General features: G+C 68.4%; 50 protein-coding genes and 11 pseudogenes. 19 read left to right on the forward strand and 42 right to left on the reverse strand.

Annotation, left to right across the window (positions count from 1 at the left end; all coding sequences use genetic code 11):
• Positions 1-283: 283 nt before the first annotated feature.
• From ACZ68L_RS40230 to ACZ68L_RS40260, 7 genes are all read right to left on the reverse strand, one after another.
• Positions 284-565, reverse strand: coding sequence for a hypothetical protein (locus ACZ68L_RS40230; RefSeq protein WP_469588053.1), 282 nt, complete (start codon positions 563-565; stop codon positions 284-286).
• 789 nt (positions 566-1,354) lie between these two features.
• Positions 1,355-1,981: a hypothetical protein gene (locus ACZ68L_RS40235; RefSeq protein ID WP_469588056.1), complete on the reverse strand. Its 627-nt coding sequence runs from the start codon at positions 1,979-1,981 to the stop codon at positions 1,355-1,357.
• Positions 1,982-2,214: 233 nt separating this feature from the next.
• Positions 2,215-2,601 (reverse strand): DUF6415 family natural product biosynthesis protein, encoded by a 387-nt coding sequence (locus tag ACZ68L_RS40240; protein ID WP_469588061.1) that lies wholly within the window; start codon positions 2,599-2,601, stop codon positions 2,215-2,217.
• Entirely contained in the window at positions 2,598-2,786 is a 189-nt protein-coding gene (locus ACZ68L_RS40245) for a hypothetical protein (protein ID WP_469588065.1), read from the reverse strand. The genes ACZ68L_RS40240 and ACZ68L_RS40245 overlap by 4 nt, the downstream gene beginning before the upstream one ends.
• Positions 2,787-2,881: 95 nt before the next feature.
• Positions 2,882-3,733, reverse strand: a complete 852-nt coding sequence (locus tag ACZ68L_RS40250) for a helix-turn-helix domain-containing protein (RefSeq protein WP_469588068.1) — start codon at positions 3,731-3,733, stop codon at positions 2,882-2,884.
• Positions 3,734-3,761: 28 nt separating this feature from the next.
• Positions 3,762-4,211, reverse strand: a complete 450-nt coding sequence (locus ACZ68L_RS40255) for a DUF6879 family protein (RefSeq protein ID WP_469588073.1) — start codon at positions 4,209-4,211, stop codon at positions 3,762-3,764.
• A 34-nt stretch (positions 4,212-4,245) separates the two neighbouring features.
• Positions 4,246-4,410, reverse strand: a complete 165-nt coding sequence (locus tag ACZ68L_RS40260; RefSeq protein ID WP_469588075.1) for a hypothetical protein — start codon at positions 4,408-4,410, stop codon at positions 4,246-4,248.
• 329 nt (positions 4,411-4,739) lie between these two features.
• On the opposite strand from ACZ68L_RS40260, the gene ACZ68L_RS40265 reads away from it, so the two are divergent.
• Positions 4,740-4,979 carry a hypothetical protein gene (locus tag ACZ68L_RS40265; protein WP_469588078.1) on the forward strand — a complete coding sequence of 80 codons (240 nt, stop codon included), beginning with the start codon at positions 4,740-4,742 and terminating at the stop codon, positions 4,977-4,979.
• A gap of 161 nt (positions 4,980-5,140) precedes the next feature.
• On the opposite strand, the gene ACZ68L_RS40270 is transcribed toward ACZ68L_RS40265, so the two are convergent.
• A complete protein-coding gene (locus ACZ68L_RS40270; protein WP_469588177.1) occupies positions 5,141-5,578 on the reverse strand; it encodes a winged helix-turn-helix transcriptional regulator in 438 nt (145 codons plus the stop codon).
• Positions 5,579-5,718: 140 nt separating this feature from the next.
• On the opposite strand from ACZ68L_RS40270, the gene ACZ68L_RS40275 reads away from it, so the two are divergent.
• Positions 5,719-6,591: an aldo/keto reductase family oxidoreductase gene (locus tag ACZ68L_RS40275; RefSeq protein ID WP_469588081.1), complete on the forward strand. Its 873-nt coding sequence runs from the start codon at positions 5,719-5,721 to the stop codon at positions 6,589-6,591.
• Positions 6,592-6,739: 148 nt separating this feature from the next.
• On the opposite strand, the gene ACZ68L_RS40280 is transcribed toward ACZ68L_RS40275, so the two are convergent.
• The 3 genes from ACZ68L_RS40280 to ACZ68L_RS40290 form a co-directional block, all read right to left on the reverse strand.
• A complete protein-coding gene (locus ACZ68L_RS40280; protein WP_469588084.1) occupies positions 6,740-7,126 on the reverse strand; it encodes a hypothetical protein in 387 nt (128 codons plus the stop codon).
• A gap of 175 nt (positions 7,127-7,301) precedes the next feature.
• Entirely contained in the window at positions 7,302-8,192 is an 891-nt protein-coding gene (locus tag ACZ68L_RS40285) for a class I SAM-dependent methyltransferase (RefSeq protein ID WP_469588086.1), read from the reverse strand.
• A 130-nt stretch (positions 8,193-8,322) separates the two neighbouring features.
• Positions 8,323-8,937, reverse strand: coding sequence for a helix-turn-helix domain-containing protein (locus tag ACZ68L_RS40290; RefSeq protein ID WP_469588088.1), 615 nt, complete (start codon positions 8,935-8,937; stop codon positions 8,323-8,325).
• Positions 8,938-9,029: 92 nt separating this feature from the next.
• Between ACZ68L_RS40290 and ACZ68L_RS40295 the strand changes: the two genes are divergently transcribed.
• From ACZ68L_RS40295 to trxA, 3 genes and pseudogenes are all read left to right on the forward strand, one after another.
• On the forward strand, positions 9,030-10,034 hold the full coding sequence (locus ACZ68L_RS40295; protein WP_469588093.1) for an NAD(P)/FAD-dependent oxidoreductase: 1,005 nt from the start codon (positions 9,030-9,032) through the stop codon (positions 10,032-10,034).
• Positions 10,035-10,170: 136 nt separating this feature from the next.
• On the forward strand, positions 10,171-11,781 hold the full coding sequence (locus ACZ68L_RS40300) for an MFS transporter (protein ID WP_469588097.1): 1,611 nt from the start codon (positions 10,171-10,173) through the stop codon (positions 11,779-11,781).
• A 147-nt stretch (positions 11,782-11,928) separates the two neighbouring features.
• A pseudogene (gene trxA / locus ACZ68L_RS40305) lies at positions 11,929-12,225 on the forward strand (thioredoxin); the annotation flags it as partial.
• On the opposite strand, the pseudogene ACZ68L_RS40310 reads toward trxA, so the two are convergent.
• Positions 12,226-12,402: pseudogene (locus ACZ68L_RS40310) on the reverse strand (helix-turn-helix domain-containing protein); the annotation flags it as partial.
• Between the two features lie 104 nt (positions 12,403-12,506).
• Positions 12,507-12,905 carry a VOC family protein gene (locus tag ACZ68L_RS40315; protein WP_469588100.1) on the reverse strand — a complete coding sequence of 133 codons (399 nt, stop codon included), beginning with the start codon at positions 12,903-12,905 and terminating at the stop codon, positions 12,507-12,509.
• Between the two features lie 93 nt (positions 12,906-12,998).
• Here ACZ68L_RS40315 and ACZ68L_RS40320 point away from each other — a divergent pair.
• Positions 12,999-13,487: pseudogene (locus ACZ68L_RS40320) on the forward strand (helix-turn-helix transcriptional regulator); the annotation flags it as partial.
• Between the two features lie 281 nt (positions 13,488-13,768).
• Here the strand turns inward: ACZ68L_RS40320 and ACZ68L_RS40325 are convergent.
• Positions 13,769-15,844 (reverse strand): hypothetical protein, encoded by a 2,076-nt coding sequence (locus ACZ68L_RS40325; RefSeq protein WP_469588103.1) that lies wholly within the window; start codon positions 15,842-15,844, stop codon positions 13,769-13,771.
• A gap of 37 nt (positions 15,845-15,881) precedes the next feature.
• On the reverse strand, positions 15,882-17,300 hold the full coding sequence (locus ACZ68L_RS40330) for a hypothetical protein (protein ID WP_469588104.1): 1,419 nt from the start codon (positions 17,298-17,300) through the stop codon (positions 15,882-15,884).
• A 121-nt stretch (positions 17,301-17,421) separates the two neighbouring features.
• Between ACZ68L_RS40330 and ACZ68L_RS40335 the strand changes: the two genes are divergently transcribed.
• Positions 17,422-18,273, forward strand: coding sequence for an IS5 family transposase (locus tag ACZ68L_RS40335; RefSeq protein WP_469588106.1), 852 nt, complete (start codon positions 17,422-17,424; stop codon positions 18,271-18,273).
• On the opposite strand, the gene ACZ68L_RS40340 is transcribed toward ACZ68L_RS40335, so the two are convergent.
• Both ACZ68L_RS40340 and ACZ68L_RS40345 read right to left on the reverse strand, forming a co-directional pair.
• Positions 18,266-18,850, reverse strand: coding sequence for a hypothetical protein (locus tag ACZ68L_RS40340; RefSeq protein WP_469588110.1), 585 nt, complete (start codon positions 18,848-18,850; stop codon positions 18,266-18,268). The genes ACZ68L_RS40335 and ACZ68L_RS40340 overlap by 8 nt on opposite strands.
• Positions 18,851-18,983: 133 nt before the next feature.
• A complete protein-coding gene (locus ACZ68L_RS40345) occupies positions 18,984-19,511 on the reverse strand; it encodes a hypothetical protein (RefSeq protein ID WP_469588113.1) in 528 nt (175 codons plus the stop codon).
• Positions 19,512-19,746: 235 nt separating this feature from the next.
• On the opposite strand from ACZ68L_RS40345, the gene ACZ68L_RS40350 reads away from it, so the two are divergent.
• Entirely contained in the window at positions 19,747-21,951 is a 2,205-nt protein-coding gene (locus tag ACZ68L_RS40350; protein WP_469588116.1) for a helicase associated domain-containing protein, read from the forward strand.
• Between the two features lie 177 nt (positions 21,952-22,128).
• Here ACZ68L_RS40350 and ACZ68L_RS40355 read toward each other — a convergent pair whose 3' ends face one another.
• A complete protein-coding gene (locus ACZ68L_RS40355) occupies positions 22,129-22,674 on the reverse strand; it encodes an RICIN domain-containing protein (protein WP_469588117.1) in 546 nt (181 codons plus the stop codon).
• A gap of 481 nt (positions 22,675-23,155) precedes the next feature.
• On the opposite strand from ACZ68L_RS40355, the gene ACZ68L_RS40360 reads away from it, so the two are divergent.
• Positions 23,156-23,740 carry a CDP-alcohol phosphatidyltransferase family protein gene (locus ACZ68L_RS40360; protein WP_469588179.1) on the forward strand — a complete coding sequence of 195 codons (585 nt, stop codon included), beginning with the start codon at positions 23,156-23,158 and terminating at the stop codon, positions 23,738-23,740.
• A 116-nt stretch (positions 23,741-23,856) separates the two neighbouring features.
• Here ACZ68L_RS40360 and ACZ68L_RS40365 read toward each other — a convergent pair whose 3' ends face one another.
• Entirely contained in the window at positions 23,857-24,195 is a 339-nt protein-coding gene (locus ACZ68L_RS40365; RefSeq protein WP_469588182.1) for a hypothetical protein, read from the reverse strand.
• Positions 24,196-24,268: 73 nt separating this feature from the next.
• Between ACZ68L_RS40365 and ACZ68L_RS40370 the strand changes: the two genes are divergently transcribed.
• Entirely contained in the window at positions 24,269-24,709 is a 441-nt protein-coding gene (locus tag ACZ68L_RS40370) for a hypothetical protein (RefSeq protein WP_469588185.1), read from the forward strand.
• Between the two features lie 237 nt (positions 24,710-24,946).
• Here ACZ68L_RS40370 and ACZ68L_RS40375 read toward each other — a convergent pair.
• Together ACZ68L_RS40375 and ACZ68L_RS40380 are read right to left on the reverse strand one after the other, a co-directional pair.
• A pseudogene (locus ACZ68L_RS40375) lies at positions 24,947-25,183 on the reverse strand (modular polyketide synthase); the annotation flags it as partial.
• A gap of 564 nt (positions 25,184-25,747) precedes the next feature.
• Positions 25,748-26,011: pseudogene (locus ACZ68L_RS40380) on the reverse strand (helix-turn-helix transcriptional regulator); the annotation flags it as partial.
• Between the two features lie 190 nt (positions 26,012-26,201).
• Between ACZ68L_RS40380 and ACZ68L_RS40385 the strand changes: the two are divergent.
• Positions 26,202-26,486: a helicase associated domain-containing protein gene (locus ACZ68L_RS40385; protein ID WP_469588119.1), complete on the forward strand. Its 285-nt coding sequence runs from the start codon at positions 26,202-26,204 to the stop codon at positions 26,484-26,486.
• Between the two features lie 173 nt (positions 26,487-26,659).
• Here the strand turns inward: ACZ68L_RS40385 and ACZ68L_RS40390 are convergent, their stop codons facing one another.
• A complete protein-coding gene (locus ACZ68L_RS40390; protein ID WP_469588122.1) occupies positions 26,660-27,016 on the reverse strand; it encodes a hypothetical protein in 357 nt (118 codons plus the stop codon).
• Positions 26,991-27,329 (reverse strand): hypothetical protein, encoded by a 339-nt coding sequence (locus tag ACZ68L_RS40395; RefSeq protein ID WP_469588125.1) that lies wholly within the window; start codon positions 27,327-27,329, stop codon positions 26,991-26,993. Before ACZ68L_RS40395 ends, ACZ68L_RS40390 begins: the two co-directional genes overlap by 26 nt.
• Positions 27,330-27,601: 272 nt before the next feature.
• Here ACZ68L_RS40395 and ACZ68L_RS40400 point away from each other — a divergent pair.
• Positions 27,602-27,880 (forward strand): annotated as a pseudogene (locus tag ACZ68L_RS40400) (helicase associated domain-containing protein); the annotation flags it as partial.
• A 1,027-nt stretch (positions 27,881-28,907) separates the two neighbouring features.
• A complete protein-coding gene (locus tag ACZ68L_RS40405) occupies positions 28,908-29,228 on the forward strand; it encodes a hypothetical protein (RefSeq protein WP_469588126.1) in 321 nt (106 codons plus the stop codon).
• A 638-nt stretch (positions 29,229-29,866) separates the two neighbouring features.
• Here ACZ68L_RS40405 and ACZ68L_RS40410 read toward each other — a convergent pair.
• Entirely contained in the window at positions 29,867-30,175 is a 309-nt protein-coding gene (locus ACZ68L_RS40410; protein ID WP_344515386.1) for a hypothetical protein, read from the reverse strand.
• Positions 30,176-30,323: 148 nt separating this feature from the next.
• Between ACZ68L_RS40410 and ACZ68L_RS40415 the strand changes: the two are divergent.
• Positions 30,324-31,016, forward strand: a pseudogene (locus tag ACZ68L_RS40415) (sugar-binding protein); the annotation flags it as partial.
• Here the strand turns inward: ACZ68L_RS40415 and ACZ68L_RS40420 are convergent.
• From ACZ68L_RS40420 to ACZ68L_RS40460, 9 genes are all read right to left on the reverse strand, one after another.
• Entirely contained in the window at positions 30,962-31,405 is a 444-nt protein-coding gene (locus ACZ68L_RS40420; protein ID WP_469588131.1) for a hypothetical protein, read from the reverse strand. The pseudogene ACZ68L_RS40415 and the gene ACZ68L_RS40420 sit on opposite strands and share 55 nt — an antisense overlap.
• 127 nt (positions 31,406-31,532) lie before the next feature.
• The gene (locus ACZ68L_RS40425; RefSeq protein ID WP_469588134.1) at positions 31,533-32,498 is read right to left on the reverse strand and encodes a hypothetical protein; all 966 of its coding nucleotides are present in this window, start codon (positions 32,496-32,498) and stop codon (positions 31,533-31,535) included.
• Between the two features lie 415 nt (positions 32,499-32,913).
• Entirely contained in the window at positions 32,914-33,183 is a 270-nt protein-coding gene (locus ACZ68L_RS40430; RefSeq protein ID WP_469588136.1) for a hypothetical protein, read from the reverse strand.
• 375 nt (positions 33,184-33,558) lie between these two features.
• Complete coding sequence (locus ACZ68L_RS40435; RefSeq protein WP_469588139.1) at positions 33,559-33,984, reverse strand: Dabb family protein; 426 nt, start codon at positions 33,982-33,984, stop codon at positions 33,559-33,561.
• A complete protein-coding gene (locus ACZ68L_RS40440; protein ID WP_469588142.1) occupies positions 33,981-34,628 on the reverse strand; it encodes a TetR/AcrR family transcriptional regulator in 648 nt (215 codons plus the stop codon). The genes ACZ68L_RS40435 and ACZ68L_RS40440 overlap by 4 nt, the downstream gene beginning before the upstream one ends.
• Positions 34,629-34,908: 280 nt before the next feature.
• Positions 34,909-35,235, reverse strand: coding sequence for a hypothetical protein (locus tag ACZ68L_RS40445; protein WP_469588144.1), 327 nt, complete (start codon positions 35,233-35,235; stop codon positions 34,909-34,911).
• On the reverse strand, positions 35,229-35,387 hold the full coding sequence (locus tag ACZ68L_RS40450) for a hypothetical protein (protein WP_469588145.1): 159 nt from the start codon (positions 35,385-35,387) through the stop codon (positions 35,229-35,231). Before ACZ68L_RS40450 ends, ACZ68L_RS40445 begins: the two co-directional genes overlap by 7 nt.
• 161 nt (positions 35,388-35,548) lie before the next feature.
• Entirely contained in the window at positions 35,549-35,881 is a 333-nt protein-coding gene (locus ACZ68L_RS40455; RefSeq protein WP_469588148.1) for a hypothetical protein, read from the reverse strand.
• Between the two features lie 620 nt (positions 35,882-36,501).
• Complete coding sequence (locus ACZ68L_RS40460; RefSeq protein WP_469588150.1) at positions 36,502-37,731, reverse strand: hypothetical protein; 1,230 nt, start codon at positions 37,729-37,731, stop codon at positions 36,502-36,504.
• A 742-nt stretch (positions 37,732-38,473) separates the two neighbouring features.
• Between ACZ68L_RS40460 and ACZ68L_RS40465 the strand changes: the two genes are divergently transcribed.
• Positions 38,474-39,163 (forward strand): alpha/beta fold hydrolase, encoded by a 690-nt coding sequence (locus ACZ68L_RS40465; RefSeq protein ID WP_469588153.1) that lies wholly within the window; start codon positions 38,474-38,476, stop codon positions 39,161-39,163.
• A gap of 105 nt (positions 39,164-39,268) precedes the next feature.
• Entirely contained in the window at positions 39,269-40,213 is a 945-nt protein-coding gene (locus ACZ68L_RS40470; protein WP_469588156.1) for an RNA polymerase sigma factor, read from the forward strand.
• A gap of 46 nt (positions 40,214-40,259) precedes the next feature.
• Here the strand turns inward: ACZ68L_RS40470 and ACZ68L_RS40475 are convergent.
• Positions 40,260-40,379: pseudogene (locus tag ACZ68L_RS40475) on the reverse strand (HD domain-containing protein); the annotation flags it as partial.
• Between the two features lie 6 nt (positions 40,380-40,385).
• Here ACZ68L_RS40475 and ACZ68L_RS40480 point away from each other — a divergent pair.
• Positions 40,386-40,853 (forward strand): ATP dependent DNA ligase, encoded by a 468-nt coding sequence (locus tag ACZ68L_RS40480; RefSeq protein ID WP_469588188.1) that lies wholly within the window; start codon positions 40,386-40,388, stop codon positions 40,851-40,853.
• 118 nt (positions 40,854-40,971) lie between these two features.
• Here ACZ68L_RS40480 and ACZ68L_RS40485 read toward each other — a convergent pair whose 3' ends face one another.
• From ACZ68L_RS40485 to ACZ68L_RS40495, 3 genes and pseudogenes are all read right to left on the reverse strand, one after another.
• A complete protein-coding gene (locus ACZ68L_RS40485; RefSeq protein WP_469588159.1) occupies positions 40,972-42,270 on the reverse strand; it encodes an amidohydrolase family protein in 1,299 nt (432 codons plus the stop codon).
• Between the two features lie 256 nt (positions 42,271-42,526).
• Positions 42,527-42,760: pseudogene (locus tag ACZ68L_RS40490) on the reverse strand (amino acid transporter); the annotation flags it as partial.
• 118 nt (positions 42,761-42,878) lie between these two features.
• Complete coding sequence (locus tag ACZ68L_RS40495) at positions 42,879-44,117, reverse strand: trans-sulfuration enzyme family protein (RefSeq protein ID WP_469588162.1); 1,239 nt, start codon at positions 44,115-44,117, stop codon at positions 42,879-42,881.
• A 101-nt stretch (positions 44,118-44,218) separates the two neighbouring features.
• Between ACZ68L_RS40495 and ACZ68L_RS40500 the strand changes: the two genes are divergently transcribed.
• Positions 44,219-44,662 (forward strand): Lrp/AsnC family transcriptional regulator, encoded by a 444-nt coding sequence (locus ACZ68L_RS40500; protein ID WP_469588166.1) that lies wholly within the window; start codon positions 44,219-44,221, stop codon positions 44,660-44,662.
• Between the two features lie 11 nt (positions 44,663-44,673).
• Here the strand turns inward: ACZ68L_RS40500 and ACZ68L_RS40505 are convergent, their stop codons facing one another.
• The 4 genes and pseudogenes from ACZ68L_RS40505 to ACZ68L_RS40520 all read right to left on the reverse strand — a co-directional run bounded on the left by ACZ68L_RS40505 (position 44,674) and on the right by ACZ68L_RS40520 (position 47,225).
• Complete coding sequence (locus ACZ68L_RS40505) at positions 44,674-44,862, reverse strand: hypothetical protein (protein WP_469588190.1); 189 nt, start codon at positions 44,860-44,862, stop codon at positions 44,674-44,676.
• 2 nt (positions 44,863-44,864) lie between these two features.
• Positions 44,865-45,215, reverse strand: a pseudogene (locus tag ACZ68L_RS40510) (PhzF family phenazine biosynthesis protein); the annotation flags it as partial.
• Between the two features lie 49 nt (positions 45,216-45,264).
• Positions 45,265-45,516 (reverse strand): annotated as a pseudogene (locus tag ACZ68L_RS40515) (PhzF family phenazine biosynthesis protein); the annotation flags it as partial.
• Between the two features lie 89 nt (positions 45,517-45,605).
• Positions 45,606-47,225, reverse strand: a complete 1,620-nt coding sequence (locus tag ACZ68L_RS40520) for an amidohydrolase (protein ID WP_469588169.1) — start codon at positions 47,223-47,225, stop codon at positions 45,606-45,608.
• A 136-nt stretch (positions 47,226-47,361) separates the two neighbouring features.
• On the opposite strand from ACZ68L_RS40520, the gene ACZ68L_RS40525 reads away from it, so the two are divergent.
• Positions 47,362-48,036, forward strand: a complete 675-nt coding sequence (locus ACZ68L_RS40525) for an Lrp/AsnC family transcriptional regulator (RefSeq protein ID WP_469588172.1) — start codon at positions 47,362-47,364, stop codon at positions 48,034-48,036.
• Between the two features lie 556 nt (positions 48,037-48,592).
• Here the strand turns inward: ACZ68L_RS40525 and ACZ68L_RS40530 are convergent.
• Positions 48,593-49,249, reverse strand: a complete 657-nt coding sequence (locus ACZ68L_RS40530; protein ID WP_469588175.1) for a PDZ domain-containing protein — start codon at positions 49,247-49,249, stop codon at positions 48,593-48,595.
• Between the last annotated feature and the right edge of the window lie 507 nt (positions 49,250-49,756).

Here is a 49,756-nt window from a genome sequence, read left to right on the forward strand (position 1 = left end):
GGGAGCGGAACTCGTCAACGACCTCTTCGGTCAACGAGGGACGCTGAGCAATCAGCATGGGGTGGCGCCTCCAGATTTCGGCGCCCGCTATTTGACGCCGTAGACACCACACGGTATCGGCAATACGACCTCACAAGAGGCCGCACCGCCCGACGCCGCCAGGTGCCAGCTCAGCCGCCTCGGCCATGCTTGGGCGCTGCTGCCGGCCCTTGCCCGCCTGCAACGCGCCGACGACGCTGACCAAGCTCTGCGCACGGCACTGGCGGAACTGGAAGCCGACCCGTCAGGCACCGCGCCGGGCAGGTTCGGGTTCGACGAACCTGAGCTGAACCTCCACCAGGCCGAAGCCGACCTCGCTCTTGGGCGCCATCAACACGCCCGCGCCCGCGCCGAAGCATCCGCTGCGGCCTGTCCGGATGGTACGGGCGGCTGGACGGCCGCCACCCTCGTACTCGCCCAGGCCGAAGCAACCGACTGCCCGCAAGACGCCGCCCAACGTGCCCTGCACGTCCTGGACCACGTCCCCGCCGCCCGGCTCCGCTCCACCGCCCGCACCCGTCTCCATGACCTCACCAGAGCGCTCCCCACCGACCACGCAGCCGACCTGTCCGAACAGCTCCGCGCCCTGCCCTCAGCCATCGACCACCACGGACACGGACTCTGCTGATCCCCCGGGCTCGATCACCCCATCACCTCCACAGCCGCCCCTCAGCGTCTAAACGCAATCGGCTGCGTCGGCCTGGTAGGTGCGTGAGTTCTCCTCGCGACGTCTATCGCGTCCGTGGGTTAGCATCCCGGCGCTGCTTCCGCGCATCGCGCATGCTCTGTCGCTGAGCAGGCTGGACGTAGATCTCCAACGAACGCCACTGACCACCGCGCGACGAAGACCCCAGCGATCACCACGCTGGGGTGTTCGTCATCCAGGATTATCCCTTAGCGTTACCGACCGTTCGATCCTCGACAATCCCGCTGTGGTCCAGTGACAGGGCTAGAGATCCCGCACCTTCTGTTGCGGCGGCGGCCGTGACGTGTCCGGCCCGTCTGAGCGTGACCGGCCACGCGAGGCTACGGAGCGGCGGGGAGGGCTTCTGTGAGGCGGTCCAGCCGCGTGTAGAGGGCCCGCTCGAGTCGGGCGCGGTTCTGGACGCAGCGCAACCGGGCGGCGGAGGCGCGACAGGTGAGACAGGCTTGCCCTCGCGCATCCACCGGTCCCCGTCCCAGTAGATGACCGCAGACATGCTGCTACTTGCGTCTCCCATGGTGACGGAACGCCAACCGCGTGGGAATCGGGCCGTGCGGTCGGGGTGGGGCGCGGCGCTTGATTGCCGTTACGGTGAGGGCAATCTGCAATGCCTCAGGCGTCTGGGTTGGTCCCCGATGCAGCCGCCTTGATTCGTGTGACCTGGAGCTTGGACAGTTCCTCCAGCTCGGTGCTGCCTGCCAGATCGGTGCCTTTTACCCTGACGACGACGCCACCGACCCGCATGATCATCTGGGAGGTGCGGATCTGCGCGAAGGCTTCGCTCTCTTCGGCTCCCGCATCGATGGTCAGCGGTTTTACTTTTACGGTGGTGCCGCGTTCTTCGATGACCATGCCCTTCATGGTCGCCCGCGCGTTGTCTGCTGTGTCGAAGGAGTAGAGGACGAACTCCACCGAGGGCTCCTTATCCGACGATGAGTCCTCGGCACTGCGCCGGAACCTGGCCCCGCCCCCGACCGCTAACCCGACACAGTTCGTCTCGGTTTCGCGCTGGCAGATCTGGAGGGCTTTGTCGTCCTGGAGCGTCTTGGACTGGCTGTACTTCCAACCGGTGGGCAGGCTTGCCTTGCTGGGCATCGCCATCAGCATCTGGTCGGACGTGGTCAGTATGGGCGGCGTATCACCGCCGCTGTCAGTGCAAGCAGTGGCCCCCGCCAGCAGCACCCCTGCTATCGCAGTCATTCGTGTCCGCTTGAGCAACTTCAACTCCGTTTCGGGCAAGACCATTCGATGGTGCACACACCATCTCATCCGGTTCAGGCACGCCACGCCCTGAGCCGACAAGATCTACTGGGGTTCCTTGGCCACAGCCATCTCGACAACGCACACGTCCGGCGCGACGGTCGCGGTGTAAGGGAGTTCGACTGGGCCGCCTGGCAACGACGGCGCCCGCCCTGGGGGCTGTGCGCTGGATGGGCGCTGTGGTCGTCCGGCGAATGAGACTGCGACCGGGGCTACGTGACGGCGGGGAGGGCTTCTGTGAGGCGGTCCAGTCGCGTGTAGAGGGCCCGTACGAGGCGGGCGCGGTTCTGGGCGCAGCGGGCCGTTCCCTCCAGCGGGACGGACAGGCGGCCGTCGGCTTCGCGGAGGACGACTTCGGCGAGGGCGCCGCGGCCGTCGCTCTTGGGCAGGGCGGCGGCATGGCGTCGGACGTCGGCGGCCACGGCGCGGGCGTGCCCGGTGAGTTGGAGGGCGATCTGCTCGTAGTCGCGGGGTTCGAGGTCCGGGTCCTTCCACGCGAGGACAGCGGTCACGAGTGCTTCGTGGGGTGCGCGGTCCAGTGGCAGTTCGGCCTCGATGAGCCCGTGGGGGTCGTAGAGGCCGACGTGGGTGTTCCTCATCGGGTGCCCGCCGCGTCGTCGTCCTGGCCGTGGTCGCCGGGGTGGGCGTCCGGGGCCTGGACGGCGAGGAAGCGGGCGTAGCCGCGGTCGGCGCGTTCCAGCAGCGTCGGGGAAGGCCGGCCGAAGTCGGGCGGCTGAAGGTCGCAGCCTTCCGGCTGGGGGTCGGCGGGTGTGGGTGCGCTCATGGGGCACCGCCTCCGTTGCTGGGGTGTCGGTGTCATTCGACGCTACGGAGAAAGCGGATTGGTCCTCAACGAGATTGCGGAGAATTGCGGGAGATTCACTCCAGGGCGTCGATCGCGGCCTTGATGAGGGCGCGGGCGGCGTCGCCGTACACGGCCATCTCCGCGAGGCCGGCGAATGCCTTCGCGTAGTCGGCGACTTCGCGCGGCTGCGTCACCTTGATCTCCGCCGTCAGTGTCTCCACCACGGCCGTGGTGTCGTCGTGGACGTAGAACGCCTCCAGCGGCCACACGGTGCGCTGTGCGGTGAACGGGATGATGCCCAGCGAGACGGAGGCGAGCGGCATCACCGCCAGGAGGTGGCGCAGCTGCCCGCGCATCGCCTCGGGGTCGGCGGTGCGGTAGCGCAGGACGGACTCCTCGAGGAGGACGACGTAGAGGTGGCCGCCCTCGTAGAGGAACCGGGAGCGGGCGATGCGGGCGGCGACGGCTTCGGCAACGTCGTCGGGGGTGCCCTGGAAGCGGGTGATCTGCTCCATGAGGGCGGTCGCGAACGCCGGCGTCTGGAGAAGGCCGGGGGGCAAGTTGGAGACGTAGACCCGGCAGTGGCGGGTCTGCTCGTGCAGGGTGTTCCAATCTTGTTGGACCTTGCGCATGCCGTTGCGGTGCAGGCGGCGCCACTCCAGGTACATCGAGTCGACCGCGCGGGCGGTGGCGATGAGGTCGTCGGCCTGGTCGTCGGCACCGCACGCCGAACACCAGGTCCGGATGTCCGCATCCGAGGGCAGGACCGCGCCCTTCTGGATGCGAGTGGTCTTCGCGGGATGCCAGCCGCACCGGGCGGAGAGCTCCTTCCCGATGAGGCCGGCGTCCTTGCGCAGGTGCTGCAACCGCACGGCCAGCGCCTCACGGGCGGCCTGTGCGCTGGACGATGGGGAGGCGGTCGTCATGAGGTGGCGGCCCTTGGGTGTGCGTCGGTCAGATGCGGTAGTCGGCGTGCTCAGTGGCCAGGTCCCACACCGAGCGGAACGCCTCCACGCACAGCTTGATGGCCTGCGGGTCCTCGGTGTGGTCGGGCTCCAGGGCCTCGCCGTCACCGGAGAAGACGTTGAACCGCACGACCTGGTCGTCGATGAGCCAGAAGTCGTTGCCCGGCAGTGCAAGCGTGGAGGCGCGGCGGCGGGAAAGCCAGCGGACGTCCTCACCGGCGCGCAGGTTGGCGTCGGTGATGGCGTGCTCGAAACGGATGTACTCGGTGACGGGCTCGGACACGACCCGGGCCCGCAGGACCTTCACCCCGCGGGCGACGGTCCGCTCCACCAGCGGCAGCCACCCGCTCCAGTACTCCGAGTCGTCCGCGGGCACGCTCCCGTCCCGCAGGAAGGTGTCGTAGACCTCCCGCTCATCACAGCCCAGGACGGCGAACAACTCCGCCTCACCGCAACAGGAATCCGCTACAACCTCAAACCCAACCGGTAGAAGGCACGCTGCCCGCCTCCGAAAGCCAGCGCTGCCAGCACATCGCCCGCACGCTCATGACCAGCAGCAACGCACCACACGTCATACCGACCGGCAACCAACTGACCCGCATCATCACCAAAAACGTCAGCACCAGATCAGCATCCATGACAGCAGTCGAACCACCCACGACAACCCACTGAACAGCAGAAACCCGCTACCGATCGCACCGACATCACAACGCCGAACCACCACCGACAAAAACCCGCACATCATCAGACCGTCGACAAGCTCGCCGCGCTGGCCGGCCTCGGGCTGGAGTGGGCGGCAGCGGAAGGAGCGGCGTGATGACCGCACCCGAGGAAGAGCGGCGCGTGCAGGAAGCCGTACGGCGGCACGCCCGCACCAGCGCCTTCGCGGAGGCGGAGAAGGTCATCTCGGCGCTGCTGCCCGACCCTGGGGTGCAGGAGGGCAAGGGCACAGGTCGAGGCGGCGGAGATGCAGCTCGGCATGGAGCTGCGGCCCCAACTGCAGCCGTTCCAGGACCACTACGACCAGGCTGTGCGCGACGGTGACGCGGCCCAGCTCGCCGGGATCTGTCCGGGCAAGCACGGCCGCTGGGGACGGATCTGCGTCCTGGCCGACGGCCACGAGACCTTGATGGAGCAACCCCACTGGGGCCGCAACAGCGAGGGACGGCCGATCGCGTGGGTGAGCAGCGCACCCGACGACTGGTGAGCGGCGGTGTGGACCCCGGGACGCGTTGGGCGGCCCGGGGTCCTTCGCTGTCCGGGGCCAGCGGCATCGCGCCCCAGGCCCTACACGCACCTGAGTGGCTCTTCGCAGTTGAGGGTGTAGCGCCGAGAACATAGAGCTGTTGGACGGTTGGATGTGAGTTGTCAGGAGGTGCGAGCGTCGTAGTTCTTGCGGTATGCGAGGACCTCGGCCATGTGTGTCTGCGCCCAGTTTCTGAGCCCGCGCGTCATGTGATGGAGCGAGAGGCCGAGGTCGGTCAGCTCGTAGGAGACGGTGACAGGGACGGTTGGCGTCACGGTACGGGTGAGAAGACCATCGTGCTCCAGCGACCGCAGCGTCTGGGTCAGCATCTTCTGGCTGACCCCGGCCAGAAGACGAGAGATTTCGGAGTAACGCATCGCCTTCGGAGCGCCTGCGTGTGCTGCACCGGGCTGGCCAGGGCTGTTGTCGCCGCCCAGCGCACACAGGATCAGAACGACCCACTTGTCCGAGATTCGGTCGAGCAGCTGCCGGCTGGGGCACCCTGCCAGGAACGCGTTGTACTCCACCTTGGCCTGGGCCCTCTTCTGGGCCGCCTTCATCGTCGTCACTGATCGCACCTCTCACCGATGGGTGGGTTACGCACTCCAAAGTGCCTACTTCCCGATAGGAAGTTTCTCTCCAAGAGTGATGCAGGGAGGCAGCAGGCGCCACCCCCAAGTGCACGACGAAAGGCAACAAGATGAGCACACCCTCCCTCACTCTTCCCGGCGGCACCTGGACTCTCGGTGACCTGACCGTCACCCGGTTCGGCTACGGCGCCATGCAACTGGCCGGCCCGTGGGTCATGGGGCCGCCCGCCGATCGCGAGGGTGCCCTGGCCGTTCTGCGTGAAGCGGTCGACCTCGGTATCACCCACATCGACACCAGCGACGCCTACGGGCCGCGCGTCACCAACGAGTTGATCCGCGAGGCACTGCACCCCTATCCCGAGTCGCTGCACATCGTGACCAAGGTGGGCGCGACCCGCGACGAACAGGGTGGCTGGCCCACGGCCCGGCGACCCGAAGATCTGCGCCGCCAGGTCCACGACAACCTCACGTCCCTCCGGCTCGACGTACTCGACCTGGTCAACCTCCGACTCGGCAACGCCGAAGGTCCCCAGCCCGGCTCGCTCGCCGAGGCGTTCGAGACGCTCGTGGAACTCCAGCAGCAGGGCCTGATCCGCCGCCTCGGGGTCAGCAACGCCACCGAGGAGCAGGTCACCGAGGCACAGAGCATCGCGCCGATCGTGTGCGTGCAGAACATGTACAACCTGGCCCACCGCCACGACGACAAGCTCATCGACCGGCTCGCCACCGACGGCGTCGCGTACGTGCCCTTCTTCCCCCTCGGGGGCTTTACCCCTCTTCAGTCCTCGGCGCTCTCGGCGGTCGCCGCTCGATTGAAGGCGACACAGATGTCCGTCGCACTGGCCTGGCTGCTGCAGCGATCACCGAACATCCTGCTCATCCCCGGCACGTCATCGACAGCGCACCTTCGCGAAAACATCGCTGGCGCGGGACTCTCCCTCTCCCATGAGGACTTGACCGAGCTGGACGACATCGGCCGCTGAACGGCCCACAAGCCACGGCCGAAGCCACCGTTCAAGTTTCGGCCCCGGTCACCTTCGCGCGACCGGGACCGAAGCAGGACGATTCGCCCTCACCTGGTCGACTTCAGATCATCAACCGTCAGGAACTTGCGTCCACCGGCGGTGCCAGCTAACCCCGCGTCGGTGGCCGGGTAGGCGTCGAGGTCTCCCGAGGAAGGGGGTTCCTACACCAAGCCCATCCGGAAGACCCGTCCTTGCCGCTGGCGAAGCCGACCCGGTTGCCGGGGAATTCCAGGGAGCTGCCGGAGGGGACGGGGCTCGTTCCGTCGACCGGGTGGCCGGCTACCAGGACGCCGTCGGCGGCTGTGGCCGTGACGGTCAGCTCGCCTGCTGGGGTGGTGCGCCATGCGCCGGGGATGCCAGGGAGTGTGTGCGGGCCCGGGGTGGTGATCTTGGCGTTGGCGCAGACCTTGCCCTTGCCGTTCGCTCCGGCGATCTCTTCCCACCGGCCCTGGCGCCAGGCTTCGTAGTCGGCGGGGATGTGCGGTGCAGTCATGAGGGTGCTCCCTTTCCTGTCCGTCGCGCGGTAGGGGGCGCGGCGGTGGTGCTGCGCGGGCATGGTTGCTCAGCCCAACGAAGCGCACGGCGGTGCGCAGGCGGTGGTTGCGTAGGAGGCAAGCAATTGGGTGCTGGGGCTGCCTGGCAGGCAACCCGGGGGCGGGCGCCGGGTGTCAGGCGCGGCGGGCGGCCCAGACGGTGCGCTCGGTGCGTACGGCGAGATCGTCGCGGTGCAGGATGCTGGTCGGGATGTCGGGGTCGAGGAGTTCGTCGAGCGCGGCGAGGTCTGCGGGGCTCAGTGCGGGGGCGGCGGCGCCGCGGATGCGCTGCAGGCTGCCGTAGGCGTAGCGGCCGATGATGTCGCTGCGCCCGCCGTCGATGTGGACGCTGATGGTGCGCTCGTCCTCGACGGTGAATCCGGCGGCGGTGAGCATCGGGCCCCAGTCGGCGCCGCGGTGCGGGACGTGCTCGGCGTGGAAGGTCTCGGTCGCGGCATGGGCGCGCTCTTCGAGGCCGGGCCGGTTCTCGGGAGCGTCGGCGGGCAGGAAGCGGGGGAAGCCCGCAAGCTCGACGACCGCGAACAGCCCGCCGGGGGCGAGCAGGTCGTGGACGCTCGCAAGGGCGCGCTCAGGGTTGGCCATGTGGTGCATCGAGGCCGAGGCCCACACCAGGTCCGGTGTGCCGAGGTCGGGCCAGCGGTCGGTGTCGAGGTCGGCCTGCACGGTTCGTACGCGCCCCTCGACGCCGCGGGCGCATGCCTTCTCTCGCAGGAGCTGGAGGTGTCCGGCGGAGGTGTCGACGGCGGTGACGTGGGCATCGGGGAAGCGGTCGAGGAGGGCGAAGGTGCCCGCTCCGGTGCCGCAGCCCAGGTCCACGATCTGGCCCGGCTCGCTCTTCAGCGGCAGCCAGGCGGCGATGGACGCTATGTGTTCGAACAGCACTTCGGCATCCAGGTCGAGGATCTCCGCCTGGCCGGCGTCACCGTGCTCCTGGTGGCTGCCTTGCCCGTGGTGCGGGCGGGCGCCTTGGCCGTGGTGGGGGGTGTGCGGGTGCGCTTGGGTCATGGCATCACCGTAAGCCCGTCATGCGTAGATCGCACGACTGCTTGCGTAATGCGCAAGAAGGTGGCGTGGTGTGCTGCCCGGTACGCAAGATCGCCCACGGTGCCGGGGCCTGCGGCGCGGCCGTGGACCGCTATTCGCAGGGGCCCTGGGTGCCTGAGCAGTCGGCTTCGGTGCCGTCGGCGCCGGCGTCCTTCTGATGGCCGCGGCGGGCGTCGCGGTCGAAGATGCCCATGATCTCGCACGGCCCTCCCTCGGCGCCGATGGCGTGCGGCATCATGGTGGGGAACTCGGCGGCCTGGTTGGTCTCGATGCGAAAGCGCCGGTGGCCGAGCATCAGGATGGCGGTGCCGGACAGGACGACGAGCCATTCGCGGCCGGGGTGTGCGCGCATGCGGGCGGGATTGTCGGGCGGCGGTTCGGTCATCCGCTGACGCATCACGCTCATGCCGGGGTCGCCCTTTATGGGCCAGCGCATCAGGCCATGGGTGCCGTCGATCATCGGGCTGATGACGACGTCGTCGGCGGCGTTCTCCACGAGCTGGTCCAGCGTGGTGTCCAGGGCGCGGGCGAGGGTGACCAGCTGGTCCAGGGCGAGACGCCGCTGGCCGTTCTCGATCCGGCTCAGTGAGGACTGGCTGAGGTTAGCGCGAGTGGCCAGTTCTTCCAGTGACCAGCCCTGCGCGACGCGCAGAGCGCGGATCCGTTTGCGTACGAGGCTGTCCAGCTGCCCATCTTCTTGCGTCATAGGCAACATGATATGCCCTTGCTGCAATGTGGGCTTAACGTCGCTTACAGATGGTCCGGCACGGGGGGCCACGTACGACGAAAGGGCGCGACATGTCTGCGCAGACTTCCCGCTACAAGAGTGACGCACTGCCCACGCCGACGGTGGATGTGGTGGTGATCGGCGGCAGCGCCGCGGGCCTGAACGGCGCGCTGATGCTGGCCCGCTCGCGCCGCTCGGTCGTCGTGATCGACAGCGGCAGCCCGCGCAACGCCCCCGCCGCGGCCATGCACGGCTTCATTGTTCTCGACGGCACCCCGCCGCCCGAGATCCTCGAGCGGGGACGCCAGCAGGTCCGCCAGTACGGCGGCCGGATCGTCTTCGGCGAGGTCGCCACGGCTCAGCCCGCCGCCCCCGCAGCCGACGGCGACCTGCGCTTCACCATCACCCTGGCCGACGGCCGGAGCGTGACGGCGCGCCGGGTGCTGGTGGCTACCGGGCTGCGCGACGTGCTGCCCGAGGTGCCCGGCCTGGCCGAGCACTGGGGCCACAGCGTGGTGCACTGCCCCTACTGCCACGGCTGGGAGGTCCGCGACGAGCCGATCGGCATCCTCGCCACAGGGCCCGCCTCCCTCCACCACGCCTGGCTGTTCCGCCAGCTGACGGACGACCTCATCTACTTCACCCGCGGCACCGAGCTCGATGCGGACACCCGCGCCCGGTTCGCCGCCCGCAACATCCGCATCATCGAGACCGACGTCAAGGAAGTCGTCGACGAAGACGGCGCCCTGGCAGGCGTCCGCCTGGCCGACGGCAGCTTCGTGGAGCGGCGGATTTTGGCGGTGGCCACACAGATGCAGGCCCGCACCGAGGGCTTGGAGGGCCTGAAGCTGCCGATGGAGGACCTGCCCGACCGCATGGGCCGCCGCTTCGCCTCCGCCATGGCCGGCACCACCGAGATCCCGGGCGTGTGGGTGGCCGGCAACGCCACCGACCTCACCGCTCAGGTCGGCGCCTCCGCCGCGGCCGGCGCCCTGGCCGGCTCCCACATCAACGCCCTGCTGGCCACCGCGGACACCGACGCCGCGCTCGCCGCCGCCCAGCACGCCACCGGCTGACACACCAGCCCCGCCGTTCAAGCACCGCGCGGACCACCCTCCAGTTGTCCGCGCAGTGAGCAAGTCCTCATCTCACCACCGTGGCGACCGGCCCTGTCCCGGCGCTGATCCTGCATGCCCTTTTCGGAAGGAAATCATGAGTACCAACCAGCCTCCCCAGGCGGCGGCCGCGCCGGTCAGCGGCGGGGGTACGCCGGATGCGCGTCAGCTGCGCGCGATCCTGATCACCGTCTCGATCGCGCTGATGGCCGTCATCGCCTCGGTGTCCGGGCTGAACGTCGCCCAGACCCACATGGCGGTCGAGTGGGGCGCCTCGCAGACCACCGTTTTGTGGATCATCAACATCTACACGCTCGCCCTGGCCGCCCTGCTGCTGCCGCTCGGTGCGCTCGGGGACCGCCTGGGCCGCAAGCCCATGCTGATCACCGGGCTGATCATCTTCGGTGCCGCCAGTGTCGTCGCGGGCGTGGCCCCGTCGGCCGCGGTGATGATCGGCGCCCGCGTGGCCGCCGGCATCAGCGCCGCGATGATCATGCCGATCACGCTGGCCGTCATCACCTCCACGTTCCCCGAGGAAGAGCGGGGCAAGGCGATCGGCGTCTGGACCGGTGTCGCCGGAGGCGGCGGCATCCTGGGCATGTTCCTGTCCGCCCTGCTGGTCGACGTCGCCGACTGGCGCTGGCTGTTCGTGCTGCCCGTGGTCCTGGTCGTTGTCGCCCTGGCGATGACGCTGAAGTCGGTGCCCAACTCCCGCGATCGCTCCACCCACTCCTTCGACACCATCGGCGCGCTGGTCTCCACCATCGCCGTGATCGGTCTCATCTTCGTTCTCCAAGAGGGCCCCGAGCGCGGCTGGAGCGACCCCGTCACCCTGATCAGCCTGGCCGTCGGTGTCATCGCCGCCGTCGCCTTCGTGGCCTGGGAGCTGCGCCGCCGCGACGCCTCGCTGCTGGACGTACGCCTCTTCCGTGAGCGCGGTCTGGCCAGCGGCTCGATCACGCTGCTGGTCGTCTTCGGCGTCCAGGCCGGTATCGCTGTCGTGCTCTTCCCGTTCTTCCAGGCCGTGCTGGGCTGGTCCGGGCTGCTGTCCACGGTGGCGATGATGCCAATGGCCGTCATGATGATGATGACCTCCGGCCTGGCACCCAAGATGGCCGCCAAGATCGGCGCCCGCCCCACCATGACCGTGGGCGTCGCCCTGGCCACCCTCGGCCTGGCCCTGATGGCCCTGTTCGTGTCCGTCGACGGCGGCTACCTGTCGATCCTGGCCGGCATGCTCGCCATGGGTATCGGCATGGGTCTGTCGATGACGCCCTCCACCGAGGCCATCACCAGCTCCCTGCCCCGCGCCAAGCAGGGCGTTGCCTCCGCCCTCAACGACGTCACCCGCGAGTTCGGCACCGCCCTGGGTGTCGCGATGCTCGGCGCGCTGCTGGCCAATGGTTACCGCAGCGCCATCAACGACAAGCTCGACAACATCCCCACCGGGGCTGCGGGCACCGCCCGCGAAGGCATCGCCAACGCCATCGAGGTCGCGCCCAAGACCGGCAGCCACGCCCAGGACCTGATCCACGCCGCACAGCAGTCCTTCGTCGAAGGCTGGCAGCAGGCCATGTGGATCGGCACCGCCGTGATGGGTGTCCTGCTGGTCTACGTCACCCTGCGCGGCCCGAAGAGCACCACCCCCGTCGAAGCCGACGACAAAGCCCCGGAGGCCGGGGCGGCGGAGAGCGTCGCCGCCCGCTGACCTCACAGGAACTCCGTGCGGACGGAGCACGACGCCGCCCGCACGGCAGACGGCCATCGGGCACACCGCGACATCGCAGTGTGCCCGACGGCCGCACAACGCCTTGAGCACAACCCGATACCCCGATCACATGCAGGAGTAGCCCTTATGAGCACCATCGAGCTGACCGCGGACAACTTCAACGAGGTCATCACCGGAAGCGACTTTGTGATCATCGATTTCTGGGCCGAATGGTGCGGCCCGTGCCGCAAGTTCGGGCCCGTCTTCGAGCGGGTCTCGGACAAGCACGAGGGCGTCATATTCGCCAAGGTCGACACTGAGGCTCAGCGAGAACTGGCGCAGGCATTCGAGATCACGTCGATCCCCACGCTCATGATCGTGCGCGAGCAGGTCGCCATCTTCCGTCAGGCCGGCGCCCTGCCGGAGGCTGGACTCGACGACCTTGGGGCTGGCGATGGGCCGGGAGGAACGATCCATCAGGCTGTCCTCGCCGTGGGCGAGCCAGCGGGCGTACCACTTGGCCAGGCAGCGGCGGGAGATTCCTGCTTCCGCAGCGACGTGTGCGATCGGACGTCCGGCATCGCCCCGCAGGCACAAGCGCAGACGTCCTTCGGGGGTCAGCGGTGCGTTCCGATGTCCCGCTGGTGGCGCTCCTGGACTCGGCGGCCGCGTTCACCGGGAGCCCTGGGATCTCGGGGCTCCCGCGTGAGCGGCTGTGCGTGGCGTCAGCGTGCGAACTTTTCGATGGCCTCCGGGGTGACGGGGGTGAAGAAGTTGACGAGGTTGCCGTCGGGGTCGCGGAACAACAGCGACCGGTTGCCCCAGGGCATTGTGGTGGGCTCGTTGACGAAGTCGGTGACGAAGCCGGTCAGGTTCTGGTGAACGCGGTCCACGTCGTCGACGAGGAACTCGGTGATCACGCTGTGGTTGTCCGCCGGGCGGGCGGAGCCCGGGGCGAACAGCGGGACGGTGCGGGTGCTGGCGATCGCGAGGGTTGCGCCCGGGGTCTTGAGTTCGGCGAAGTCTTCGGTGGCCCGTATCGCCTGCATCCCTGTAGCTCGCTCGTAGAACTCGACGAGGCGTGCGACGTCGCTGGTGATGATGCGGATCGAGACGAAGTCCATGGGGATCTCCTTGGCTGTGCTGGAGGGGTGCACGTCGCAGGCTAGGAGAAATAGTGGACAGAATCGGTCCTGTATTCGCGTTAGGGTGCGAACATGCCTCGACCGACCGGCCGCGTGCTGACCCTCCTGGAGCTGCTGCAGTCGGGCGGCACCCGGACTGTGGCCGAGCTCGCCGCCCGTCTCGGCGTCGAAGGGCGCACCGTGCGGCGGTATGTGGACCAGCTGATCGACCTGGACGTGCCCGTGGAGTCGGTGCGCGGCCGCTACGGCGGGTACCGGCTGGCTCCCGGGTACCACTTGCCTCCGCTCATGCTCAGCGACGACGAGGCGCTGGCCGTGCTGCTCGGCCTGGTCGCCGGCCGCCGGGCAGGGCTGACGACGACGGAGCGCACGGCAAACGAGACAGCGTCAGCGAAGATCCGGCGGGTGCTGCCCAAGCACATCGCCCGCCGGCTCGACACACTCCTGGAAGCTCTCGCCTTCACGGAGCAGCCCGCCGAGTTGGACCACCCGGACGCCGGGCTCCTGCTCACCATCGCCGATGCGGTGCGCCACCGCCGACCGGTCTCGATCCGCTTAACCTCCGGCCGGTCTCCCCCACCCGCCAGATGCTCGAACCGGCTCCCGGTGAACGCCGTCGCGCCGGGCGGCAAACCGATTCCGAAGTAACGCCGCAGATCCACGACAGCCTGAGGATCAGCGACGAAGAAGCCCAACCGTTCCGCGAACGGCAACGGGAGATCACCCGAGGACATCAGCGGCAACGTACTGGATGAGACTGCCTACGGATGCGGAACGGCTCGGCGGCTGTGGCCTTCGGGGAAGGCCGTCCGCACGCTGACACCCAGCTTCCTCGGACGTACTCATTTGCGGGAGTAGGCAGAGGGCGTAGTTCGGTTGCCGGCAACGATGCCGGCGACGACAGCACGGTCCGTTGTAGCTCCGACGGGTCGATGGACTGTTGTCCACACGACCTCATCGACGCGCAGGTTGCCCCCTGCTTTGTCCTTCGGCGTGAGATCCAGGATGAGAAGTTGGCTGAAGGGTGCGTTGGTGTTGCTGTACTCGGCAGCCTGGGTGAGGTAGCGGCGTTCGAGGTACTCACGATCGTTGTCGGTGGCGTCCTGCTTGATCTCGGTGAGGTAGCGCAAAGCACCAAAGTGCGCCATGACATCTGCACGACCCATGCCCATATCAACAGGTTCGACAAGGACGACGTTGTGCAGGGGCCCGCCCTGGAGCCACTGGTAGAAGTCACGTTGCAGGTCAGCCTCGACAGGCTTGCGCTTCCCCTCGGGTTTGCGTCGGTAGTCGAAGGGAGGTGGGTCGCCTTTCTTGGTCGAGCCAAAGAGATTGGTTCGGGTGATGTCGGAACGGCTCTTGAGGAAGAGGAGACTTTGTTCCACCAGTGCGGAAAAGGTCCTGCGGACTTCACCGGTAAACGAGGGGTGCGCTGAGAGCTCGGTCATGAGCTGGTCGAGTTTGGGCACGATGAGCGGGTCGGTGGCTTTGAGCCGGGCTATATCACCGTCGTAGGCAAGACCTTCGACTGCCAGAAGCTGCTGGTTGTCCAGTGCTCCGGCGATGCTCAGCGCTTGCTGTTCACCGAGCAGGAGCAGCAAGGTCGGTGCCAGACGCTGCAAACGGGCAGCCGGCGCCCCTCCGGGGTCGTCGTCACCGGTGTCGTCGTCAGAGGCTGAAAGTCCTGAAGAGGCCTCGCGCTGGGATGCGGTGTCGATGGCATTGAGCAGGGCTCTGGCCGTTTCGGCGTCGAAGCCCCGGGCAGTGTGCTGGTCTGTGTCTTGGGCAGCGCGGCGCAGTTGTGTCAGGAAGGCCTGCTGGCGCAAGAAGCCGTCTTCGATCGCGGGCTCGACCAAGAGAGCCAGGCCCTGGCCGGTGCTGCCCGCCAGAGGGCAGACGGTGCGGGCGGCGCTGTAGGCGCTGAGGACTGTGTCGAGGGCCTGCCAGGCGTCCATCCACGCGTCGTCTTGTAGAGCGGCGGCTGCGGCGCGTAGTTGGAGGATGAGGCGGTGCCAGGCGATTTCTGCCGAACGACGCGGTTGGAGCCAGGCGGACTGGTGGGCCCGGTGGAGCCAGGCGCCGTGCTGGTCCAGGGCGCTAGCGATCTGGTCAGCGGCTCTGGTGATTGTTACTGCGTCGGCCCGACCAAAGGCGAGGATGGCGTCGCAGACGGCTGCGTAGGTGCGGGCGTCGTGGCGGGCTTCCTCGGCTTGGGCAGCGGTCTCGAACTGCTTGCGTGCCTGAGCGAGGTGTGTAGTGACGGCGCCTATGTCAGTCGAGGACAGTGCGCGGCGCAGCAGGTCGCAGCCGAGTTCGAACATGGCGTCCACGTCGGTGGCTTCGTCGTGGGTGAGTTGTTGCAGCAGGGCTCGCACGGTTTCAGCGACGGGGCCCTCATCAGCCCAGCGGTCGAGGGTGAGACCGAGAAGCCGTGGCAGTCGCTCAAGGAAGTCTTCGGGGCCGTCAACCGGTACGTCTTCAAGGAACTGCCACACCTTGAAGGGGGTGACTGCTTCGGCGACTGCCAGGCGTACAGCGCCTTCGAGGCTGGCGGCAGCCAGGAGTGGTGCGGCCTGGATGCGATCCGTCAGTCCATCCAGCAGAGCTGTTGTCAGCAGCTTGCCCAGTGCCTTTGCAGCTGTGGGGCTGTGAAGCAGGGCGTCCATGGATGCGGTGAGGTGGAGGACGCTGCGCTGTGCGGCAAGTCCTTTAGGGAACGTGACGGCTGCGAGCTGCCATTGCGCGTCGCTGCGGTTGTACGCGTCGGCAACGGCTTCGGCAAGGTAGGGGGCAAAGGGGCCGGCGGCCACGTCGCTGGCCTCGTTGGCCACGGTTTCGGGGGTCAGGCCGATGGCGGGGAAGGTAATGGGCCGGCCGTCGGCGGCCAGCTCGGTCAGCCGGTCGACGAGTTGCGGCACGGCAGCCTTCCTTTCCATCTGATACTCGAGGGCGGCCTCACCACAGGGATGCACCGGGCTCGGCCTGTCGGATGCTGTCAGCGGGCAGCGCTGCACGGGCCAGGTCGAAGTCCGCAGTGGTGAGCACTACCTGCAGCTCGCTCTCGGCTGCGACGGTGGCCAGCTCCTTGAAAAGCTTATGCGCGTCTGCGGACTGCATCTCCTCAGACTTCGGACTGTCGATGAGCAGCAGGCCGGGGTGCGTGGATACGCCTTTTGCCCTACCGACCCTGAGCAGGGCGATGGCAACGGCGATGCGCAGCCGCAGGCGTGCGCCGGCGGTCTGGTCCTTGAACCACTCCTGCTTGCTGCCGAGGGGGAAGATCTTCAAGCGAGCGCCGCGGTCGATCGACACCGACTCGAGGGAGGGGACCCCGAACAAGGTCGCCAGCTCGACGGTCTCCTCGTTGACCTCTTTGAACAGCGCCTCGGCGGCCGTCTTGCTGTCCTTTTCCAGCAGGTCGGCGGCAGCCGCCAGGACCTTAATGGCCTTGGCTTCGTTTTCGTCCAGGGGCGGTTCCTCGGGCTCGCGGAACACGCTGAGTGCGCCTTCCAGCCTCAGCACGTTCTCCTGTGCGGCCAGGCGAGCGGGCAGATCGGCGGCGGACTGGGCACGTCGCAGCTGCTCCTGCGCGCCTTCCAGCCGGTGTGTCAGGCCGTCGACGGTGGTCTCAGCCTGTTCCAGAGCTTGCTTGGCTGACTCTTCGACGGCAGTACTCGTCTCCAGCCGCTGCTGTGCCTCCGCGGCAATTTCCTGCGGATCTTCGTCGTCTCCGGTCACCTCGCGTGCGCATACCGCGCAGGTGTGGGCGTGCCGCTCCTGCTGGCGACGCGTGTCGTCGATCTGCTGGTCGCAGCGGGGGCAGCTAGTGGGGTTCAGGCCGTGGAAGAGCAGGCGAGCAGTGGCGCTTTCGGTGACATCGTTGAGGAGCTTGGCAGCCTGCTGGCGTTCGGTGCGAGCCCGGCGAAAGACACGCACGGCTTCGTCCCACGCGTCCTGTGCGTCGGCCAGAGCTCTGGCGAGCTGGACCGCGTCGTGGGCCATGTCGGTCAGGGAAGCGTCCTCGCCGTCCCTGGGCAACAGGCGTGCCAGTGCCTCACGGGCCTGGGTGAGATCGGTTTCCAGGCGTTCTCTCTCGGATGCACGTTCCGCTGCTTCGGCGACCGCCACTGCGCGGCGCGCCTTGTCCTCGGCAAGGCGCACATCGTGCACGGTCTTAACACGGGTGAGAGCTGCGGCTGCAGGCAGATCCAGGAAGACCTGCAGCAGACGGCCTGGCAGTCCGTTGGAGGCGACCTCACCCAGCAGGGCCTTGTCGCCGCCAGCCGGCAGGTAGACCGCGCCAAAGTAGGCGGGCCACCCGTGGGTCTGGGTACTGGTCTCCTTGAAGCTGTTGACCAGTGGCTGCAAATCCATCCGCCTTAGACCGACCGGCAAATGGTTGGGTCGCTTGTCGGCTGACGGTCCCGGAAACGAGACAGGCACGGGCCTGCGTGATCATGGAGGTCTCTACGCTCAGTGATCACACGGAGGACCCGTGCCTGCGGTGCCATTTTGCCTGCTCGACCCCCTGTGGGACCAGTTCGCCGTTCTCCTGCCCGTACGGGAGGGGTACTCAACGAGCCATCCGCTCGGGTGTCACCGCCGTCGGGTGTCGGACCGTGTCGTGTTCGAGCACGTCGTGCTGGCACTGGTCCACGGCTCGGGGTACGAGCGGATTGCGAGTCCTGGGTGCTCTGACCGAACAATCCGACGCCGCGTCAAACAGTGGGCTGAGCTGGGGATAGCCCAACGACTACATGCCTTGGCGCTGGAAGCGTACGACAGCATGATCGGTCTTGGGCTGACCGAGATCTCGGTCGACGGCTGTATCACCAAGGCACCGTCGGGCGGCGAGAAGGCGGGGCGCTCACCGGTGGACCGGGGCAAGCAGGGGCTGAAGCGCTCGGTCGCCTCCGATGCCTGCGGCGTTCCGCTCGGCATCGTCTGCGAGGGCGCCAACCGGCACGACTCGCCCCTGCTCGGCCCCACCTTGAAGGCGGCCCGAACCCAAGTCGGCGCAATGCCCGAAGACGTCAACGTCAACCTCGATCGCGGCTACGACAGCGTCACGTCCCGTGCGCTGATTGCCGAGTTGGGGTTCACGTCCGAGATCGCCTGCAAGGGCATTCCGGCCCCGATTCAGGCTGGCAAGCGCTGGGTGATCGAGCGCACACACTCCTGGATGAACGGCTACGGCAAGCTGCGGCGCTGCACCGAGAAGGACGGCAAGGTGGTGGACTTCTACCTCCACCTCGCCGCCGCACTCGTCACGCTCCGCATGCTCATCCGCCGCGCGACCAAGCGCTACCGCTGGGACGGCCGCCCCACCACCCGACGCCTCAAGTGATCCATTTGCCGGTCGATCTTAGCATCAAGCTGGCGATCTGCTCCGCATAGCTGTCAGTGCTGGAGGCTCGCAACAGGGCAGTGATGCCCTGGTCCGGGGCGGGGCCGCGTACGTCGGCCAATACGGACGGTTCGCTGCCGGTCAGGACGGTGGCCGCGGTGATCTCTCCGTCGGTGAGGTCCAAGCGGAACGCCATGGGCTCTCCTGCGACGGTCGCGTCCAGGTCAATGTGGTGCAGCCAGCTGCGGACACGGCTTTGCATCTCACTGCGCGGTGTGCCGCGCAGGCACCACGTCAGTAGTTCCAGCACCGATGTCTTGCCCCTAAAATTCGAGGCAACCAGCGCTGTCAGACCCTCGGAGAAAGACAGGGTGGTGTCGAAGGGGCCCGGTTCGACGTCGCCGGTACGTTCGCCAGCCACTCGCAGCCGGTGCACCCGCAGTGACCGCGGACGTGCTGGGGAAATGACCAACGGCAGCCCGTATGCGGCGAACACGTCGCGGACGTCGTCGACCTTCACACCTGCCTTGTCCGCAATGCGCGTCTCCAGCAGCGCCTCTTCCTGCACCGTGCTCATGCTCCCCCCACTCCCTGTACCTGTAGCTGCTGCCGGAAGTCCGCCAGCCGACGGCGTGCCTGCTCAGTGATCGACCCGATCCGGCTCCCCCGCGGCGTGTCGGCGTACTCGCGCGTCAAGTACTGCTGCTTCTTCAGCGCGCTGCCGCTCTTCTCCCCCGCGAGCCGCAGGACGTCCTCGACGCGCTGCACGTAGTAGCCGAAATCCGGCTCCTGGCGGTGATCTCCCGGGCGACGTGGCGGCCATGCTCCAGCAGGAAGTAATCGTGCTGGCGCACCCGATCGACCGTTCCCCGCCGCTTGCGGACCAGCAGCCCGGCGCTGCGCAGCACCGCCAGAGCGTCGTCCAGCCACTCGTAGGCGCCGAAGTGGTGGCGCAGCATCGGATAGCGCCGCACCTCCGGCTCCTCGGAGTCCAGAATCCGGCCGGCGAGGTCCAACAGCGCTTCCTCGGGCTCGGTCTCGTAGGCTGTCAGCAGCTCGTTGGCCAGGTAGTCCGGATTGCGCAGCCAGAAGTCCAGCTTCTGCAGCTTGACCTGCGTCCGCATCACTCCCACCGCCCGCTCCAGTCCGGGCAGTGCCGTCTCCGCCTCGGTCACCGGCTCGCAAGCCCCGTCGATAAGCAACAAAAGACGTACTGCGTCCTGCTCTCGGCTGGTCACCGGCTCTCCCGGTCCCCGCCCCGCCCCCTCGTGATCCATCGCGACAGCGTAACTACCCGCACACGAAACTGACCATGGTGTGACAGGGGCGAATGTACGTACATGCCCATTCTGCAGAGCACCCCGACCCGGTGATCGACTCCGGCCAGCAGGGTGGTCCGTGGGGAAGACACGATGTCTGGCAAGGCGGTCGGCGCGCATCCTGGTACTCCGCCGTCGCGAGCATGTACGGCACGTGAAATGCCAGCCCATCAACACTTCACACACATTCCCGGTCGGTAAAACGGACGAGGCCCACGGAACCGCCGGTGATCTTGGTCGGCCGTGGGCCGCGATCCACGACAACCAGCGGATCCCCGCCGACTTCCGGCTCTACCTGACCGCGACCCCGCGCATCCTGGCAGCGGCCCGGCCACAGAAGGGCGCGGACGGCCAGGAGGCAGAGATCGCGACCATGGCCGACGACCCGGACGGCACGTACGGTGCGTGGCTCGCAGAACTCGGACTGAGCGAGGCGATCGAGCGCGAAATCCTCGCCGGATTCGAGATCGACGTCCTGGAGATCCGCGACCCCTCCCCCGTCCTCGGGGAGTCCGAAGAAGCCCGGCGCGGCCGGCGCCTGGCCCTCCTGCAGACCGCGCTCCTGGAGCACGCCGCCGCATACAACCTGCGCACCGTCATGACGTTCCACCAGAAGGTGGAAGAGGCCGCCGCGTTCGCGGAGAAACTGCCCGAGACCGCTGCCGCGCTGTACGTCAACGACGCCTCCGACGACGACCTGGCCGCCGCCGACAAGCTGCCGAAGTCCTCCATCGACGCGGAGTTCTACGAGCTGGAGGCCGGCCGCCACGTCCCGCCGGACCGCGTGTGGTCGGCATGGCTGTGCGGCGACCACCTCGTGTCAGAGCGCCGCGAGGTGCTGCGCCAGTTCGCCAACGGGATCGACGCGGCCGGGCGCCGGGTGCACCGGGCGTTCCTCGCGTCCGTTCGCGTGCTCGGGGAGGGCGTGGACATCACCGGCGAGCGGGGCGTGGAAGCCGTCTGCTTCACCGACACCCGCGGCTCGCAGGTGGAGATCGTGCAGAACATCGGCCGGGCGCTCCGCCTCAACAAGGACGGCTCCACCAAGGTCGCGCGGATCATCGTGCCGGTGTTCCTGGAGCCGAACGAGGACCCGACCGACATGGTCGCCTCCGCCTCGTTCCGCCCCCTTGTAGCGGTCCTCCAGGGCCTCCGCAGCCACGACGAACGACTCGTTGAGCAGCTCGCCTCCCGGGCGCTCACCAGCGGGAAGCGCAAGGTCCACGTCCGGCGCGACGAAGACGGCCAGATCGTCGGGGCCGGCGGCGAGGGCGACGGCGAGGACCAGGAGCAGGACGACACGCAGGCCGCCGCCGAAGCGGCGCTGCTCCACTTCTCATCTCCGAGGGACGCGGCGACCATCGCGGCGTTCCTGCGCACCCGGGTCTACCGGCCGGAGTCCCTGGTGTGGCTGGAGGGCTACCAGGCCCTGCTGCGGTGGCGGGCGGAGAACGAGATCACCGGTCTCTACGCCGTGCCCTATGACGTGGAGACCGAGGTCGGCGTCACCAAGGACTTCCCTCTCGGGCGGTGGGTGCACCAGCAGCGGAAGGCGCTGCGGGCCGGGGAGCTGGAGGAGCGGCGCAAGACCCTGCTGGACGCGCCGGAGGCCGGGATGGTGTGGGAGCCGGGCGAGGAAGCGTGGGAGAACAAGCTCGCCGCGCTCCGGTCGTACCGGCGGGCTACCGGGCATCTCGCGCCGCGTCAGGACGCGGTGTGGGGCGAGGGCGAGGCGATGGTGCCGGTCGGCCAGCACATGGCCAGCCTCCGCCGGAAGGGCCAGAAGAACGGCCTGGGCAAAGACCCGGAACGGGCCGCCGTACGCGCGGCACAGCTCACAGCGATCGACCCGGACTGGAACTGCCCATGGCCACTCGACTGGCAACGCCACCACCGCGTCCTCGCCGACCTCGCCGACACCGAAGCCGGTGGCGTCCTGCCCGACATCGCCCCCGGCGTGCTGATGGACGGCGACGACATCGGCAAGTGGCTTCAGCAGCAGAAGCACGCGGGCACCTGGGCGCAGCTCTCCCCCGAGCAGACGGAGCGACTGACCGCTCTGGGTGTGGAGCCCGCTGCAGCGGCGCCTGCCGCCCCGGCGATACCGCGTGCGGCGAAGGGCCCGAGCAAGGCCCAGCAGGCCTTCCAACGCGGCCTGACAGCCCTCACGCAGTGGGTGGAACGGGAAGGCGACCGGCCGGTGCCGCGCAGCCACGCCGAGACGATCACGGTCGACGGCGAACCGGAGCCGGTGACCGTGAAACTAGGCGTATGGATCTCCAACACCAAGACCCGCCGCGACAAACTCACCCCCGAACAACGCGACGCCCTCGCCGCGCTGAGCGTCGACTGGGCCTGAGTTGGAGCCGCGAGGTTGACCATCACCGGGTGAGAACACCGCAGGCCCGCGCCGGATGATCGGTGCAGGCCTGCGGCGGTGACGTCGGAGTTACTCAGCGGCGCCCTGCTCTATCCGCTTGCTGGCCTGGTCGAAGAACCGGTTCGGCAACGGGATGTCGTTGGCGGTGATCCTGATTCAGAGCCACCGCTGGTAGGTGTTGCCCTGGTCGCTGTTGGTGTAGACGGAACCGCTGGAGTTGCTGTCCAGGACCCGGCCGGTGGCCTTGTTCTTCAGACGCCAGCCCTTGGAGTCCTTGGTCTCGTACCACCGCTGGTTGTTGTTACCGCTGCACTTGATCCCGTACACGTTGCCGTCCTTGTCACTGTCCAGGCAGTGGCTTCCCGTGCTGTACCCGGTCCACTCGAGAGTGAAGGTGCCGTCAGAGTTCTTGGTCTCTTCCCAGCCACCGACGTTCCGTGAACTGGTTTCCACCTTGGTGCCTGTTCCGGTGATGCCTGTGTCCATAGCGAGCCAGCGGCCCGTTGCCGCGTTCTTCCACGTCACCTTGCTCTGCGCGCCAAGTACACCGTTAGCAGCCGGGGTGGTCTTCCCCTGTGCGGCCGGTGCGGTGCTTGCAGTCGGAACGGTCTCTTCCTGCGCGGCCGAGGCGTTGCCTGTCATCGCAAGCAGGGCCACCGAGGCCATAGCCGTGGCCGAAAGAGCCATTGATATTCGCTTCATCTTCATGAAGTCCCCCCTATGAGATCCGATTGAAATAGGACACGACTCAACCGGCTCAAAAATTGAGCCGCGAGTCGCACCGGACGGATCGATTTGAAGCATTGCTGGTCGGGCAATGTGCCGAAACGTTAACAAGGAGTGATCGGCCCTTGCAAGGGGTTAGTTTTATGGGCCATTTGGTAGTTGATGCACGAAATGTCTTCGTGTGCGCCATTCCTGACCACCGCGTGTCCCTCTCTGTCAAAGTAGAGCGAGTCCTCAGCTGGTCCGAGTGGAGAAGGCGTCATCAAGCCCGATCACGCACCAGTCACTACCGGCGACAAACCGCAACTCAGACATGAAGATCACGATCTACAGCTGGAGTAGGGGGATCCTGGTAAGATCAGCAATCTAATTTCTGGCAGGCCGAAGATCTGGGCCGGTTGCATGGCCACTGGAGGTAGGGGTAGTGGAACGCGACGGCTACGACAGAATTCTGACGATGCCTAACGCACTGAGCGCCCTGCGCGTGGCCGGGGTGCCCGTATTTCTCTGGCTCGTGCTTCAGCCGTATTTCGGCAATCCAAGTCTTGACGGTTGGGCTATTGCTCTTCTCGTAGTAAGTGGCGCAACTGACTATCTTGACGGCAAGCTGGCCCGCAGGTGGAATCAGGTGACACGCCTGGGTCAGATCCTGGATCCGGCCGCAGACCGGCTTTATACCGTCTCCACGCTGCTGGCTCTGCTCCTGCGGGATATCATCCCCTGGTGGTTCCTGCTGCTCCTGGTCGCGCGGGACATATTCATGGCGTTCAATATCACCTCCCTACGAAGGTTCGGATACGGCCCGCTCCGGGTGAACTTCATCGGGAAGGCAGCTACGTTCAATCTCATGTATGCCTTCCCATTGCTCCTGCTGGCAGATGGAGGCAATACCATTTCCGACTACGCGAAGATATTCGGATGGGCGCTAGCCATCTGGGGGGCAGCGCTGTACTGGTGGTCCGCTGCTCTCTATACGACCCAGGTGCGCCAACTGCGGAAGAAGTCTCTCCACGATCACGGCAGTGAGACTCTCCCGGCCTGACGGTCCAAGGACATGGGAGCGCGAGCAGACGGCGCAGGCCGCAGTGGCGCACGGCCTGGTCGAAGCCGACCGAGCCCACCCCGGAACCGCTGAACACCTCACAGCGATGCCCGGCATCACTGTGCGAAGCGGACCCCCTGGACGCAACAGGACCGCAAACATCCAAGTGGCCAGCCGGGCCATACTGGGGGCATGGCACCGGCATCGACTCCCGCTTCTGCCCCTTCGAGGTTGGCGCAGGCCTGATCGAGCCCAACGCGGAGGCGGTCGCGCATCTCCTGGTCGTGCGCCTGCTCGTCGAGCCGTACGGTGACCTCGTCGTCCAGCAGGCTGCGCAGCTCACCAATCGTGGGCTCCCGCGCCGCCGTCTCGGTGAGCGTCTCCTCGCTCAGCGGTTCCTCTCCTGCGGCCAGGCGCTGCCACACGGTGAGGGCAACGGGCCACCGCGACGGCATGGCGACGTTGCATAACCGACGCCGACTGCGAGGCTGAACGCGTCCGACCCGCAGGGTGATTGGAAGCTCCACCGTGTCCGTCGCGTTCCGCATCAGGTGCTGCCTGTGCGCCAAGAACATCCCGCTCGCCGGGGACGTCATCGCCCTCGATGGCGAGTGGCAGCGCCGCTACCCGGACATGCACGGCACCCTCGCCTGCGAGCGGTGCGCCATCAACTGCGGCTGGAACTGCTGCACCACCTCCGAGGGCGGCTTCGTCGACGGACACGTCGCTGCGCCCGAGGACCAGGTCGACGTCGACTCCTGGAGCCATCACCTCGAGCGCGGCACCCACCGCGCCCTGGTGAACCTCTACCCCCGCTCCGGGCTGCTCCAGGGAGCGGAGCCGTACCTGCGCTGGCTCGCCGGGGACAGGTACACCCGGCCCGAGGTCACCGCCCGCCTGGGCGCGGCCCTGAGCGAGTTCGACGCCCAGCACGGCGACGTCCGGGCCCCGCAGCCGGCCACCGCCTGAATCCGGCTCCTCCCCCGCCGCACGGTGGCTGATCATCCCGCTGACACGGCCTCGAACCCCGTGGCAGGGTGCGGTGATCGGATCACCGGACGGCAGGGGGCTCCCCCCGTGGAAGCACGGATGTGGAACGGCTTGGTCGGCGTCGCGAAGGAGACGTACACCGCCTCGCTGGGCGAGGGCGTCGTGCCGCGCCCGCTCATGATGCCGCTGGTGCGCGCCGAGCTGGTCGGGCTGATCTGGGTCCGCCCGCTCAAGGTCGGCCAGGACGCGCTCGCCGGGATCGCCGAACTCGCGAACATCGCCGCGGCGGCCGGCGCGGAGCAGGCGCACCGCGCCCGAGGACCAGTCCACCTTCGAGGTCGGCTCGTCCACGTGCAGCGTCCGAGGCAACACGCCCTTGCGCAGCGCCAGCACCATCTTGATCACACCGGCCACACCCGCAGCCGCCTGCGTATGCCCGATGTTCGACTTCACCGGCAGCCCGGCGCTTCTCCGCCGACACCCTCCCCATGGACCGAAGTGTCAGTGGTGGCAGAACCGCTGCGCCCGAACATGCGCCCGCATCCACACGTCCGGGTGGACTGTGCCCGAACCGGTGGCGCGCGAACGCCGGACACGATCCGGATACGGCCGGAAAAGCCCAGATTCCCTCATCAAAGGGCGTCCTGGCGTTTCTGACGGATGGAGGGCAATCGGTGCGTGGCTGGTGCGGGTGTACCACTCGAGGGGTTGCCGCAGGTGTGGCAGCGGGCTGCCTGGGCGGTGCGCAGCAGGCGGCTGGAGGTGTGGGCGGTGACGCCGCAGGGGCCGGGTGGTGTGGGGGCGGTGGGGGGTGCCGTCCCAGCAGTGGGCGGGTGATCGGGTGGAACGCATGGGCGTGAAGGTGGCAGGCGGCACACCCATTGCAGTGCTGCCGGGCGGTCAATGTCCCTCACCTGGCATAATACGCGGGAAGGCGTGTGCGATCGTTCGAGCCTTTGCGGTCTCGTGACTGGATCGGGTGATCCCGGCAGCAAGATGCGCGGGGTCAGTCGGTGGGCTCGACGGGGGCTCGTGTTCCTCGCAGAGAGCGCCGAGGAGTTGGTCGACGGGGGTCCCGAGGGCGTGCCAGGTGGGGAGGGAACCGGCGGTCCGGCCCTGCTCGATTTCAATGAGAGTGCGCCGTGAGAGGCCGCTGCGGCGGGCCAGTTCGTCGTAGGTCCATCCGCGCGCGCCCCGGAGCCGGGCCAGCTGCAGGCGCAGGGCGGCGAGGTTGGGGTCGCCCGCTACGCCCGCGCCCGGGAAGCCGCCCGCGCCGCGCAGCCCGGGTTCTCAATCGGTGCGATCCGCGCGGACCTGACTCGCACCTTGCTGTCGGAGGCGTGGCAGGTGCCCGTTGACCAGTTGGACGCGCAGGCGTCCGCCCGGGGGCTGGGTACGGCTGTGCGGGCGGTGGATGCGGCAAAGCGGCTGGTTCCTGGATACCTCGACGAGCGCAAGGAGCGTGCTGCCTGTGCTGGATGAACGGCTGGTGGAACTGCCCGGCACGGCCCGGGCCCGGGGCCCCCAGGAGACGTGGGAGGCGTTGGCCGGGCGACTCGCGGACCTGGTCGACGCTAACGGCGTTCTGCCGGCCATCGAGCCGGGCGTGCTGTTCGAGGGCGACGACCTGGGCAAGTGGCTGGAACGGCAGAAGAATCCGGGCACCTGGGCGCAGCTGTCGACCGAGCAGCAGGAACGACTGTCCGCGTTGGGCGTGCAGCCCGCCCAGGCCCCGTCTGGCTTTATCGAGCAGTAGTGAAGTCACTTGTCGATGGGTTTGGGAGGCGCCCGGATCCACGGTCAGGCGACGTTCACGAGTTTTGAAGTCACTGGGGTCCTTGCCTGGACAGCCCTCACACGCGGTGCGGACGTTTGCCGCCGGACGCTGCCCGGCTCGGCTGCAGGATGAGGCGGCGGCCCACAAGCGGGTCAGCGTGCTGCGTCACGGCGGCGTCCCGCTCCGCGGCCGACCAGGGTGAAGACGGCCAGGGCAACCGTCGCCGCGGCCCCCGTGGCCAGCGCGTCCGCGACGTATGGGCCCACGCCCGGACGCAGGACGTCGACGAGCCCGAACAGTACGACAGCCCCCACGAGGCCAGCCGCGGCCCCGGCCGGCCAAAAGCGGTGACGCGCCCAGAACCACTGGACGAGCCCCATGCCGATGAGGGGCGCAACGGGCACGTGCGGCTCATCGAGAGCGGCGAGCACGCCGTATCCCAGAATGCTGACCGCCCAGCAGGCAACGGCCACGAGCGCCGCCTCACTCCAGCGAACGGCTGGGTTCACGTCTCCGCCCCTCATTCATGGCCCGGGCCCGACGGCGCTCCCACCGCCGGGACAGGAAAGCCGCCAAGATCGAGCCGACCACGAGCGGTCCGGCAACCCAGCGGATCACGTCCACTGGCCAGCCCGGATCCCCGCCGGCCATCAAGGTCACCCACTTGACGGTGAGGCAGATCCCCAGCACCACATAGCCGAGCCCCCAAGCGCGGACCACCCACGCAGGTCCCTGGCCGTGCTCCGGCCGACGCAGCCGGAGCACGGCCCCCCATCCCAACCACACGCAGCTCAGCCCCGCAGCCACCACGAACACGTCCACGGCCCTGTCGAACACCTCTGTCACGGTCCCGATCCCCCTCACCTCCCTCTCTCACCTCCGGCGGAACGCCAGGCTCCCGGCTCATCATGATGACCGCCGGGACGCGGCCCCTCACCTGTCGGGCACGGCAGACAGCCTGCGCGACTGCTTTCCGGTACCCGGCAATGTGAGCCCCCTGACGTCACTTCTCATGAACATCCAGGGGCGTCAATATCACCAACTGCTGCCCAAACCGGCAGATAAAGGCTGCTGCTTGAAGTGAACGAAGCCACCCGTCTCCGGCCCCGGCGGCCACGCGCGCGACGAAGGGTCCGAGCAAGGCGCAGCAGGCGTTCCAGCGGGGCCTGGCGGCCCTCGCGCAGTGGGTGGGGCGGGAAGGCGCGGACCGGCCGGTGCCGCGCGGCCACAGCGAAGAGATCGCGGTCGACGGCGAGGCGGAGCCGGTGGTCGTGAAGCTGGGCGTATGGGTCTCGAATACCAAATCGAGGCGGGACAAGCTCGCCCAGGAGCAGCTGGACGCGCTGCGGGAGCTGGGCATGGAATGGGCGTGACACGGCGTACGGCCGGTCGTTGAACCGGACGGTCAAGCGAAGCACACAGAGACCCCGGGACGTCACCGCAGATTCCCGGGGTCTCGTGCTGTCTGCCGCCCTATGCGGCCTCGTGCAACACCGCCAGGCAACACGCCCCAACCGTCCCATTCGGGCCGATGCTTTCGCAGGTCAAGGGCGCAACGCGGGCGCTGTGGTCCCCTGTGTTGCAGAGATCCTGTTGCAGGCCGCGGCCAGGGCCGCAGCGGGTGCCCGGACGGGACAGCGTCAGGCGCTGCCCGTGGCAACGGCCGCGCGGAACTCCTGAGTCATCAAGGCCACCGAGCCGCGCTGGACAGGGGCCGGGCCCTGCTCGCCCCACACCTTGTGCAGCGCGGCTCGCATCCGGTGGCCTTCTTGACCGCCCCCGCTCCCCGGGGGCTTGAGGACCACGACCACCATGTTCTGGGCCTGCCTTCCGCGTTGGAGGGAGCAACACCGGCGGTGCTCGGATTGAAGCTGCCCTTCACGCGGTGATGGCTGCGCGGCACCTGGTACAGCAAGCGGTTCGCGGGATCGAGCTCCCCGGTGTACCGATTCTCGATCGAGCGCAGCAGTTCTTGACGATCTCAGGCGGGTACGTCGCCACCACACGGACCACAGAGTTGGACCAGCGCGTCAACCGTCGTCCTCGGTAAGCCGACGGTTTAGCAGTCGGTCAGCACCTACGGCGGGTGGGCGGTCGGGGAGGCTTCCGTGAGGCGGTCCAGTCGTTCGTACGGAGCGCGGGCGAGCTGGGCCGGCGCAGCGCATGGCGCCCTCCCCAGCGTCGCGGACAGCTGGTCTAGGGACGGGCTAGGACCGTTCGTCCGGATGCGCGTACCAAGACCGCGTCCTCGGAAAGATCCAAAAGTCAGACACCAGGACGTTCCTCCTTCGGTAGTCTCCCCGCGCCAAGGTCACCGCGCCCGAAGCCGGGTTCGGCCGACTATGCGACGCGGCCGTGCGGCTTCGCAGCTCACGTCGCCCCACGGACTGGAGTAGCACCATGCCCCGATGGGCTGTCCTGCAAGCTGAGGGCCAGGCGGAAGCCTCCCGGTACACCGTCCACAGTGAGCTCGAAGGGACCGAGGCCGAAGCTCTGGCCGCAATGCTGCGCATCGTCGACACCTTCAGAAAGGCCTACACCCCGGGAGGGAGCCGCCGCCAGAAGAGACGGGTCTTCCGCATCTCCGAGCGCAGCTACTTCGTACGCGTCGAAAACCGGATGTCGAACGAGGAAGCTCACTTCACCCTCGCCGAACTCATAGCCGACACCGACGACGACGACCTTCCCGACACCGCGGGCGGGCTGGTAGAGGGCCGGTGAATCCTGGCCGCAGGTTGGCCGCACGCGCTGGTCAAAGCTGGGAAACCGGCGGGCCAGGGTGAGACAGGGTCACGCAGAAGGGGTGCCGCTCCCGAGGGTGGCACCCCTTCTGACCTGCAACCTTCTGACCTGCTGCGGTGGGTGTGGGATTTGAACCCACGGTGACTCGCGCCGCGCCCTTGCGGCGCTGGGCATGGACTGGGCGGGGCCGGTGCCGGCCACCGGGGCCGCACCGGCGCAGCCCGCCGCCGTGCAGGCCGCGCCGCCGAAGCGCCTGCCACAGCGTGACCACCACGACGAGTGCGACAAGATGCTGTACGAGGGCGGTACGTGTGTACCTGCGACCTCATCGAGCGGCTGGGGCCGCCCTCCGAACGGGAGGACCCCTACTGGGACAACCTCTGACCGCTCCCGCGCACGACCGGACCCCGGACCTCTTGAGGCCCGGGGTCTCGTGTCACCGGCCGAACATCGGCGCGACCCTGCAACACGGAGTGCAACATGCACCCGCTACGGGCGGGAACGGACCGCGGCGGTCATGCCAGGGGGCCAACCAGCCCCTGAATACCCGGGTATGACACCCCTACGGGCCACCGCCCGCTTCTTTGGGCGGCGGGCCTCTAGCCTCGCGCCCGAGGTCAGTTGTTGTTGTTGACCTTGGTGTAGGCGGCGCTGTAGCCGGTGGGGCAGTAGAGGGTGTCGGAGCCGTCGCCCGTGTGCCAGCGGCCGTTGACGGTCGCCTGGGCGCCGTTGACGCTGTTGCTGTTGCAGACCAGGACGAGTTGCCAGCTGTTCTTGGGGAGGGTGGTCTGGCAGCTGACGGAGCCCCAGTTGCTGCCCTGGGACGTGAAACAGAAGGAGGTTGCCGAGGCGGAGGGGGCGGTCATCACTCCGGCGGCCACGAAGAGGGCTGCTCCGGTGCCGAGGACTGCGATGCGACGACGCATGACGTGCTCCTGTCGATGGTGTGAAGAGGGCGTGCGCCAGCATGTCGAAGATGTGAACGCATGTATATGCACGTGTCACATTTGACTGAAACCGATCACTCGGTTCCGGTTGTGGAGAAGCGGCTACCGTGACCGCCAGATGCCGCTTTCACCACGCACGCCGGACAAGGGTGCCACCCAGGAGGGACAGGCACCGATCTTCGGTAAGGAGTGAGTCTCGGTCACCGCGGCCGAACTGACCGACTCCGACTACTCCCACTTGCGCAAGATCTCCGACACCGCCGTTGCTGTCGTCGGCTCCGAAGGCGAGGAGATCCACTTCACGGCCAACGCGGCGAAGACCGGCTGGATACCCGAGCCCGGCTCGGAGGAGCTGACACTCAAGGGCAGTTTGACGGGTTCCTTCACCCTGTCGGATACCGAGGGCACGGTCACGGAGTTCACCAAGCCCGATCCGGCCGTGCCGACCTGGCAGGTCTCCAGCACCCTGCTGGATGGGCTGTCCAACTCCACGACCACGGTGATCTCGCAGAAGACCACCTACAACGGCAAGGCCGTCGCCCGGCCCAAGTGGGTCATCACACCCACCTCGGCCGCGACCGCCGCGGAGTGCGCGGCCGATCCGGCCACCAAGGGCTGCCGGGTCCTGGAATACCTGTACCCGCTGACCACCACCGCCACGGACACCGCGTTCGGCAACGTGGTGGGCCGGGTCAAGTCCATCCGCCTGTGGACCACCGAGCCCGGAGCGGCCAGCTCCAAGGTCCTCGCCATCCAGTCGTACGCCTACGACACACAGGGGCGGCTGCGCGAGACCTGGAACCCGCGCATCTCTCCTGCGTAGTCCAGCAGCGCGACCTGCGCACCGTCGTAGTCGGCCGCGTCGATCCAGTCGTCCTCGTGCACGCGGGCGACCGCCAGCCACAACGCCTTGCCGCGCGGCACTCCGAGCCGGAACAGCCCGCCGCGAGCCACGATCTTCTCGGCGACCTTCCCCGCGTAGTAGCCCGCATCGCCCTGGAACAGGATGGTGCCGGTGGCGCCGGCCGCGCGGACCGCGTCCACCGCCCGGTCGATCTGGGCGGGGGCATGGGTGCGCCCGTCGGAGCGGCCATCGAGCAGGTCGGCGACCAGCACCGTGCCGGCCTGGGCCCAGTGCGCGGCGTGCACCCGGCCGGCGATCTCGCCCTTGTAGGAGCGGACGACCTGTTCCTTGCGGGTGGAGAACACTTCGATGGCTGAAGAAGTACGGCGTCACCGATCCCGACATGGTCACCGCCCTGGAGGGCCTAGCCAAGGACGCCTCAAAGAAGGGGCCCGGATCAGTTCCACCCCGCCCAATCCGACGGCTTCCTCGTCATCCAGGTTCACCTGGTACGAGCCGCCGAATCCGCCGGCGCCTTCCGGGCAGTTGCGGCGCAGCGGGGGTACGAGGGCTTCGGCCATGGCGGTGCGGCGTGGGTCCTTCGCGTACGAGGCCATCGTCAGCTCCTTTCCGGGCCGGTGAGGTGCGGCCACAGCAGCTTGAGGTCGTGGGCGACCCGCTCGGCCAGGATGGCGGGGTCGTTGGCCGTCCACTGGTGAGCTGTTCCGATGGCGTCGGCGGCCTTCGTCCTGGAGGAGCAATGAGCCGGACTCCGCGCGGGCGGTGAAAGTCGCCGGGGCCGGCGGACGGGGTAGGAAGAGCAGCGGGTGGTGCGGGGTGAAGTCGAAGTACGAGGCTGGCTGCGGGCTCTTCGTCGAAGAGCTGCGGGTCGGTCCACAGTCCGACGGTGACGACGATCCAGGTGTGCGACCGGTCAGGGTCGTTGCACAGCCACAGGTCGAACGTGCCGACCAGGAGGTTCTCCTCCCACTTCCAGACCTTCGCCCGCGGATCGAGTTCATCGGCCCCGTCCCGGCGCAGCGGGATCAGGGCGCGCTCGAACGGGGCGATCAGATCGTCGTAAGCGGCCCGCATGGCCACGCTGCCGGCGTGGTCGCACGTCAACTCGCGGTCCGGCGTGATCTCCCACTTCAGGCCGTCGGGAAGCTGAGTGGTCAGGTACCGGCGCAGTGGGCCAAGAGCCTGCGGGAGGCCGTCCTTGTCGCGTCGGGCATGCTCGGTGGCGGGCAGGCGGACCCACCAGGCGTAGTAGGGCGTTCCGTCCGGGTAGGTGTCGGTGTCGACGCAGTGTTCGTACACACAGCCCAGCGAGGCCGCGAGCTGCGTCATCGTCTCCTGGGTGCGCTCGTCCAGGTCCGGATCCTCGCCCACGAGCTGCGATGGGTCATGGACCTCGAGGCGCCACACCACCCACTCGAAGTCCTTGAAGTCCCTCACGCGCACGCGCCCCTCGGCTCGAGGGTGTAACCCCTGCTGTACCCGGCCAACATCTCGCTCCCCTGCTTCGCCCAGCTCCGACAGCCCAGTACATCAAGGCCCACCAGGCGGGCGGGAACGTTCGGCGGCACCCGGCCCGGACGAGCGACGCACAGGGCCGGCTGAACCCGGCGCCCCGATCTCAGTCGGAGTCTGGGTCGTATCCGAGGCTCTCCAGGAAACGGCGGCGCTCTTCTTCCTCATGTTCAAGGAGTGCCGCCAGGACGCGCATGTCCCGGTGAGAGGTGATCGCGGCCTTCAGCACGGCGGCGAGGACATCGGGCGGCAGGGCCTCGGCCTGGGTGGTGGCAGTGCCGGTGAACGACCGGTTGTCGCTGACCTTCGGCGGCGCGGTGGGCAGCTGGTAGTCGGCGATCTACTGCTCGGTCACCGCCAGACGCTCGAAGACGACCTCCGTTCCCGGGGCATCCACGGCAGCGAACGCGGTGACATCCTCGGCCAGCGCGGAGAACAGATGGACCCCGCTCTGGTCCCAGTCGGAGACGACGAAAACCCTCACCGCGCGGTGTCCGTCAGCAGCCGCACGCAGCGCCGCTCCCCGTTTCGCCGGCAGCCCGTCAAATCCGCTGCCCGAATACACAGGCACACCGAACGGGTCGGCGACGACGACAAGCTGTGGAACCATCCCGGCCGTAATCCCGCCAGTATGGTGTGCTCTCCTCACTCGGAGGGAGAGGTTGTTCCCCCTGGTGAGAGAGCTGGGATGGCAGTCGGCGCCTGCAAAAGTGGTGTTGCTCTCCATCCGGCGCGGCGTATCTGCTTCCCCGGCTCGTCGTGCGCGGTGTGGTGTCCGGCACGTGGCGAACGAACCGGCCAATCCTTCGCAGTACTCGGCGTAGTCGACCGTGTGGAGCACCCACGCGTGCCAACGCGATGAGACCTCAACAAGAGCGGCGCGACCCGTCTCCGTGGCATCCGGCCGAACTGCCCTGATCAACGGAGCGGTGAGCGCCTGCGGCTCTGCGAGGCCCCTCGGGGTTGGCCGCCGACCGCACAGCGTTCAACAGTCGGCTACCGGGGCGGGGGTCGGTGCGCTGCTGCCACTGTAGGAGGGCAGGTCGGCCACCAGCTTGGTGAGGACCGGGTCGCCCGCGTAGCGGCGCTCGTGAAGTTCGGCGATCTTCCGGGCGATGTCGGGGTCGTCACTGTCGGTGGTGTCGTAGGAGACGAAGGTTTCGAGCAGTGGCAGGCCTATCCGGTCGGTGTGGGCGTGCGAGGGCGCCATCAGGTACTCCCAGTACCCGTCGAGGTCCTCGAGGACGAACACGGCGCCATACTCGAATGCGTCGCCGACATCCCTGCCGACGACGTACCGCACGACCGCGTCGATCGACTCACCCTGGTTGCGCAGGCTCGCAAGGGCCTCCTCGCGCTGCTCGGCGGTGACTGTCTTCTTGAAGGCGAAACGGTTGTGGTGGTAGATCATTTCTCTCCCCTGACCTTCGGACGATCGGCAAGCGGGCGGTGCTCATCGGGGTTGGCGGGCGGGCCGGACCAGTAGCCGAGCAGCGCCGACACCGCCTGTTCGGCCAGGTGCAGGGCGCGGTCGAATCCGACGTCCTCGATCGACCCGATGCCGGCGAGACCGTGCAGCGTGCCCCACAGCAGGTCGCAGGCGTCGTCGAGGTCGACCGGCTCGGCTCCGGTCTCGGCCGCCCACGCGCCGACGATCCGCCTGGTGAAGGCGAGCACTTCGGCGGCGGCCTCGCGGCGGGTGGAGGCGTCGACGTCCGTGCCGGTCCCGCCCGACACGAGCTGGTACGGACCAGGCTGCCATCGAGCGAACTCCAGGTACGCGGCTGCCGCCAGATGCGGGCCCCGCGACGCCGGCTCGCCGACCACCGCGGACCGCATCCGCTCCAGCAGGTCGGCATTGGCCCGCTCCAGCAGCTTTCGCAGCACGGCCTCTTTGCTCGGGAAGTGCTGGTAGATCACCGGCGCGCTGTAGCCGATCTCGACGGCGATCCGCCGGATCGTCACGGCCCGCCAGCCCTCGGCCTCCGCCATTCGGCCGGCGGCGTCCAGGATCTCGGCGAACGTCCGCCGGCGAACCTCTTCCCGCTTCCCCACCTGAACTCCTAACGCCGTTAGAAGATCTAACGCTGTTAGTATTTCCCGTGTTCCCGGATCTGTCAACGGGGGTTGAGACTCGCGATGTCGTGTAGTCAACTGTCGCGGGCTCTCCGGCGTGAGGGTCTCGGTAGAGGCATTGACCCGAAGGTCCGGCCGACCGTCCGGCCCGATCAGGAACCGCTGCCCGTCCCGTACACCCAGGGCCCGGGCTTGTTCCGCCAGATCCGGTACGACGCCGGGCAGCAACTCATCGAGGCCCTCGAAGGATCGGCCGACGTCATACCGGTGTACCTGCCAACACCGAGCGTCGTTCTCCTCCACGGGAACGAGAACGACGCCGAGCAACAACAGTCACTGGATACAGAACCGCAGTCTCGCAGACGATCTCCAGCCGCACCGGCTGGCCGGCCTGCCGGTCCAGCCGGTAGTCCCCCGCCGCTTGGCGCAGCCCGGCCCTAAAGTCGTCGGGCCCGTCGTAGGCGACGGGTTCGGCGCGGATCTCGGTGTCGTCGCGCAGCGCCTCCCACGGGATACGGCCCGAGCGTCGGGCCATCCCCAGGAGTTCCACCGTCTGCTTGTAGGTGCGCTCTTCTTTGATCAGCACGTGGAGATCAGCGAGTACCAGACCTGCCGGATCGTGAGCGGCAGCTGAGCCGCGTACCGCTCCAGGACCCGGTCCACGGCCGTCAGCAGCTCGCACGTGCGGGCGCGGGGCTTCCACCGCGGCTGATATCCACGGGGCCGCCGGTTCGGCATGACAGCGCCTCCCGATCGGGTTAGGACGCCTTGGCGTCCCTTTCCAGGATCCCGCCGCGGCCCGTATCGCGGCAATGCCCTTCGGGTCAGGGCTGTACCGCCGTGCCTCGTCCCTGGTGTCGTTGTCGGGGCGCGCAATGGGTGGAGTGCCCGGGGTGCTGTTACTCGGTGGTGCGCTCGGGGTCGGGGAGCTCCGGCGGGAAGTACCGTTCCAGGATTTCCGCCCATTGGTGCAGGAGGACGGAACCGGTGGTGTCGGCCTGTGCCTGGACCAGCTCGGTCAGGGCGTCGATGAAGGGCTGCGTGGCGGTGTCGGCGGGCATCGCAGCGGCGGCCTTACTGAGCCGCTCGTGGGCAGTGGGGAAGACGCCTTGGGCCCACTCGTCCTGCTCTCGGAACCGTCTACTTCCCTCCTCCATGTTGATCCGCATGATTGCCAGGGCCGGGCAGTCGGGGGTGTGCCAGGTATCGCAGATCCGGCCGTTGGTCTTCACGTACGCGGTGTGGGTGTTGTCGGGGCCCGGCAGGGCGTAGCACTAGGTGCAGTCGACGCGTTCCGTCTCCGGCTTGTCGGTCATCGCGGAGCCCCCTTCGCTGGAGGCAGAGCCTGCCATCCCGATCAACAGGCGACCAGGGGTTTCCTCCACCGCCGCAGCTCGTCGGCCCCCGGGGCTCGAAGCAGACCTCTTCCCCATCTTCGAGCCCGCCCTTTCCCCTACAGCCTGGACCGAACGCGTAGGCGCACCGGCCGGAGGTTCATCCTCGCGGATGACTGTGAGACAGGAGAGGGCTGTACGCGGTTGTACGCGGCGCGGCAACGATCTGATCACCACGGCATCGCCCGGGCCCGGTTCCCGGGAAGGGGCCCCGATGGCTTCACGAGGATCCGGTGTGATCAGCCTTCCGCGTTCGTACCTCCGCAGCGGACCAGGTGCGCCCGAAATCGGTGCATTCACCGCGCCGGGTCCCTGTTCTTCCTCCGCGCAAAAACTGAGCGCCAGAGTGGCCAACTATGGCGCTCAGTGGCCAACTATCGCGCTCAGTCACACTGGTTGTGACTGGGCATTCGAGTTGGCATCATCCGCCAGATGACGTGCTCAGTACGGGGTGGTGCTCAGGGGGCACGGAAGTCCTTCGTGTCCGGGTACGTCACGTGGGTGCAGCCGCGCCGCTTCGTGATGTCGTCAACGTACGCGCGGAACAGGGCCGACAGCGCCTGGGGGCCGAGCACGTTGTCATAGGTGTAGCTGGAGCTGAGGGTGTGCAGGGCGGGCTTGCCGTCGCAGATGGAGGAGGCCCACCACGCGCCGCTTGCATGTCCGGCCGTTCCCACTGTGATGATCTTGTCTTCGCCGCCATGGGCGTGGTATCCCACCGTGCGCGCCTCTGCGCCGAAGTAGGAGACGGTGCGCAGCCACCACGGCGAGTGAGTGAGCGCACTGCGTGCGTAGTCGTGGTCGTCGTCGTGCAAGCCGTCGGCGATATGGCCCACCCGGTCGGGGCTGACCGCTAGAAGGCAGCTTTCGATGGGGGACGCGTCCAGGGCAGGGGCCGCGAGGGCACGGTCGGGCAGCCGGCCTTGCCCTCGCTCCTCGATGTGTCGGGCAAACCAGCGGCATGAACCGTCCGTCGCCTGCGCGGGGCGGAGGTCGGACGGTACGGACGCCAACTGGTGGTCAGGTAGGGCGGGTAGCTGGCTCTGGCAGCCGATCCGGTCGATGAGCTCCTCGGTGGCCGAGCGGGCGATGTGGGCGAGGCGCTCACGGTCCGCTGCGAAGACGTCCTCGTAGTCGGCGCGGGCCGTAACGTTCAGCAGCTTCGGGGCCGTCGCGCGGCTGCCGGGGCCGCACTCGGCGCGGATGGTGGTGTACCAGTTTCCGTACCGGCCCAGGGTGCCATCGCCGATTGGTCGCGGTTCGGGGCGCCGGTCGGCGATCGCGGTGACATCGGATTTCTGACTGCCGCGACTGTCGCGGAACGGCTCGAGATCTCTGTCATCACCGATCCAGTGCAACGGCTCGGAAGTGTCACTGCCCCGCACCGCCAAGGTGAACAGACCCGTGGTCCTACCGGGACCAGGCACCTTGTAGACGGTGCAGGAACCGGGCAGCTCGCCCACATCGAGCCTGAACTCGTCGTAGTCGCTGCCCTTTGCCCGGACCATCCCGCCCTGCAGGTCCATCACCGCGGCCGCGGACACAAGCCGATCACACGCCGCGCTGATGTCGCGCTCGCTGGAAGCGCGGTCCCGGATGTCGTCGAACGTCAACCAGCCCGCATACAGACTCAGCCCGATCCCGCCACACGCCGTCCACTGCCACAGCCTGATCCACCCAGCGCGCATCGCACATCCCCCTCAGAACCCGTCCGGCGCGATCACTGCCACCCGGGCACCGAGCGTAGATGTCCGGCCTCAGGCAAGTCGAGGCAGGGCGCTGACCTGCAATGCCGCAACTTGCACGGAATGATTTGCTGCACGTCATGTCCAGCGGCCGGGTATAACTGGGCGCGTCCACACGCCAGGGGTACCCCGTCACCTGCCGGAAAGCCCACGCACCGCTCGCCAAACCGAAGCAGGACCTCATCTACGGCCCGGACGCCGCCGGCTACACCGACTGCCCGCCGCTGCAAGGATGAAGGAGAAGGGGCACAAAGCGTCGGGCGGACCAGGGTGGCCTGCTGCGTGCAGGACCACTCGCGACCTCGCCCAGGCGCTGGGCGGCTTGCTCTTCCTCCGATGGCACGCGCTCAATGTTCGGCGTCACAGGACACTCGCGACAACGTTGGTGGCCCGGCAGCGACACGGCCGAGTTGCTGCGCCTGCACTTCACCGCGCTGACCCGGACCAGCCCGTCCCGCAACCGACGCACGTTCGCGGGCTGACGGCCGCCGGGTCCGGCTTCCGATATCCAGCATCAGGCCGCGCCGGACGGACCCGCGCTCTATCTGACCCGCAACCGACGCGTGATACACATCACACCTGGAAGGGTGAACTTCGGGCCGCCTCCCGCATCCCGTTGCTGTCGGACATCTCGGCGGGCGCCGCGCACGGCGACTGCCGTTCCACACCCGGGAGTTGATGCACTGTGAGTCACCCAGCGAAAGCCCGTAACGTCGTTCTCGTCCACGGCGGTTTCGTCGACGGATCGGGCTGGAAGAGGGTCTACGATCTGCTCCGCGCCGACGGCTATCAGGTGCGGATCGTGCAGAACCCCACGCTCTCCCTCGAAGGCGACGTCGCGGCCACCCATCAGGTACTGGACGCACAGGACGGGCCGACGATCCTGGTCGGACACTCCTACGGCGGCGCCGTCATCTCCGAAGCGGGGAACCACGACAACGTGTCGGCCCTCGTCTACATCACGGCGTTCGTGCCCGACAAGGGCGAGTCCGTGAACACCCTGATCGCCGACCCGCCGCCGGGCGCCCCCGTCCCGCCGATCCTCCCGCCCCTGGGCGGCTTCCTCCAGCTCGACCGGGACAAGTTCGCCGGCTCCTTCGCTGGTGATCTGCCGGCCGACGAGGCGCGCTTCCTCGCCGACTCTCAGGTCCCGTGGGGAATCGAGGCGTTGGAGGGGACGGTGACCCGTCCGGCCTGGCACACCAAGCCGAGCTACTACCTGATCGCGGCCGACGACCGCATGATCCCGCCGCCCGCCCAGCGTTCCATGGCCGAACGCGCCGGCGCGCACGTCACCGAGACCGGCGGCAGCCACGCCGTGTACGTCTCGAAACCCGCCGCTGTCGTCGCCCTGATCGAACGAGCCGCGGGCTGAGGAATCCGCGCTACCGGGTCTACTCTGCGGACACCTCCGGCGAGGAGCCGGACCGCACCCGCAACTCCCCGCCACTGTCCGTCACGTGACCCACAAGGGGTGGTCATGGAGCCCGTAGAACCGCTCACTGACGCACACCTCACGCGCCGCGCCCAGGCGGGCGAGACAGGAGCGCTCGGCCTCCTGCTCGCCCGCCACCAGGCGCCCATGCGCGCGGTGGCGCTGAGCCTGCTGGGACACGGTCCCGACGCGGAGGACGTCGTCCAGGACGCCGCGCTGACCGCGCTGCACCGGATCGGCGACGTCCGCGACCCGGACGCGGCGGGCGCCTGGCTGCGCGCCGTCGTCCGCAGCACCGCCCGTATGCGCCTGCGCTCCACCCGGGAGATCCCGGGCCTCACCGCCCTCGACCACCTGCACGTCCACCTGGATGACGAGCACGAGCGCCGCATCGAGCAGCACGCCCTGCGCGACTGGATCTGGGACGCGATCGGCGCCCTGCCGCCCAAGCTGCGCCTGGTGGTGATGCTGCGCTACTTCAGCCCCGTCGCCTCCTACGAGGAGATCGCCGCCGCCTGCGACATCCCCATCGGCACCGTGCGCAGCCGCCTCAACCAGGCCCGGACGAAACTGGCCCGCCTGCTTTTGGACACCGCACAGGCGTCCCACGACGACGCGGACCGCCGCACCGAGGAGAGCAGGCAGGAGGCCCTGGCGACGCTGGCGGGATGGGAGAGCGGCACGCTGCCCCGGGAGATCAGCGACCTGTGGCCCGCCCACAGCGCCATGACCGGCCGTCTCGGACGGCCCGGCGAGCACGTCCACCCCGTCCCGGTCATGCGCGGCTATCTGGAGGACGGGGTCCGCCAGCAACTGCGCCGCGTTGTCGCCGGACGGGACATCGACATCTGGGAGATGGACGTCACCACCGCCCAAGGCGCCCTGCTCCACTGCCCGCCGACCCTGTCCTGGCTGATGCTCCGCCGCGACGGCCGGGTGCGGCAGCTGCGCGTCGTCTACCCGAAGGCGCATGTCGTCGCGCCGGCCTGAGCGTGCGGGCGCCGCCATCTGAAGTTGCCTGTCCTGCGGAGTGCGTCTACTCGGGCCAGTCCGAGTTCTTGGCGACGTCGACGAAGTCGGTGCGGCGGAAGCCGGGGACGAAGTGCTCCAGGACGTCGGCTTTCACGTTGCCGAAGGTGGTGTCGGGGCGGTCCTTCTGGAGATGACCCGGGCCGCGGGGCTGGAGGGTGTGGTGATCAAGGGGAGCGGGCAGCCGTACCTGCCAGGCAAGCGTGCCTGGATCAAGGTCCGCTCCCGCACCACCGCCGAAGGGCTGATTGGCGGCGTCACCGGCGCCCTGGCCTCGCCGGCCACGCTGCTCCTGGGCCGGTACGACGCCCCCGGGCACCTGTGGCTGATCGCGCGCACCACGCCCCTTTCCACCGCCGTACGCCGCGACCTCGCACCGCGGCTGCACCAGGTCGACGCCGATCACCCCTGGCAGGGGCGCCACTTCAGTGCGGGCTGGGGCACCCACGGCGAGCTGGAGTACCACCCGGTGCGTCCCGATCTGGTAGCCGAGTTCCAGGCCGATACTGCCGTCGACGAGGGGCGTTACCGTCACCCGGTGCGCTTCCTGCGGCTTCGAGAAGACCTCACACCGGGCGACGTTTCGCCGTTCGACAACTGAGTTCTCGGCACCAGTGCGCCCCGTCAGGAGGAACGCAATGGTGCGCGCCGCGTCCACGCCTCTGGCCCCACGGGTGTGGAGGCAAGTGAGACGCAGAGGTCCTCGACGCCGAGTACGCCTACTCTGAGGCCGACTTGGGGCGCCAGGTGCCGTCGAGTGGGATGCCGGCGGCGGCTGCGATCCGGTTGCGGGATTCGATCAGTCGGGTCCTCAGGGCCGCCAGGTCCACGTCCATCAGTATGCCGTTGCGTTTGACGACACGGCCGGCGACGAGGACGGTGTCCACCAGGCCGGGGTGGCCAGCGCTGACGATGGTGGCGGCCGGGTCGGTGACCGGGAAGACGGTCAGGTCGTCGGCGCGCAGCAGGATGATGTCGGCGTCCTTGCCGGGCGTGATGCTGCCCGTTCGGGTAGCGAGTCCGCACGAGGCGGCGGCGTCGACGGTGGTGAAGGCGAGCAGGTCGCGGGAGCGCAGGCCGCCGTCCAGGCCGCGCTGCACGGCGAAGGCGGTACGCATGGTGGAGAACAAGAACATGTCGCCGCCGGCCGAGGGGACGTCGTCGATGGACAGGGTCGGGCGCAGGCCGGCGGCCAGCGCGCGGCCGGTCATCGGTGATCCGAAGCCCATCTTCAGCTCGACGTCCGGGCTGATCGAGATGGAGCTGCCCGCGTCGGCGAGCATGCGCAGTTCATCGTCGCTGAGCCCGTTGCCATGCACGAACGTGGTGGTGTCCCGCAGCAGACCGTGCCCGCGCAGGTCAGCGATCGCCCCGCTCACGATGTCCACGTGCAGGCTGGTGCGCAGGCCGAGTTCAGCGGCCAGTTTCAGCTCGCTGGCGACGGTGTCCATGCTGGTGGCGTCGGGGCCGCGCAGCCCCCACGCCATGGTGACCGGGCCGTCCCCGGTCAGGGTGGCGCGGATGCGGCGGATGGCGGTGTCGACGGGGTCGGGGGTGCCCCAGCCGGCGCCGAGGCAGAAGATCGACCGCCCCGGTGCGTCCCGCAGCGCGGCGACGGCGGCGTCCTCGTGCTCGGGGGTCTGCGCGACGTGGTACCAGTCGAGCATCGTGGTCACGCCGGAGTGGAGGGCCTCCAGGCGGCCGAGGAGGGTGCCCGCGTAGACGTCCTCGGGCTGGTAGTGGGGTTTGACCGTGCCGTGCATGGCCGCCGCCCACTCGGGGAACGTCCAGTCCGCGCCGACGCCTCGGAACGCGGTCTGCCAGGTGTGGCGGTGGTTGTCGACGAAGCCGGGCATGACGATCCGGTCGGTCGCGTCGATCACCTCGGCGTCCGGCGCGTCGATCCGTTCGGCGACCTCGACGATCACGCCGTCCTCGATGAGCACGTCACCGCGGGCGAGATCGCCGACGGACGGGTCCATGCTGACCACGGTGCCGCCACTGAGCAGGGTCTTCATCGGATGTACTCCTTCACAGACGTTTTCGGATTGATCAAGATCAGGTGGTGGTGGCCGCTGCGGCTCTGTTCGCGGACGCACCGATCAGGCGCGGTCGGCCAGGGCTTTCTGCCGCAGGTAGCCGATGAGGGAGATCGCCAGGGCCAGGCCGCCGGTGAAGTACAGCTGGACGCGGGTGTCGCCCTGGCGGGCCATGAGGGTCAGGATCGCAAGCACTCCGGCCAGCGCCACCCAGGTCAGGGCGGGGAAGGCCCGGCATGACGAGCACGCCGGACAGTGCGTAGGCGACGACGATCGACCGCCCGGCGGCCGCGATACCGGCACCGGAGCCGACGAACAGACCCGCGCCGATGACACCTCCGAGGGCGATCGTTGACAGGTGACGCTGCTTGAGCCCGCGAGCGAGCGGGGCGCCGCCGCGGGGCGAATCGTCGACGGTTACATGAGCGGGTGTGGGGTCGGCGAGGCGATGGTTTGGCGGGTTGGGCATGGAGGTGCACCTCTTCATTGAGCTGCTGGGCGCAGGGGCCGGTGGTGTCGAGAACCGTGCCGGTCACGTGGGCACACCCATGGATGGCGTCGCCGCACCGTGTGACCAGCCGGGTGGTTCAGGCAGTCGCTGTCGCGGTGTGTACAGCGTCGGCCGCGGCGATCGCGTCGGCGACCAGGTCTGCGGTGTCCTCGGTGCCCGCGGCCAGCCGGACCAGGCCCAGCGGAACCGACTCGGAGATCTGGTCCTCGCTGAGCATGCCGCGCCACATGGACGCCGGATGAACGGCCAGGGATTCCACGCCGCCCAGGCTGGCCGACCGCAGGGAGTAGCGCAGCTTGCCGAGGAAGGCGTCGGCCGTCTCGAAGCCGCCGGTGAACTCGATGCCGAGCACCCCGCCGAAGCCGCTCATCTGGCTGGCTGCCAGGTCGTGCTGCGGGTGGGACGCCAGTCCGGGACAGTGCACCTTCGCCACGGCCGGATGCCCGCTGAGCGCCTCGGCGAGGGCCAGGCCGTTGGCGTTGTGCCGTGGCACGCGCAGGGGCAGGGTGCGGATGCCACGCAGCAGCAGCCAGGCGTCGATGGGGCCGAGGGTGGCACCGGTGAGGAGGCCGACGTCCCAGATCCGGTTCAGAAGCTCGGCGGGTCCGGCGATTGCTCCGGCGGAGACGTCGGAGTGGCCGTTGAGGTACTTGGTCGCGCTGTGCCAGACCAGGTCGATGCCGAACTCTGCCGGGCGCTGGTTCAGCGGGGTGGCGAAGGTGTTGTCCGCCATGGTCAGCACGTTGTGCGCGCGGGCCAGGTCCGCGACGGCGCGCAGGTCGGTGATCTGCAGCAGTGGGTTGCTCGGCGTCTCGACCAGGATCAGGCGGGTCTGGGGGGTCAGGGCCTTGGCGAATGCTTCCGGGTCGGTCTGGTCGACCTGGGTGGTGGACACGCCGAGGCGCGGGAGCAGGTTCAGCAGTACCGAGCCCGTGCCGCCGTAGGTGGCCTTCTGCCCGATGACATGGTCACCGGCGGAGACCAGGGCGAGGACGGCGGTGGTGAGCGCGGCCATCCCGGACGCGGTGACCATGGCCGCTTCGGTGCCCTCCAGCTTCGCGACGACGGCCGCGACCTGTGCGTGGTTGGGGGTTGCCGAAGCGGGTGTAGAAGTCCTTGCCCCGCGGTTCGACGGCGCCCTGCGCGAACGTCTCGCCGTCCTCGGCCGAGAACGTCGCCGTCTGGTAAATGGGCGGTGCCACGGCGCGAGTGGGATGGATCTCGCGATCGGCGTGGACGGTGATGGTGCTCTTGCCCGGCATGGCCTGCCCTTCCGTGGACGTCGGTTACGATGCCATGAAGCGTGGCCGACCATCGCCCGAATACGGGCGGATCATGGCAACTTTGGCAGCAAATTGCGCTCACTGTATGCGCACGATTGTGGTACTTGGCTGCCAGGCGCAATAATCTGCCACCATGGACGAGGTGGACCGGTCGATTCTCGCCGTACTCGAAAACAACGGTCGGATCAGCAACAATGAGCTGGCCGCGCGGGTCGGACTGTCGCCGTCACCCTGCCTGCGCCGCGTGCGCCATCTAGAGGAAGCCGGGGTCATCCGCGGCTACCGGACCCTGATCGATCCCGCCGCGGTCGGCCGCAGTCTGCGCGTGTTCGCCGGGGTACGGCTGATGCGGCACACCCGCGCGGACGTGGTCGCGTTCGAGCGTGGGATCACCCAGCTGCCCGAGGTGGTCGCCTGCCACCACATCACCGGCAACTTCGACTACCTGCTCCAGGTCGAGGTCGCCGACCTGCCCGCTTACGAGGACTTCCACGCCAACCAGCTGGCCGCCTTGCCCGGCGTGGCCACGGTGACCAGCTACGTCACCATGAAGACGCTCTCCCCTGACAGCCCATGACGGTGCGGCGGTCAGAGGGTGATGGTGCCGCGGATGCGGATGACGGCGGCGCCGCTGACCCAGACCGTGCCGTCCGGATCGGCGGTGACCTCGATGCTCGCGACCCGTCCCAGCCTCGCGCCCTGGGAGACCCGGCAGTTGGAGGGGCGGCGCCGGTTGAGGTGAGCCACTGTCCTACGGCGGCGTTCATGCTGCCGCACGCGGGGTCCTCGGCCACGCCGGCGCCCGGGGCGAACGTACGCAGCTCAAAGGTGTACTCGGATCCCTCGGGCCAGGCGCCGATCGCGCCGACCATCGCGTCCGGGATCAGGGCCAGGTCGGGTTCGAGGGCGAGGACCTCCTCGGCGGTGGCCAGCTGGAGCACGGCCCAGCCGGGACCGTTGTCGACCCACTGATGAGCCACGACTCGCTCCCGCGTGATGCCGAACGCGGCCACGATCCGCTTCAGATAGTCGTCGTCGAGCCCGCCGGTACGTACTCGAGGCGGGGCAGCGAAGGACAACGTGTCTTCGCCGCGGCGCACGGTGACCAGGCCGGCGGCGCACTCCTGCACGAGGTGCTCGGCGTGCTGTGGGGTGCCGCCGGCGTCCAGCCAGGCAAGTTCCGAGGGTGGGGTGCCCGGCGAACGGCAGCTCGTCTCCGGGGGTGAAGATCCGCAGCCGGTAGTCCGCCTCGGGGACGGTGGGTGGAAGGACGAACGTGGTCTCGGACAGATTCGTCCAGCGCGCCAGTTGCTGCATCTGCTCATCGCTCAGGTCCGTCCCGTCCAGGACGACCGCGACCGGATTGCCGGAGTAGGGGCTCGTGGAGAACACGTCGACCTGCACGAACGAACGGGTACGCGGCATGGTCATCGACACCTTTCGGGAGCGGCTGCCAGGAGGTCCAACTCAACGGCCGCTCGCGCCACCGGGACAGAGCCAGTCACGGCTGAGTGGACTGATTACCGCGTGCCGGTCGGGGTGACCAGGAGGCCGCCGACGAAGGTGTGCGTGGGGTTGAGGTCACGCAGGGCGTCGCCGGGGCACTGGGCGGGGTCCTGGTCCCAGACGGTGAGGTCGGCGAGGCTGCCGGGGGTGAGGGTGCCGCGCAGGTGTTCCTCGCCGGTCAGGCGGGCGGCGCCCGCGGTGTGCAGGGTGAGGGCTTCGTCGTAGGTGATGGCGTGCTCGGGGCCCTTGACGCCGATGACGGTCTGCCGGGTGGTCATGCCCCAGATGGAGCGCATCGCGCCGAACTGGCCGACGGGGAAGTCGGATCCGGCGCTGACCTCGGCGCCCAGGTCGATCCAGCCGCGGGCGGGGAACAGCCGGGCGACGCGTCCCGGGCCCCAGAAGCCCTCCTCGACCTCGGCGGTGTCGTGCAGCAGCGGCTGCTGGATGGTGACGGGGATACCCAACGCGACGGCGCGGGCCTGCTGTTCGGAACCGGCCAGGCCACCGTGCTCCATCACCAGCGTGCCGGCGGGCAGCCCGGGGTTGCGCTGAAGGACGCGCTCGTAGACGTCCAGGAGGGTGCGGACCGCGCGGTCGCCGTAGGCGTGGGTGCCGACCCGCCAGCCGCGTCGGACCACGGCCTCGACCGCCTCGACCAGCGCGTCCGGCTCCCAGATCAGCATTCCGGAGAAGGAGTGGTCGCAGGCGTACGGCTCCTCGGTGGCCCCGGCCTCCAGGCCGCCGTCGAGGCCGAACTTCACTCCCCACACCGACAGCCACGGGTCGCCGTTGTCACGCCACTCCTCCATGACGTCGAGCAGGTCCTCCACCTGTGCGGCACTGGTCAGTCCGAGGGCCGAGATCAGCGCCCGCACCCGGGTGCTGAGCGCGCCCGCCTCGCGGGCGGCCAGGAGCACCGCGTAGTCCTCGAGGGTGACCGCGCAGTCGCGTACGGTCCCGATGCCTGTGGCGGCGTAGTCGCGGGTGGCCAGGCGCAGTCCGTCGATGCGCTCGGAGCGGTCCGGGGCCGGGACCAGGTGCTCCACCAGGTGCAGGGCGTTGTCGATCAGCCGTCCGTCGAGCTTGCCGTCGGCGCCGCGGCCGATGGTGCCGCCCGGCGGTACGGGGGTGTCCTCGGTGATGCCGGCCAGACGGAGCGCGTAGTGGTTGACGACGTCGTTGTGGCCGCCGCGCTTGACGAGGACCGGGTGCCGGTCGGTGGCCTGGTCGAGTTCGGCCGCGGTGGGCATGCGGCGCTCGGCCAGGTTGAGTTCCTGCCAGTTGGTGGTGGTGCGGATCCACTCGCCCTCGGGAGTGACGGCAGCCCGCTGCCGGATCAGGTCGAGGAACTCGGGGATGTTTTGTGCCCGGTGCACCGGGACGTCATGGGCACCGAGGGCCGCGAAGATCAGGTGGGTGTGGGTGTCGTCGAAGGCGGGCAGCACGGTGGCACCGGGCAGGTCATGGACCTGCGTGTCCGCGCTCACCAGGTGGTCGAGACCGTTCGGGTCGGCGGACACGGCCGCGATACGGTCGCCGCGCACGGCTACTGCCCGCTGTGGGGCCTGGCCGGGCACCAGGGTGTGCACCGCGCCGGCGCGGATCAGCAGGTCGGCTCCATGATCAGCCATCGTCTTCTCCCTCATCTCGAAGGTGCCGGATCCCGAACGAGTCGTTCGGCGACGAGACTGTTGTAGGAGTGCTGCGGAAATTCACCGCCAAGCTGAAGGCTCCTGCACAGAAAGTACGCCAGCTCCTCGGCCTATCATGCGGATCGTCGAGATCTCCACGATCTTCTTCCTGGAAGGTACCGAGGCCCGCAACAACCTGCTGCTGCGCGACCTGCCCGCCACCGACGCCGTCGGCTCCTGGCCCGCCCACACCCTGCTGCGCGTCTTCCCCACAGCGTTCCGCTGGACCGCCGGCCTCCTCTCACCCGCAGAACTGGCCGAACTCGTCCCCGACCTCGCGCCACCGACGACGTCGGCACCGTCGTACACGCTTCTCGACGTCGACACCGCGCTGATCGCCGGGCTGACCGAGGACGGCCGGGCCACCTACACGGACCTGGCCCGCCGCGCCGGCACCACCGCGCTCACCGCCCGCCGACGGCTCGAAGCCCTCATGAAGAGCCAGGTGCTGCGCCTGGCCAGCGAGCTCGATCTCGCACTGCTCGGCGCGCAGACCGAGGCATTGCTGTGGATCTCGGTACGGCCGGGAGCGCTGCAGGAGACCGCGCGGACCCTGAGCGCCCACCCGCACGTCCGGTTCTGCGCTGCCACCACCGGTCCCGCCAACCTGGTCGTCGCGGCCGCCGCCGCGAACCTCGACGCCCTGTACACCTTCCTCACCGACGCCGTCGGCCCCTTGGAGGCGGTCACCGCCATCGACACCACCCCGCTGCTGGCGACCGTCAAACGCACGGGCCTGATCCGACACTGACGAAGGTAACGACAGCCACGCATACGGCGTGAACTCACCGCCGATCGACCACATCCGGTTGAGGATCCACGACAGAGACCTCGCAGCGGGGCGTGGCACTGGACAACGGACAACGGACAACAACAAACCCTGTCCATAACTTGACTTCAAAGGCAAGGCCGCCGCCCGGCACCCCCAGCTGCCCCCCGCCTGCCGGGCCACGGCCCGGGACGGGGGTCTGGTGTTCGTGTTCACGCCAACGAGCGACAAACCCCCGCCGAGGTTCCGCAGAGCCTTTCCACGTCTGCCGACTTCCGATCGGCAACATGCTGACCTGGACCGTCTCACTTGACCTTGTCCCTGACGTACGAACCGAACAAGGTCGAGTGAGACAGAGGCAAGGTCTCGCGTGACGGGACACTGGTCACGGTGTCGATCTGCAGGGCCCGCAACAGCCACCTTGCAGCACTTCGCCCCGTCGGATAGATCCAACGGGGCGAAGGAGCCGGGCCCGAATTCGTGAACAGCATCTTGGACGGGAACGGGCACCACCATGTGGGTTGTGTCGCCTGTGAGGTTACGGTTCCGGGTCCAGGGGGATCTGCAGGGTGACGAGCGTGCCGCCGCGATTGACGGTCACGGGATAAGTGGCGCCGGACCGCTTGCCGCTCAGGACGTTGTCGAGGTCGTTGACGGTGGGCGTGAGGACTCCGTCGACCTCGATGATGCGGTCACCGGGCAGCAGACCCGCGGCTTCGGTATTGCTGCCCGGGTCAACGGAAAGTACGCGCACGCCACCGCCGGAGGGGCTGGTGTTGCGGAGGTTGGCCGCGATGATGCCCTGGATGCCGGGGGTGATCTGCACGGTGAGCGGCTGCGTCACGCCGTCCACGGTGAAGGTGCCACTGAAGGTTCCCCCGGCCAGGGGAGCGTCGGGGTCTGCGACGACGTGGACGGTCCACGGCCGGATGAAGTCATAGGTGCCAGCTGTGAGCTGAGCCGTGGCGGACTTGCCGTCAGGCGCGATACTCACCGGGCACCCCATACCGGTGCACCGCAGGTCCAGTCCGACGATGCGGGTGTAGGGCGGGGCCTGGATGGTGATGGTGCTGGGCCCGGGGTGCCGCTGCCCGTCCGGGGGATAGTCGACGGTCCCGGCCGGGCCGCCGGCGTCCAGGGAGGGGACGTTCTGCTGCGGCGGTAGGGATTTGAGCTGGCTCGGCGCGGATACCACGGCCGATGCGGTGAATGCGCTGGCAGGCGCAACCGCTGCGGCCGTGAGCATGACGGTGCCCAGAGCAACAGCACTGCATAACCGGGCGAATCTACGGATCATCAGAAGCCTTTCATGATCGACGACGCCACAACCGTCCCAGTCACACCCCAGCCATAGGCACAGAACACGCCCAAACCACCCAATCTCTCCCCTTGCTGGCAGATACTGCGCCGGGAGTGGAACGCGGAAGGCCGGGAAGCGGACGCGGGGGGCACTGAAACGCTGAGGGCAACGCGCCGCCTCGTAGCCCGATGCCCGGGTGTCTTCGCAAGTCAGGGTGCGACGCGTGGCCGTGTTGCACCCCGCGTTGCAAAGGCGTGTTACAGGGCGCGCTTCGGGCCGACGTCGTGTCCGGACGGCTGAGGGCGTACTAGTAGGGCTTGGTCAGGTCGGTGTTGGTGGTGCGTGTCCTGTGGGTTCAGTGTGTCGTTGATGGAGTGTGACTCCGGAAGAAATTGCATTTGT

The sequence above is a fragment of the Streptomyces sp. NPDC104309 genome (assembly GCF_055584025.1).

Bases quoted from the DNA above. Each gene is read 5' to 3' on its own strand.
- ACZ68L_RS40285 (WP_469588086.1), bottom strand. From the start codon at position 8,192: ATGACCCAAGCGCACCCGCACACCCCCCACCACGGCCAAGGCGCCCGC.
- ACZ68L_RS40295 (WP_469588093.1), top strand. From the start codon at position 9,030: ATGTCTGCGCAGACTTCCCGCTACAAGAGTGACGCACTGCCCACGCCG.
- ACZ68L_RS40460 (WP_469588150.1), bottom strand. From the start codon at position 37,731: ATGCGCGCTGGGTGGATCAGGCTGTGGCAGTGGACGGCGTGTGGCGGG.
- ACZ68L_RS40315 (WP_469588100.1), bottom strand. From the start codon at position 12,905: ATGGACTTCGTCTCGATCCGCATCATCACCAGCGACGTCGCACGCCTC.
- ACZ68L_RS40340 (WP_469588110.1), bottom strand. From the start codon at position 18,850: ATGAGCACGGTGCAGGAAGAGGCGCTGCTGGAGACGCGCATTGCGGAC.
- ACZ68L_RS40355 (WP_469588117.1), bottom strand. From the start codon at position 22,674: ATGAAGCGAATATCAATGGCTCTTTCGGCCACGGCTATGGCCTCGGTG.
- ACZ68L_RS40230 (WP_469588053.1), bottom strand. From the start codon at position 565: ATGGAGACGGGTGCGGGCGGTGGAGCGGAGCCGGGCGGCGGGGACGTG.
- ACZ68L_RS40280 (WP_469588084.1), bottom strand. From the start codon at position 7,126: ATGACTGCACCGCACATCCCCGCCGACTACGAAGCCTGGCGCCAGGGC.
- ACZ68L_RS40245 (WP_469588065.1), bottom strand. From the start codon at position 2,786: ATGAGCGCACCCACACCCGCCGACCCCCAGCCGGAAGGCTGCGACCTT.
- ACZ68L_RS40270 (WP_469588177.1), bottom strand. From the start codon at position 5,578: ATGAAGGCGGCCCAGAAGAGGGCCCAGGCCAAGGTGGAGTACAACGCG.
- ACZ68L_RS40360 (WP_469588179.1), top strand. From the start codon at position 23,156: ATGCCTAACGCACTGAGCGCCCTGCGCGTGGCCGGGGTGCCCGTATTT.
- ACZ68L_RS40525 (WP_469588172.1), top strand. From the start codon at position 47,362: ATGCGGATCGTCGAGATCTCCACGATCTTCTTCCTGGAAGGTACCGAG.
- ACZ68L_RS40495 (WP_469588162.1), bottom strand. From the start codon at position 44,117: ATGGTCGGCCACGCTTCATGGCATCGTAACCGACGTCCACGGAAGGGC.
- ACZ68L_RS40500 (WP_469588166.1), top strand. From the start codon at position 44,219: ATGGACGAGGTGGACCGGTCGATTCTCGCCGTACTCGAAAACAACGGT.
- ACZ68L_RS40260 (WP_469588075.1), bottom strand. From the start codon at position 4,410: ATGGATGCTGATCTGGTGCTGACGTTTTTGGTGATGATGCGGGTCAGT.
- ACZ68L_RS40410 (WP_344515386.1), bottom strand. From the start codon at position 30,175: ATGCGTCGTCGCATCGCAGTCCTCGGCACCGGAGCAGCCCTCTTCGTG.
- ACZ68L_RS40250 (WP_469588068.1), bottom strand. From the start codon at position 3,733: ATGACGACCGCCTCCCCATCGTCCAGCGCACAGGCCGCCCGTGAGGCG.
- ACZ68L_RS40365 (WP_469588182.1), bottom strand. From the start codon at position 24,195: ATGCCGTCGCGGTGGCCCGTTGCCCTCACCGTGTGGCAGCGCCTGGCC.
- ACZ68L_RS40300 (WP_469588097.1), top strand. From the start codon at position 10,171: ATGAGTACCAACCAGCCTCCCCAGGCGGCGGCCGCGCCGGTCAGCGGC.
- ACZ68L_RS40520 (WP_469588169.1), bottom strand. From the start codon at position 47,225: ATGGCTGATCATGGAGCCGACCTGCTGATCCGCGCCGGCGCGGTGCAC.
- ACZ68L_RS40450 (WP_469588145.1), bottom strand. From the start codon at position 35,387: ATGCCGAACCGGCGGCCCCGTGGATATCAGCCGCGGTGGAAGCCCCGC.
- ACZ68L_RS40435 (WP_469588139.1), bottom strand. From the start codon at position 33,984: ATGATCTACCACCACAACCGTTTCGCCTTCAAGAAGACAGTCACCGCC.
- ACZ68L_RS40405 (WP_469588126.1), top strand. From the start codon at position 28,908: ATGCCCCGATGGGCTGTCCTGCAAGCTGAGGGCCAGGCGGAAGCCTCC.
- ACZ68L_RS40275 (WP_469588081.1), top strand. From the start codon at position 5,719: ATGAGCACACCCTCCCTCACTCTTCCCGGCGGCACCTGGACTCTCGGT.
- ACZ68L_RS40480 (WP_469588188.1), top strand. From the start codon at position 40,386: ATGACCCGGGCCGCGGGGCTGGAGGGTGTGGTGATCAAGGGGAGCGGG.
- ACZ68L_RS40265 (WP_469588078.1), top strand. From the start codon at position 4,740: ATGCAGCTCGGCATGGAGCTGCGGCCCCAACTGCAGCCGTTCCAGGAC.
- ACZ68L_RS40330 (WP_469588104.1), bottom strand. From the start codon at position 17,300: ATGGATTTGCAGCCACTGGTCAACAGCTTCAAGGAGACCAGTACCCAG.
- ACZ68L_RS40240 (WP_469588061.1), bottom strand. From the start codon at position 2,601: ATGAGGAACACCCACGTCGGCCTCTACGACCCCCACGGGCTCATCGAG.
- ACZ68L_RS40470 (WP_469588156.1), top strand. From the start codon at position 39,269: ATGGAGCCCGTAGAACCGCTCACTGACGCACACCTCACGCGCCGCGCC.
- ACZ68L_RS40290 (WP_469588088.1), bottom strand. From the start codon at position 8,937: ATGACGCAAGAAGATGGGCAGCTGGACAGCCTCGTACGCAAACGGATC.
- ACZ68L_RS40485 (WP_469588159.1), bottom strand. From the start codon at position 42,270: ATGAAGACCCTGCTCAGTGGCGGCACCGTGGTCAGCATGGACCCGTCC.
- ACZ68L_RS40430 (WP_469588136.1), bottom strand. From the start codon at position 33,183: ATGGTTCCACAGCTTGTCGTCGTCGCCGACCCGTTCGGTGTGCCTGTG.